The organism is Microcoleus sp. MON1_C5 (assembly GCF_036701875.1).
In the GTDB taxonomy this organism is placed as follows: domain Bacteria; phylum Cyanobacteriota; class Cyanobacteriia; order Cyanobacteriales; family Microcoleaceae; genus Microcoleus.
Genome location: NZ_JAUBRN010000007.1, coordinates 115,344 through 157,484 on the forward strand (window position 1 = coordinate 115,344; position 42,141 = coordinate 157,484).

A 42,141-nucleotide genomic window follows, 5' to 3' on the forward strand; every position below is an offset into this window, starting at 1 on the left:
CAGGTTCGGGATGCTTTAACTTCACGCCGCCAGTTAAGACGCTCGCGCCGCAACCGCAAAACCCGTTATCGCAAGCCTCGTTTCCTCAATCGCACCCGTCCTCAAGGCTGGTTGCCACCATCTTTAAGTAGTCGAGTTGCTAACATCCTAACCTGGGTTAAGCGCCTGTCATCATTGTGTCAAATTACTGCTGTCTCTCAAGAGTTGGTCAGATTTGACACTCAACAGATGCAGGATGCTGAAATTAGCGGAGTTGGTTATCAGCAGGGAACTTTGGCGGGATACGAGATTCGCGAGTTTCTGTTGTTCAAGTGGAATAGAACCTGCGCCTACTGCGGGGCAAAAGACACTCCTCTTGAGATTGAGCATATAAATCCTCGGTCAAAAGGAGGTTCTAATCGAGTCAGCAATCTATGTCTAGCCTGCGTTCCTTGTAATCAGAAGAAAGAAAGTCAGGATATCAAGGATTTCCTGAAAGGTCAGCCTGACTTACTCAAACGCATCTTGTCCCAAGCTAAAAAACCGTTAGCTGATACGGCAGCCGTCAATGCAACTCGATGGAAGTTGTACGAAAGCCTCAAGAAAACAGGTTTACCTGTTGAGGTTGGCACAGGTGGGCTTACCAAATACAACCGAACTGTTCGGGGCTTAGGCAAGACTCACTATTGGGATGCTACTTGCGTTGGAGCATCCACGCCAGAGCAGTTAATCACAGCAGGTGTTAACAAGATGCTTATTGCTGCTAAAGGTCACGGAACCCGTCAGCAATGCCGTACTGACAGATTTGGGTTTCCGATTCGTTATTGCTCTAGAACCAAGTTTCACAAAGGGTTTCAGACAGGGGACATTGTTAAGGCAGTTGTCACCGCAGGGAAGAAAGCAGGGACTTACGTTGGGCGGGTAACAACTCGTGCCACAGGTAGTTTCAATATTTCAACACCTGATGGGCTGGTTCAAGGAATCAGTCATAAGTATTGCAAACATATTCACAAAAAGGACGGTTATTTCTATGCACAGTAACTTGGATATTTTAGGGGGATTGACCTCCATAAAATATCCCCCGTTTCCTCCCACCGCTGACCCTACGGGTACAGCGGGGGTCTCCACGGGGGTAGAAAGATGAAATTTTATCGTTGGTTTTACCTAATCCCTCTCATCGTCATCGGCAACCTGATGACGAGTTGTGGCAATTCAGGAGATAAGGAACAGCAAATCAGTATTGATGGTGGTGCTGTGGGCTTTAGCGTTTCCCTCGCCGTCGCCGAAGAATACCAAAAACTTTATCCCAATGCCCAAGTCAGCGTCGCGGCCAGTGGCACAGGGGGAGGGTTTAGCAAGTTTTGTGCTGGAAACCTTGAGATTGCGGGGGCTTCTCGCACCATCAGAGAGGAAGAAATCAAAAAATGTGCCGACAAAGGAATCGAATTTATTGAACTGCCGATGGCTCTTGATGGTCTTGCGGTAGTGGTTAATAAGGAAAATAACTTTGCCAAATGTCTAACGATTAAAGAATTAGACACAATGTGGAATGCCAAATCTGAAGGCAAGATTACCAGTTGGAAGCAAATCAATCCCGACTTTCCAGACGAAAAACTGTTGCTGTTTGCCCCTCCTTCCGATACAGGAACCTTTGATTATTTCACCCAAGCCGTAACGGGTAAAAGGAAAAATAGTCGTACCGACTTTACCCCCAGTCGCAACCAAAATACCCTCGTTCAAGGGGTGATTGGCAATAAATCGGGAGTGGCCTATCTGGGAATTGCCTTCTTGCTCCAAAACCAAGACAAATTGAACGGGGTGGCGATTGAAAATGCGGATGGAAAATGTGTTAAACCAGTTCCCCTTGATAACGTTCTGAGAAATATCTATAGCCCCCTCTCTCGCCCCCTCTTTATCTACGTCAATAAAAAAGCCCTTGACACCAATCCTTCCCTTGAAAGATTCGTGAAATTCTATTTAGAAAATTCTTGGAAATGGGTAGATGGTGTGGGCTATGTGGCGTTACCCGATGAAGCTTATGTGAAAACTAAGCAAAAATTTGAGCGGCGTGAAACCGGAACGAAATTCAAAAAAGCCAAACCCGGTGAACCCATTACTAACTTTATTTAAGGAGGAAATCTCAAGCCCATGACCCTAACTCCTAGTTCCTTTGATGACTCCCTTTTCGCTGCGGATGACTCCTTGCTTAAGAAGTCTTCGGAAGATGTCCCCGAAAAGATTATTAGTGCGGTTTTATTTGCCTGTGCCTTCGTGTCCGTTGCCACAACCTTTGGTATTGTCTGGATCATTTTCCAAGAGACTTTGGGTTTTTTCCAAGAAGTTTCTTTAGCCCAGTTTTTTCTGGATACCCGATGGACTCCGCTGTTTGCCGATGCCCATTTTGGCATCTGGCCGCTGCTGAACGGAACGTTTTTAACCTCTGCGATCGCTATGGCTGTGGCGGTTCCTTTGGGTTTGTCTTCAGCCATTTACCTGAGTGAATATGCCCAACCGAAAGTGGCAGCCGTGTTGCGCCCTGCTGTGGAGTTATTGGGGGGAATTCCCACAGTAGTTTATGGTTACTTTGCTTTGCTCTTTGTCACTCCGGTTCTGCGGCATCTTTTCCCCTTAGAGATTTTTAATGCCCTCAGCGCTGGGTTAATGATGGGCATTATGATCACCCCCACCGTCGGTTCCATCAGCTTAGATGCTATTCAATCGGTTCCCCGTTCTCTGCGGGAAGGTTCCTATGCCTTGGGCATTACCAAACTAGAAACCATTTTTAATGTGGTTCTTCCGGCAGCCTTGTCTGGGATTATGGCTTCGATTATTTTAGGCGTTTCCCGCGCAGTGGGAGAAACCATGACCGTTCTGATTGCGGCTGGATCGCAGCCTCGCCTCACTTTCAATTTCATGGAATCCGTCGCCACCCTGACCGCTTTTATGGCGGAGATTTCGGGGGGAGATAGTCCCAGGGGTAGCCTCAGTTTTAAGACTTTGTATGCGGTGGGAGCAGTTCTGTTCCTGATTACATTGTCTCTCAATATGGCCAGCTTCTGGATTTCTAGTCGCTTTAAGGAAAAATACGACTGATTGCTATGGTTAAATCAACTTCAACAAACAATTCCGTCAAAACTGCCGAATTTACCGATAACCTAGAACGCCGAGAAGCGATCGGTAAAGTCTTTGAGTATCTATTCTTAATTGGATTACTCATCGGTTTATTTGTCCTCGCCTTACTGGTTCTTAATATCCTTCATGATGGACTTGGCAGATTGCTAACACCGGGGTTTCTCACGGAAACGCCTTCCCGTTTTGCCGAACGCGGAGGTATCCGTCCAGCCATTATTGGGAGTTTCTTTCTGGGACTAATCGTCCTTCTGGTTGCGGTTCCCATTGGGGTAGGGGCTGCTTTGTACCTAGAGGAATATGCCCCTAAAAAATGGTGGACGGCCGTGATTGAGATAAATATCGGGAATTTAGCGGGGATTCCTTCTATTGTCTATGGCTTACTGGGTTTAGGGGTCTTTAACTATTTACTAGGGTTTGGGCCTACCTTGATTTCGGGGGCATTAACCCTTGCCCTATTGTCTTTACCTGTCATTATCGTCACGGCGAGGGAGGCCATCCGCGCCGTTCCCGATTCCCTGAGAAATGCTTCCTATGGACTGGGAACTACCAAATGGCAAACCATCCAACACCATGTCTTACCCTATGCCATTCCGGGAATTCTTACGGGGGTGATTATTTCTGTTTCCCGCGCCATGGGGGATGCTGCTTCTTTGGTGGTCGTGGGTGCTGTCAGTTTCCTCACGTTTAATCCGGGTTTATTCCAACGATTTATGGCGTTACCCATTCAAATTTTCAGCTATATCACTCGTCCTGAACCGGGGTTTGCCAGTGCAGCCGCAGCGACGATTATTGTGCTGATTATCTTGATTTTGGGGCTTAATGGCGTCGCTATCTATCTGCGCCAACGCTATTCCAGCCATTAATTAACTTGAGTTGTCAAGATTAAGGAGACTATTTCAGATGACTGACAGTAATACCAAACTCAAAACGGACGATAGCGTGTTTAATGCAGAAGGCGTAAAGGTTTATTACAATGGCTTTTTAGCCCTTGTCGATGTCTATATCAAAATTCCCCGTCAAAAAATTGTGGCTTTTATCGGTCCTTCAGGCTGTGGCAAAAGTACCTTATTGCGTTGCTTCAATCGCATGAATGATTTAATCCCTGGTGCCAAGGTGGAAGGGAAACTTATTTACCGCAACCGCGATATTTACGATCCGCAAGTGAATTCTGTTAAATTGCGGCGACAGGTGGGAATGGTGTTTCAAAGACCGAATCCTTTTCCCAAGAGCATTTATGAAAATATTGCCTATGCCCCCAGAACCAACGGTTATCAAGGAAATCTGGATGAATTAGTAGAATCTTCCCTCAGACAAGCAGCTATCTGGAATGAGGTCAAGGATAAGCTGAAAGATAAAGGAACAGCATTATCCGGGGGACAACAACAACGGCTTTGTATTGCCCGCGCGATCGCCATGAAACCCGATGTTTTATTGATGGATGAACCTTGCTCTGCTCTCGACCCCATTTCTACGCGACAGGTCGAAGAACTGTGCTTAGAACTGAAGGAACGATACACAATTATTACAGTGACTCACAATATGCAGCAAGCGTCCAGAATCGCGGATGCGACGGCTTTTTTCAATACAGAAACGGACGATCAAGGCAAACGACGCGGCAAATTGGTGGAGTTTGGTCCCACTGAACAAATTTTCCGTTCTCCCCAAACCAAAGAAGCCGAAGAGTACATTAGTGGACGCTTTGGTTAAACGCAAGTGTTAGATTTAGGCGTTACGCATTTTGACATACCCCTGCCTAAAGGCGAGGGGATTCTTGATTCGCAGGGATTCCAATGAATTTACCCTCGGCAAGCATCTTGACCGTATGCCCTACGGCTGCAAGTCCTCTAATTAGAACTACTTGAGCGGCTGCAACATCTCTGTCCGTTGTATAGCCACAGTTCGAGCATGAATGAGTACGTTCATCAAGCTGTTTTTTTCCTGTTTCTGCTAGACAATTGGGGCAAACTTGACTCGTCTTATGAGCGCTTACCTTTTGAAAGTACACGCCATATTTCCAAGAAGTTTGCTCTAGGATGGTGAAGAACTGACCCCAGCTTGCGTCTAAGCAGTGTTTCCCTAGCATCGCCCTAGACAGCCCAATCAAATTCAGATCCTCAACGAAAATCATTCCCACATTTTGGCAGATTTGATGAGATAATTTACGATGCCAATCTTTCCGACTGTTAGCAACGTATTCATGCAGTTTTGCGACTTTCTTTTGAGCTTTACGCCAATTGTTAGAACCTAGTTTTTTCCGACAGACACGTTGTTGCAGCAATTTAAGCTTGCGTTCTGCGTCTTTAAAAAATCTTTGGCGCTTGACTAAAAGACCGTTAGAAGTTGCTAGAAAATTAGTTAGTCCCACATCAATTCCGATACCTTCACCGTGGGGCATTAGATTGGGTACTGAAACGTCCCATTGTAGGGTTAACATCACGTACCAACCGCTAACCCTACGGACTATCCTTGCTTGCTTAATCGTTGCACCATCAGGGATAGTCCGTGATTGATGGAACTTAACCCAACCAATTTTAGGGAGCTTCACCGCTTGATTTTGGACGGGATTAACCCCCAATTGTGGGAACACAAACGATCGCATTGTTCCTGCTTTCTTAAAGCGGGGGAAACCGTGTTTTTGTTCCCACATACTCACAAACGCTTTTTCAAGCCTTTTCAGTGTTTGCTGTAGGACGTGTACGCCGACGGCAGCCAAAGCAGGTATATTTGCTCTAGCTGTAGTTAAGCTTTTGCATTGGCTCGCATAAGTTGGTCGCTTCGTTTCGGCCCCAATGATAAATTCAGACCGGATAGAGCAAGCGTTAATTCGACAACTACGAGACTCAAACCAATGTTTACGCTCTGCCAATGCGTAGTTGTATACGCGACGGCATTGTTCTAGCCAATCTTCAAAGATTGCTATTTGTCCTGCCGTTGGTTTGAGTTTGAATTCGTAGACTAAATGAAACATTTGCTCTATCCTCCTAGCTGATTATACCACAACCATGAGCAAACGTTGAAACGCTTTTTCAAGAAGTCTAATTAAAGCCGTCCTAAAAGGACGGGGCTTGCACCCAAATTTTCGGTCAGCAATGATATTACCTTCTGGGCCAATACTCCGGACAGTTTTGGGAACGATACTACAAGCTTTACTGCTGTAAGTGGAGCCAAGCCTCCGGAGCTGCGTTACCAGGAAGAGCCTGGTAACGAGTATAATTCACCGAGGAATGTGGGCGCGGCGCACCCTAGAAATTAAGCGGTGAAGTATTTGGCCACTGGGTGATAGGTGATAATTGCGGTTGTTGATTGTTCGGGATAAAGTTGTTCGCTTTCATCCATGTAGAGGTTGATGCGATCGCACTTTAACAATTCCAGTTGCTTGTACTGATCCGCCATGTTCGGACAAGCAGGATAGCCGAAACTGTACCGCGAACCGCGATATCTTTGTGCCAGCATATCGCGAATGTTGTCCGGTTCCTCGCTAGCAAAGCCCAATTCCCGGCGAATTCGCGCGTGAGTCCATTCTGCTATTGCTTCCGCTGTCTGCACCGCTAATCCGTGAAAGTAGAGATAGTCGGTATATTGATGGTTAGCAAATAGCTTTTGCGCGTACTCTGTAGCAATTTCTCCCACTGTCGCTACTTGCATCGGAAATACATCGATTTTACCCGATTCTTTGGGCGCGAAAAAGTCGGCAATGCACAGCCGGCGCGCCGATTTTTGGCGGGGAAATGTGAATGTTGCAGCGGGTGTCGATAAATCTTGCCCGCCAGCCATGATTTCTGGATCGTACAAATGCAAAGAATTGCCTTCAGCTTGACAGGGAAAATACCCGTAAATTGCTTGCGGCTGCAGTAAATTTTCGGTGATAATTTTGTGTTTCCATTCCTCCAATTTCGGATAAACTGTCTCAGCTAAGAAAGCGTCGTATTCTTCCCGCGATTGGTCTTTTGGCTTGCGGAACTGCCACTGACCGGCCACTAAAGCTTGCAAATCTAGGTGCCAGAAAATCTCCTCAAAGGGGATGTCTTCTCCCTGCAACAGTTTCGTTCCCCAGAAAGGAGGAGTCGGGCGATCGATATCTGCTGCAACTGCTTCGGATCGCCTGGTATCTATCACCACAGGAGTGTCTGCTTTCTTGGCATCTTCTACAGAAGTTTCTGGCGCCGCTTTAGCTTCTTTAACCGCCTCATTATCATCCTCTGTTTCATCTAAAAATCCTTGCAAGTCTTCCCAATTTCCAGCAGATTTTGCTGGCATGAGTTTGTCCATAAAGTGCAAGTCAGAAAACGCATCTTTGCCGTAAATAACTTTACCTTTGTAAGTATTTTGGCAGTCTTCATGCACAAACTTGGGAGTCAAAGCTGCCCCGCCCAAAATTACCGGGACGGTGATTCCTTTTTGGTTGAACACTTCCAGATTCTCTTTCATGAACGCAGTAGATTTTACCAGCAACCCACTCATGGCAATACAGTCGGCTTTGTGCTTTTCGTAGGCTTCGATGATATTGTCAACCGACTGTTTAATTCCCAAGTTGATCACTCGGTAGCCGTTGTTTGATAAAATAATATCAACTAAGTTTTTGCCGATATCGTGAACGTCGCCTTTGACAGTAGCGATGATGAATGTGCCTTTGGCATTGTCCCCAGATTCGGACTTTTCCATGTGCGGTTCTAAATAGGCAACTGCCGCTTTCATGGTTTCTGCTGACTGCAATACAAATGGCAGTTGCATTTGTCCCGAACCGAACAATTCTCCGACTACTTTCATCCCGTCTAACAGGAAAGTATTGATAATGTGGAGGGGCGGATATGTTTCTAATGCTTTGGCGAGTTGGATGTCGAGCCCAATGCGTTCGCCGTCGATGATGTGCTGCTTCAGGCGTTCTTCTACCGGAAGGCTGGCGTCTTCTGTACGATCGCGCTTTGTGGTTTTGCCCGCAAACACCGTTGTCAGGTCGCCCAAGGGGTCGTAAACGCAAATATCGCCGTCAAACTCCCGTTCGTCGTAAATCAGTTTACGGCAGATTTCTTGGTGTTTGGGGTCGATTTTGGCGAGGGGCAAAATCTTATTGGCGCTGACAATTGCCGAGTCCATCCCGGCTTGCATTGCTTCGTGCAAAAACATCGAATTCAAGACTTGCCGCGCCGCCGGATTCAAGCCGAAGGAAATGTTAGAAACTCCTAAGATTACGTGACAACCGGGCAATTCTTGGCGAATGCGGCGGATCGATTCGATGGTAGCTTTGCCGTTTTTTCTGTCTTCTTCTATCCCGGTCGAAATGGGCAATGCTAGGGTGTCAAAAAAGATTTCTTCGGGGGGAATTCCGTAGGCGACGGCGGCGTTATAGGCGCGCTGGGCGATCGCAAATTTTTGGTCAGCAGTTCTGGCCATCCCGTCTTCGTCAATTGTCCCGATAACTATGCCCGCGCCGTATTTTTTCGCTAACTCCAAAACTTGATAAAAACGCGGTTCTCCGTCTTCATAGTTAGTGGAATTCAGCAAACATTTGCCGCCCGCAACTTTTAAGCCTGCTTCCATCTTTTCCCATTCGGTGGAATCCAGCATTAAAGGGAGAGTGGCATTAGTCACAACGCGGGAAACTAATTCTTTCATGTCTCGCACGCCGTCGCGGCCGACATAATCCACGTTGACATCAAGAATGTGCGCGCCTTCTCGCACTTGTTCCCTGGCCATTGCTACTAAACCGTCCCAGTCTTCGGCGTTTAGCAAATCGCGGCATTTTTTGGAACCGCTGGCGTTGAGTCTTTCGCCGACAATTAAGAAGGAATTCTCTTGTTCGTAGGGTTGGGCGCTATAAATTGAAGCGGCGGATGGTTCCCAAGTAATTTCGCGGATTTTGGGTTTAAGAGTTTTGCCAATTTCTGCTAGTTCGCGGATGTGATCGTAGCGGGTTCCGCAGCAGCCGCCGATGACTTGCACGCCTAAGTCTTCGACAAAGCGCATCAAGGCCATTTTTAATTCTATTGGCGTGAGTTTGTAGTGCGCGTGGCCGCCGATGTTTTCGGGTAAACCGGCGTTGGGAACGCAGGAAACGACGAAGGGCGAGTGTTCGGAAAGGTATTTGACGTGTTCGGCCATGCGATCGGGCCCGGTGGCGCAGTTGAGGCCTAAAATGTCGATCGGGTACGGCTGCAAAATGGCTAGGGCGGCGCTGATGTCGGAACCGACTAACATGGTGCCGGTGGCTTCCATTGTGACTGATACCATTAACGGAATTCGCGCGCCTTTTTTCTTAAATACTTCTTCAATCGCATTTAATGCTGATTTAATTTGCAGCACATCTTGACAAGTTTCGACAATAAATAAGTCAACGCCGCCGTCATAAAGTCCTTCTGCTTGTTCGGCAAAAGCGGCGGTGAGAGTGTCGAAATCGATGTGTCCTAATGTTGGCAATTTGGTGCCTGGCCCGATCGATCCTGCGACAAATCTCGGTTTTTCTGGCGTGGAAAATTCGGCGGCGATACCCTTGGCAAGTTCGGCGGCAGTTTTGTTGAGATAATATGCTTTGTCTGCCAAATCGTACTCGGCGAGAACGATGGAAGCCGCGCCAAAGGTGTCTGTTTCGATGACATCGGCCCCTGCTTCGAGGAATCCCCGGTGCACGTTGGCGACGGCTTCGGGTTTGGTGTGGACGAGATATTCGTTGCAGCCTTCGTATTCTTTGCCGCCAAAGTCTTCTGCGGTGAGGTTTTGGACTTGCAGGTTGGTTCCCATTGCGCCGTCGAAGACGATGACGGGGCGTGAGGGGTGGTGGAGTCGATCGAGGAATCTGCTATTCATAAGCGGTAAAAAAACGCCGGTGCTATATATTTACAATTTTATCTATTGTGCAATATTGTCAACAATTATGTGACTGTTGCCAAACTACTAATTACTCAAGGATTTAATGCTGCTGACAATAGTTCGATCGTACCTGTAATTTTACCGATCGCCCTGGATAATTGTCAAAATTCTGTTGTGGGCGAGGCTGCGGGGGGAAAACAGGCGAGTTGCGAGGGATTTTTTCGCTTAACTGTTGAGGAATTTGGCGAAAATGCGATCGCCACAATTAAACGAGTCATATAGCAATCCTTGCAGGAGTCGTAAATTTTTACCCTACTCCAACCCTCCCCGAACCCGCTCGTTCGCCAGTAAGAAATTCACAAGTGATGCGAGGATTGCTATATAACTAAAGCATTAAGATTTCTTTCTCATGCTTTTGTTGGAAGCTCTTTTAGGCAGCCGCTTAATTTCACTTTCGCCTCCTTGAACTTCTACTTTTTTAAAATTTTCTTCTACTTGTTCTATAATTTCAAAATCAACAATTTCAACATCGCCCCCGCTGATTTCTTCGTCTTCCTCGATCTCCTCCGAATTCTGTTGATTTGCGATTAACTGCCCCGCTAACCCAGAAGCTTGAACAGACAATTCTTCGATTTTTTCATTAATTTCAACTTCTCCACTCCGATGCTCAATTTCCGGGGTTACTATATATTTTTCTTTAGAGTAAAGATGAGCGAGTTCTTGACTAATTTCAGTTTCTCTGATTTCCTTGTCTACTAGCTGCATTGATAACTGCTGCTTTTCCCTTGACAATTCCTCAACCTTAGTCACAAGGATTCTAATCTGTTCGTTGAGAATGCGAATTTCTCGGTTTTGCTGCTGAATCATTTCTTCGGCATCAGCAATAGTTCGATTTCTCTCTAATATCACCTCATTTTTAGTTTCTAATTCCAAAGCGCTCATAGCCGCTTTAATTACATTATAAAAATGCGGCTTAGATACATCAACTTGTTTAGCATTATGGCGGCTTTTCCCCAAAAGTCCAATCTTTTCTCCTTGCTTAACAGCCAAAACAAAACCTTGATGATTTTTTATTTTTAATTCTTTGACAAAATCTACTTGAACTAAACTGCAAATATATTTGTGACAGTCAAAATAAAATTCTGCTTTCATCAAAAAGCACCCCTTTCTGCTACAGTCCCGCAGAATTATAGCATGAACAGAGTTTTTGCGGGAAATAAAAAGAAATAAATAATCGATAGCCCATTTTGGTCAAAACTAAATTTCATCATCAACAACATCTTCCGGCAACTCTACCACACCCGCAATCAACTTCCAACAAGGGTCATCTCCCTTCCAATCATCGGGCCGCCAAGGCATACTCAAACTCACTGTTACCAAACAAGCTTTTTGCGGTCGATACCCCAATTCTAACTTTAGAATAAACACCGGATCGGTAATTGTTGCAGTCAATCTTTGACCATGCTGCGTGACAATAGATCCTTTCCATTTATTACCACCTTGCTTTCTTTTAATTGGCTCGTTTACCGTAAATCTTACTGCTTTGACTAATTGCAAAGTTAGGCGCTCGCACATTGGCAAAGACTGCATATATTCCACCGTAACATATCGCAAATCGTTGTGCAAAATATATTCTTGACTATTGCAATATTTCAGCAAATATGCTGGCGCAACTTTCCCTACTTGCCGCCATTCTCCCGGTAAAACAGAAAGATTTTCACACGCAAAGCCAAAGTCCGGTCCCGTCTTGGCCAGAGGGATTTCTAGAACATCTAACAACGCGGGTCCAAGTCTATTTATCAGGCACATTGCTTTAGGAATTCGACCATCTGGTAAGTCGGAAACAGGACGCACCCACTTACCTTGAAGTTCATTAATTCCGGCGATGCACCTGTCGTGGTTTTTCCAGGAATTAGCGAGACAAATTATTTGAGCCATTCGATTTTAGATTTTAGATTTTAGATTCGTCCCACAATGATATAGTATTTTCAATAAATCAAAGATGATTAATTGTGACATTCTTCCACTTCTCGCTGAGATATTCAGCAACTAAGCGGCGGTGACAATTATGAGGTTTTGGTTCGCTACAAAGCAGACACCCCCAGTCTAAAATATCCGATGAAACCTGGTGTTCAATTTGTCGCTCGCCCATCAACTCCAAAAACTTCTGTTCATAAACATCCCAATCTCCCTTTTTCTTTTTATAATCATCCAAAATATCTGGAGTCGGCGCTAAATCCAGAAGGTGAACGTACTCAATATTGCCAATTGTTCGCAAAAAATACTCTAAATCTTTCCGCTTAGCAAAACCCGCCAACTGCGACACATTATTCAGCCGCGTATCTATCACCCTGCGGACTCCCGCTTTCATCAAAGTATCAAAAAACTGCTCGGCGCTTTTTTGAGTAAAACCAATTGTAAATAAATTAATTGCTTTCTTTTGTGACATAAGCGATTTCCAATCCGTGACGATAATAAGCTGTTTCTAAATCAACTATTTCCTGTTTAAGTTGAGGCTCTACTTCAAACAAGCTTAGCTGAATTGGCTCATTATCTTTTTTGCCTTTGTTAAACTTGCTCAAAAGTCTTTCTTCTAAATGCGGGTGCGATTCTAAATTGCCATCTGACAGAATGTGATTAATTTGTAAATTAAATTTTTTAACTTTGTGGCAGACTAAAATAGTCCGATGACAAGTAATCGGGTCTTTTTCCGCACACATTAAACTGATTTTATAATTGGCTGCGTTTTTGAGCAAGCGCTGAATTCCTTGGGAAAATAGAGGAGTGGCTGCTATGCGATCGTATAAAGCTTTACCGCTAGAATCGTAACAGCTTAAATCTTCGGGTCTCGCGCCCAACTCTTTGCCTAAAAAAACATATTGAATGCCGACACTTGACAGAGAAGCTTTAATTTCGGATTTATTAAAATGAGGTAAATAGCGGCTAAAAGGATGCGATCGCACGTCCGCCACCGCCGTAATTCCGTGTTGTTGCAGCAGCAAAACAAACGCTTCAATACTTAGATTGGAGTGTCCGATCGTAAATAATTCCATTGCTTCGATCTTACTATGCAGTCTTTGCCTTGCAGATGAAAGTTTGTGTCGCCTAGTTCTTGCAATTGGTAGACTTCAAGCTGTAGGTTTCTTTAGCAACTTTTGAATTAAAAGTTGCACAGCCAGCAGCATCAAACCCAAAGATGCAAAAGCAAAAACACCCGCACCCAAAGCCACTATCCCCATGACTAAAGTTCGCACAGCCGCGCCAATATTAATCGCAGTCACATTGTCAGAATGAATGGGCGAATTTGCAAAAGTTTGGACGATCGACAAAGTTAGCGCGTACAATGCCGCCGCAAACCCGCCCGCGATCAGCGAACCCATCACGCACCGCAAAATCGTCGGCGGCGTGGAAGATGCAGAGGTTGCATCTCCAGCCGAACTCAGAGGTTTAGAAGTAGAATTTGGATTAGTTAAATCAGTCATGGCGATTTTAGATTTTAGATTTTAGATTTTAGATTTCTGGTTAATTCACCAAAACTAAAATCGGTCTTGCATGACATATTATCAGTTCTTCGATCTCAATAGACTCTGCGAAAAGTTAGATTCATCTTGACCCTCGCCTGTTAGACAGGTTTAACGGGCGATGGCGATCGCACCCTCTTCGAGTTACACCCTAGAAATCGGCGGTTTCGTCTCGTTTCCCTCCGAAAAAATCTGAATTCCAGTATTGCTAAACTGTGCTACCCAAAAATCCAAATCTGGAGAAGCGATCGCACTTTTAACCCGTTCCATAACTTGCTGAGCCTGCTCTGAAGACTCGGCCAGCGCAAACACCGTCGGCCCGGAACCCGACATCATCGTTCCCAAAGCCCCCGCCGACTCAAAAGCCTGCCGCAACTGCAACACCTGCGGGTACACGGGCAAAGCAACTTTTTCTAAATCGTTGTGCAGCAATTGACCAATTTTCGATCGATCTTTTTGGGCGATCGCCCCCACCATCGGGCCCGAATGCAGCCGTTCCCGGCGGCACCCCAAATCTTCCGCTGCACAATAGGAATTACTGAACTGCTGGCGATAAGTTTGATACGCCCAGGCCGTAGAAATACTGAGATTGCGGTACTTCGCCAGCACCACAGAAAAGCCTGCCAAATCCGGCAAGGGCGACAGTTTATCCCCGCGACCAGTTGCCAAAGCCGTACCTCCTGCAATGCAAAAAGGCACATCCGAACCCAAAGTTCCCCCCAACTCTTGCAACTCCGAGTGAGTAAGTCCCAATTGCCACAGCAAATCCATCCCCACTAAAACCGCCGCCGCATTTGCAGAACCGCCGGCGAGTCCCGCCGCCACGGGAATCTGCTTGTGAATGGCAATCTCGACTCCGCCGTATTTCGCCAAAGCATCGGGGAATTGCTTCGCCAACAAATCCGCCGCCCGGTAGGCCAGGTTATTCTTATCAGGAGGGACTTGCGGGTGATCGCAGCGCACGCGAATCGTGTCCGTACCGATCGCGCGCAAGTCAATTCGATCGGCTAAATCTATGCTTTGAAGTACCATCGCCAGTTCGTGATATCCGTCGGGGCGATCGCCTATGATTTCCAAATACAGATTGATTTTTGCTGAAGCTAACAGAGAATATGAACGCATAGGTGATTAAGCCGCAGGTGAAAGAAACCCCTGGTTGAAATTAATTGACACCAGTCCCCGTCCATTTTCTCACAACTCAAAGGAAAAATTATGCAGGAAATGTGGAAAACTTTTTTTAGTTCCGGGTCATTTATTCCTCACGGTCACTGCTATCTCTGGCATACCCCGTTAGTCTGGCTTCACGTTGCCTCAGATTCTATAATTGCACTGGCGTATTTTTCCATCCCGATTACATTGGTTTATTTTATTTCCAAACGCGAAGATTTGCCCTTTAATTGGATCTTTGCCCTGTTTGGAGCCTTTATCGTCGCCTGTGGGATCACTCACCTATTTGAACTCTGGACGCTTTGGCATCCTACCTATTGGCTTTCAGGAACAATGAAAGCAATTACTGCCCTTTTTTCATTTGCTACAGCCATACTTTTGCTAGACTTAATACCTCAAGCCCTAGCACTTCCCAGTCCCGCACAGTTATAATCCGCCAACCAACTCCTAGAAGCTGAAATTGTCGAGCGCCAATTAGCAGAAGCTGCACTACAAAAAGCTAAAGAAGAATTAGAAATTCGAGTTGAGGAACGCACCGCAGAGTTAAAGTCTCAAACTCAACATTTAGAATTTGCCAACCAACTCCTAGAAGCTGAAATTGTCGAGCGCCAATTAGCAGAAGCTGCCCTAAAACAAGCTAAAGAAGAATTAGAAATTCGAGTTGAAGAACGCACCGCAGAGTTAAAGTCTCAAACTCAACAGCTCGAACAAGCCTTGTCTGACTTGAAGCAGGCTCAATCCCAGCTAATTCAGAGCGAAAAAATGTCGTCTTTGGGGCAATTGGTCGCTGGTGTTGCTCATGAAATCAACAATCCGATTAACTTTATTTACGGCAATGTTACTTACGTTCGCCAGTATACCGATAGTTTGCTAGAACTGGTCTATCTTTATCAAGAGCAGTATCCAAATCCCCTACCCCAAGTTAAAGAAAAACTCAAGTCGGTAGATTTAGATTTTATCATTTCTGACCTGCCAGAAATATTAATTTCTCTGAAAAATGGCGCCGAGCGCATTCTCGGTATTGTCAAGTCGCTGCGAATTTTTGCTCGCCATGACGAAGCAGAAATGAAATTAGCCGACATTCACGAAGGAATTGACAGTACACTGATGATTTTGCAAAGCCGATTGAATGCTCAGCAAGGTTTGTGGAGCATTCAAGTTATCAAAGAATATGGCAATTTACCGAAAATAGAGTGCTATCCCGGACAGCTAAATCAAGTGTTTATGAATATCCTGGCTAATGCTATTGATGCTTTAGAAGAGGACAGCGATAGCGATTCGATTGCAGACAATGAAGCTAATCCCCGCCTCATCAAAATTTCTACCAAACTTTTAGACAGTGAAATGGTAGAAATCAGAATTAGCAACAACGGCCCCGACATAACAGAATCGGTGATAAAGCACTTATTTAATCCCTTTTTTACCACTAAACCAGTAGGGAAAGGCATAGGGTTGGGTTTATCGATCGGCTATCAAATTATCACCGTAAGACATCTAGGCGAATTGCAGTGTATTTCTTCACCGGGGAAAGGTACGGAATTTATTATTAAAATTCCGATTAGCCTGGAATCAACCTTTAAAAATCCACAACAAACCTAAATTCGACTGTTTCTAGTCAGGCCGAAGAGTCCTTCTTCATAAAAAAACAAAATAGCCAGATACCAGACTTCATTAATAATTCGGGTATTTAACAAAATTGTTAACTTCAAACATCGGACATCATATTATTACTCAAATTTACCCATTGCTCCACGCTTAAATCTTCAGCACGAGATTGAGGATTTATCTGTAACTCTTCTAGCAATTGAACGAGTTTATCTAAGTCCACAGCCCCTTTCAAATTATTTCGCAGCATCTTGCGCTTGCTACCAAATCCCAACTTAACTAAATTCTCCAAATAGCGCGGATTAACCGCCGCAGTTTCTATCTGTCTGGGAAGCAGCCGCACCACGGCAGAATCGACTTTGGGCGGCGGAAAAAAATCTTTAGAGGGCACATCGCAAATTAACTCGCATTCTGCTAAATACTGCACCCGCACCGACAAAGCGCCAAAAGCTGTCGAACCCGGTTTAGCGTAAAGCCTTTGGGCCACTTCTTTCTGCACTAACAGCACGATCGAATCGAAGGGTTTAGCAGCAGGAACAGATATGGTTCCCAGCAGTTTTTGCAGAATCGGGCCGGTGATATTATAGGGAATGTTGGCAACAACTTTATTGGGATTTTGGAATTTGGGAAATGCTGTTAGTTCAGCCTCTAAGTCCATTTCCAAGATGTCGCCTTGCAGCAGTAAAAAATTGTCGGTTTTGCCGAGTTGTTTGGCTAGCTTGAGACACAAATCTCGATCGATCTCCACCGCTACAACAGACTCAGCCGCAGGCAGCAAGCGTCGAGTCAAAATCCCCGTACCCGGCCCAATTTCCAGGACGCGATCGCGATCCAAAGAAGCCGCTTTCACAATCTTATCTAAGGCTTTCTCGCTTTTGAGCCAATGTTGAGCAAACTGTTTCCGGGGTCTGGTCGATCGCATTTTTTGAATTTTTGGAGAAATCTTAGCCTGTCATTCTATCACAGCTCAATATCTTTTCCTAACCTACGGTCATGTTGATTTTTGTTAACAGGGGTTGAATTAAGCAAAAAACATGGGCACTATAAAAAGATAAACGATAAAAAATAAATTAATTTGTTCCCAATTACCACTTCCCAAAAAATGCAATTCCAACGAGTATTTGGTACATTACCCCAAACCACAGCCAGCGCGCCCGGAAGAGTAAACCTGCTGGGCGAACACACAGACTACAACGATGGATTTGTACTTCCAACTGCGATTCCCCAGTGCACAACAGTAGAAATCGGCTTCAGCAGCGACGCTATACACCATTTTTTTTCAGCAGAATATGACGAACTCATAAATTATTCAGACGACGATACAATACCGCAAAACTTCGTCAGTTATATCTGTGGCTGCCTCAGACTTTTAGAAAAAGAAGGATACAAAGTACCGCCAATAAATCTCTACATAACCTCCAATGTGCCGATCGGCTCCGGTTTGTCCAGCAGCGCCGCTTTAGAAATAGCAACCCTCAGAGGACTGCGCGCGCTGCTGAATCTCCCCCTAGATGACGTGCGGCTAGCTCAAATCGGACAGCAAGCCGAAATCCAGTATGCCGGCTTGAACTGCGGCATCATGGATCAAATGGCGTCGAGTTTAGCAGACACCAACACCATGCTATTTATCGACACCCGCAGCCTCGAATGCCGCCCGGTACCTTTTCCCGCAGGCACAGAAATTTTAATAATTGACAGCGGCGAAAGCCACAAACTAGCAGCAGGAAGCGGCTACAACGAGCGCCGCGCCGAGTGCGAGGAATCCGCGCGGATATTGGGAGTTAAGGCTCTCAGGGATATCGCCGATCCCCAAGCAGTCGAAGTATTGCCAGAACCCCTCAAAAGGCGATCGCGCCACGTCGTTACCGAAAACAACCGCGTGCTTGAAGCGGTAAAATCTTTGCCGGCAGAGCGTTTTGGTGAGTTAATGAATGCTTCCCACGCCAGCCAGCGCGACGACTACGAAGTTTCGGTGGCGGCAGTAGACGCGCTGGCGGCCATCTTGCAGTCAATCCCCGGAGTCTTCGGCGCAAGGCTGACGGGCGGAGGTTTTGGCGGTGCTTGCGTAGCGCTGGTTGAGAGTGGGAAAGCGGGTGTTATCGCATCAGAGGCGATCGATCGCTACCAGCGCGCGGGTTATAACGGCCGCGTTTTAGTTCCCGATATGAAAGTTAATTCTTAACTCCCGAACTATCTCCCGACAGCGAAGGCCAGCGCACAGTGACGATCACCGAATCCTCCTCGGCAGACCAATAATGAGGCACTCCCGGCAGCCACAGAGCATAATCTCCTTCGCGAGAAAGCAAGATTTCTTGTTCTGGAAATTGCAGGCGAAACCGCCCTTTTACCAGGATAGAAAGCGTCGTGGCTTCCGCATTTACCGCCCACTGAGTCCTGCAATCTCCGGCGGGGTGAGTGCCCCATTTTACCTCTAAAACAGAAGTCGATCGCGGGTCATCTTCAGGCGTCATAAAGTGACCCGCAAACCAACCGCCCCGACTTGCACCTTCAGCGCCCGCATTTCCGAAAACCACTTGAGATGACATCAGCTCATCAGGTAAACAACAAATAGCTTGAGATCACAAACTCTACGTTTTGTACTCAAGGACATCCCGCTCGATCGCTCGTGCCGTAGGGACACTCCAAGAATCCATAGGTGTCAACTTAACGTACAACCGATAGTTCGACAGGGGTTGAAAACCCCTGCCTCAAAGCTAAAGTCGTCTGAAGACGACTAATGAGTTTTTCAGTCCTCTTTGAGAGGACTTTCGCTATGAGACAGGGAATTCATTCCCTGGCGGACTAACGGGTGGGCGGGAGGACTGGTGGACAAAAAGCTTAAGTTGAACACCTATGGGCTTGTCCTAAGTCCCTACACTCGCCGTGTCCCTACAAGGGCTTACCACCAAAAGTGCGATACTTACTTGCGGCCTGAAGGTTGACCTTCCGTAGTCGCTATTTCCCCAGCTTCCATCAACTGCTTAAAGCGGCGCAAATCATTTGCAATTTGCTGTTCGGGAGCTTCGCCAAATAGTTTAGCAGCGCCAGCACCAATTGCACCGCCCGGAGGGTTGTATTCGATGACAACTTTTACCTCTGTACCCCGTCCCGCTGATGCCGGTTGAAAGCGCACAAAACCAGAATTGTCAACATCAGCTCCTTCAACAGACGCCCAAGCAATTAAGCGATTTTCTTCTTCGCCGACAATCTCTGCATCCCATTCCACACTATTGCCCATCGGCGCGCTGGCAATCCAGTGAGAACGTTTTTCATCGATGACCGTAACGTGTTTGAGATGCTTCATAAACCGAGGCAAATTTTCAAAATTGCGCCATAAACGGTACAATTCATCAGCCGGTTTGTCGATCGTCACCGTCTTTTCAACTTTAATGCTTTGATTCGGATCTGCAGCCGACTGCAAACCCTCCACAACCCCCAAACCGCGCGCCGCTAAACCGCCGCCCGCAACCGCCAGCAAAGCACCTCTCAAAGAACGCTGCGATAAACCAAAAAGCACGAGCGCCCCGCCACCAATTAAAGATGCCCAGCGTTCGGTATCGCCGCTGCTACTTTGGTTTTGTTTGTCGGAATTTGTCATTGAAGTAGATTCCATTGGTTTAAACCTGGTAAATTAATAGCGGAAAATAGCAGCTAAAGGTGCCTCGTCCGGCACTTTTTCTGGCGGCACTGCGTAAACAGTTCCGCCGTTGAGGATAGTTTGAATTGCTGCGGCATTCAACAAATCTTCGTCGCCCAATTCTGCCTCGGGGTGGATTTGCACCGAGTTCGTCTCGGGATTAAAACTACCCCACTGCTGAACGCCAAGAGCAACAAACAGTCGATCGACCCGTCCAAAATAAGCAGCCGAAACAGCTTCTTTCAAATCAGCAGAAATTTTATCGCTTCCTGTAAGATCGTGGTATTGTGCGATCGCCTCTGACTGAGCCTGCAAAAACAAAGGTTCCACCAGCGGCAAAGCTTGGGCGCGCAACTCTTCCGGCTTGAGAAGTTTCTGATTGCCTGTAATTCCTTCTTCAACTAAATGCGGGTAGGTATTGGCTTCTCGGTAAAGCGGGAGCAAATACTCAACTCCAGCTAACACTAAAGGAGCTTTTTTATTGTGCAAATATTTGTGAAGCGCCCCATCAATTATGTGGAAATACTGCAAAATTTCCTGCTGGGGCTCATCTCGATCCGGACTTCCTTGACCGTGAAAACTTCCCGGCTGCTGAAAAGAATTATTAGTGCCTCCTTTTGAAGTAGCAATCCGAAACTGACCATCTTTAGCAGTCGGGTCATATTGCAGAGCCTCATCAAGGCTTTTTGGCAAGTTTTCAACTTCAACTTCCCGAGCACTGTAAGCCGTACACTCAATTAGCCTCACTTCCTTCTGACTGAGAGCTAAAACATAAAATAAATTATTTCCTGTCAGCATAGGCATCAGCGGTTTGACGTGAAAATTGTCGCTCACAACCACTAATTCATCAAAATTCACCGGACAGGTATAGTAGCGGAAAAATCCCGAACCGACAAAAATCGCCAGCAGGTTGCTTTGATTTTCCCAAAAGTTTTCCTGGTCAACTTCTGCTCGGACTGGCTCTAGCAATTGGGCAGCTTCTTTTTTGTCAAATCCGTACTCTACAATTTTGTCTTCAGCCTCTCTGATTAAATTTTTGAACCGAATCGGATTTTGTTGAATTTCTGTTCCTTGAGCGACTGGCATATAAATAGAGACGCACAATCCAGGAGATTGTTGTACCAGCGCTTTGAGTTCCTCTACAGATATTAAGTTCACCGCTGAAACTCCTTTTCTAATAAAGGGTGGTGTAATGAAAACAACCGATTTTTTAAAATGTATCTCCCCTGGCGCGGCTCCTGCGTCTGCCTAAAGTAATGATCGCCTGCTGTAGAGCCTTTCATCCCAGAACTAAAACGGGGTTTGCAGCCGCTGTTCCAATCGAACTGCTTATCACCTAAGATAGACGGCGCTAACTCGGCCGCTACTTTACCATAATTTAGTTTAGTCGGGTTCAACTACTCGTTATATCTGATGAAAACAAAAATGTTTCTGGGGTTGCTGTGGGCAACATTTATTGCCTACACCTTGCTGCTAGCTCCTCTCGACCGGCCCGGAACGCTAACAGTTATGGAAAAAATGCTCAAATTGCAGCTAGAAGGAATTAACCCCTACCTTGTAACGATATTCGCTCTCATGGGAGTGTGGCCGATGGTCTACGCTTGCCTCCTATTCATTGATGAGAAAACCCAAAATATATCCGCTTGGCCTGCTTTCATCGCTTCCAACGGCGCCGGCATCATCGGCTTAATTCCCTACTTACTCCTGCGCCAGCCTCAGCCAGAATTTTCCGGCCGCAAAGATATGTCGATCAAAATAGCAGACTCCCGCTGGACAGGGATTGTACTTTTACTAACCACTATCTGGCTGTTAGCTTGGGCTTGGTTAAATGGAGATTGGGGAGATTATGTCAGGCAGTGGCAATCAATTCCTTTTGTGCATTTAATAACTTGGGATTGTTGCTTGATGGCTGTAATATTTCCCTCACTTCTGGGAGACGACATGGCACGCCGCGGACTCTCGGACGATCGCATTTTTTGGGCAGTCTCTCTAGTTCCGCTGTTAGGGCCGCTAGTTTATCTTTGTCTGCGCCCCCCTCTGCCAGAATCTGCAACAGAAATCGCCACTTTCCCACTGACAGCCAGAAATTGAAACATTGAAAAATTTGGTAGTGTTCAAGATGTAATGAATATTCAAGCCGCAACGGGATTAACAAACGCTCAAAAAGCGACAATGAAAGCGTTAGGGGCGATCGCGTAGTCTGGGTGTACCGTGGAGAAAGATTTTAATTGTCCTGAAAATCTCGATCGCCACTTATGAGGTCACTCTATGGAGCCAAATGATACATCGGCCCGCTACGACCGAATTGCCCAATGGTGGCAAACTGAGCATCAAGATTCAACCTACGGGATTGCCCAATTAGAACGGGCGATCAAATTTACTTCTAAGCAGCACGCAGCACTTGATGTCGGGTGTGGAAGTAGCGGACGTTTTATTAACAGTTTATCCAAGCATGGATTTCAGCCTGAAGGACTTGATATTTCTAGCGAAATGATCGATTTAGCCCAGCAGCTACATCCAGAAATCACGTTTTACCGGGAAGACATTTGTGATTGGCTGCCGCCGAAACTTTACAGCCTGATTGCAGCGTGGGATAGCACGTTTCATCTGCCAATCAACAGGCAAGCGCCTGTGATACAAAAGCTATGCGATGCGCTTGAACCCAATGGAGTGATCCTGTTCACTTGTGGCGGCGGACATACCAGCAGCGAGGTTTCGGGAGCATTTCAAGGTCAAGACTTTGATTACAGCACTTTGGGTGTAGATACTTTCCTGCAAATTTTGGTTGAGCATCATTGCACCTGCCGGCATCTCGAATATGACCAGTATCCTGAAAGTCATGTTTATATAATTGCCCAAAAGACCTAATCTATCATTGGCACCATTAAAGTGTGGGATGTCGCAAGTGGTCGCTGTAACCGGACGTTGATGGGCGATCGGCTGTATGAAGGTATGAATATTCAAGGGGCAACGGGATTGAGGAATGCTCAGAAATCGACATTGAAAGCGTTAGGGGCGTTGGTGTAACGTGTGTCGAGATTAGGGCGATCGCGTTAACTCAGCGCTTAACTTGCGGATCTTGAGTGGTGAAATTTGGTAAGATTTTGCAAACTGAGTTCATGCCGCAACAGGTTACGCCATAAGCCATTTAGAGGAAATAGACGTTTCGCTTTTAATAAAAAAGCACATTATTAACACGTAGAGGGTATTTTTAATAGCTATTGTCAATGATTGTAAGTCTTATTTTAGTCATTTCATCTCATGCCAAACCTTTTCGCTCGCATTCGTTAATCTCCCTTCTGTTTCAAGACGTGCTGCCGAAAATTGCCGAGCAATTTGGTGTCTCTAGGGTGGTTGTTCAGAATAAAACTTTTCTGTCAGTTAATTCTCTAAATTATATGTTGGAAGAACCGTTGGCAAGCAATAGCAGTGAAGACAACTCTCTAGTCACCACTGTGATCTCTCATGTAGTGAAACCGGGGCGCGAGGAAGGTTACGAAGCATGGTTTCATGGCATCGCCGCAGATGCACGAAAATTCAAGGGACATCTGGGTGTCAGCACTATTCGACCCCAGCATCACGCCCATCCTGAGTACGTGGTCATTCTCAAGTTCGATTGCTACGACAATCTCAAGGCCTGGCTTGAATCTGATGTTCGGCGAGAGTGGATTGAGCGATTGCAGCCTTTGATTGAAAAGCCAGAAGATATTCAAACCCTCACCGGATTGGAAACCTGGTTTACGCTGCCCAATAAATCGATGAAGGCTCCACCCCCTCGCTACAAAATGGCGTTAGTTACATGGTTGGGAGTCTTTTGTACGATTTCTATTCTCAATCGTTTGCTGGTACCGCTACTATCAGGGCTTCCTGCGTTGCTCACATCTCTGATGATCTCAGGTCTCACTGTTATCCTGCTCACCTATTTGATCATGCCGCGTTTAACACAATTATTTCGCAAATGGTTGTATCCCATTCCCTAACCCTAAAATGATATGAATTTGTGGCGATCGCTAGCAGCGACGGGGACAATCGGTTTGGCTGGATAATTTTGAGCGAAGTTGGATTACCCACAGTAAGTTGCAGCACTACATGGATGACCATAGACTACGATGAAGCAGCAAAGTATTTACTAGATGAGACATGGGCTGGTCAATGGACTCGTAATCTCATGGAACCCCAAAATTTAACGCTCATTGAAATAACGGCTCTTCTTTCACGGATGCTCGATTACCCAATCAACTATGTCCAGATAACGATCGAATCGATACAGAACCAGCTTGCACTAGCGGGAGCGACACCAAATGTACAACAAGAGTTAGGAAAGCTGCTGCGTGCGCTTGCCAACCCTGACGGAATTTATGCCACAGCACGAACCCCTGAGAGCCTCACTCCAACAACATTTGAGCAGTTTGCTGTATACAAACTACTGCCCAAATTGACCTGATGAATAGTTATATATTTTGTGTTGCTTTCAGCATAAGGCATTGCTGGTTTGGTAATCCAGCTATCTCTAAAGCTGATTTCTTTGTAGAAGAATCATCACTCTTGAGCAACAACCTACTTCCAACGTAATTGGCTAGAGTTATTCTATCGTGATTCTCAGAAATTGTTAGGATTATGCCTAGTATTCCGTCAGAGGAATGAGCCGTCTTTATGGGCATTGAATATTAGTATTTTGGGTCTACCGTCTGGTAATTTGGTATCAGTTGAAGGGTGAATTGCGTCCTTGCTAAGGGCATCGCAATTTTTAACTACTTTTACGGAGATATTAAAAGCTTTGACAACAGCTATATCTTATAGATTTGTGGGTGCGCTATAAGCCAACAGTGACCTATTTCCTGTCGAGCAAGCTAGTTTGGGCTTGAAATTTGTTTAAGCCCCGTTAGTTGTAGGTGCATGGTAAAAAAACCGATTTCTGCGTCATTTTATAAAGAAAATTAAAATTAGGGGTGAGTGCTTTTCACTTACCCCTGCCATTTGTTGTCAGCCGCTTAACCAACAAATTGCAGCAAGAAATCGCCCAAACAGCGGCGCAATTGCTACTAGATAGCCTTGTCGATACTCAGCGTCAAAATCGCCAATACTCCCAGCAAATGACCTGCGCTCATGCAAGCCAGAAATGCCGGCACGCTAACATTGTTGAACAAAGACGGGAAGGGCAAAGGCATTTTCGGCCCGACGTGGGGATACCAAATTCGGCGGCTGAGAACTAGCAAGGCTAAGATATTGCAAATAAACATCACCAGAGGCTTTTGCCAATTTCCTGAGGCTGTGTCAGTCACAGTCGATGCTACTACTGCCAGTAAATTTGAGTTAATCATGGTTGATGCTCCTATTTTTCATAAACTATCAGAAATGCTCGATGAGATTTCTTTCCACCAATATAGCAGGAGCGATCGCCTTTACGTAATAAATATCTGTTGCTGTCAATATTCACCGCGCCAGCGACATCGCCCCCACCCGTAATCATCGAATCACAGCAAGAAGTCTCTTAATGCCATTCAAAAGTAACGAAAGATACAAAGGGACAAAACCATACTCGCTGCCATTTGTAACTTTTAGCCTGTCTGGCAGTGGCGGCATTTACTCACGCTGCCAGACAGGACAGACAGCTACTCATTACTGAGCAATGTAGGTAGGCAGAAAGTGAAGGATGTCACGCAGAACGCTATATCCAGCGGCGTCCCACAGCAAATAAGCTAAGAAACCAATCATCGCTAAGCGACCGTTCCAAAGTTCTGCTTGCGGGTTGAAGCCAAACAGAAAGGCATTCCGATCTTTACCGTTGTAAGCATTAGCCGTAGGAGGCACGTTAGTAGGACGAGTTTCCATGTTTTTACATTCCTTAACAATGTTCGCTTCTCATGGTAGCGACCTAATTTCTGCTTTGCTATCTGTCTCTAGGCCCAAGATACACACAAGTCTAAAGGAGGATTTTGAAACAAAAAATAAAGTGTTAAGTTTTGTTGCGCGAAATTTTTCAGCGATCGCCTGTATCTGTAAATACTAAATACAACTGCAAGCTGAGGTGGCCGCTGTGAAAGGCTCGCTCGCAGCCTCGCGACAAACAACGGCGCTGGTGACTCGACAAGACTCAATCCGCGCTCTGCTAGAGGCAAGAAAATTTAGTAAATTTCAACTTAAAACCCGAACACGATCGCCCTTGAGTTTACTAAAATAGGAGATAAACAGATCGATCGGGAGAAACAGTTATCGAAACCATCTACGGCCATCTTCAAGGTTTAAAGTCCAGCCAGCTCAAGCAACTCGAAAAGCTGTACCACCAGCGACTACCGGGCGATCGCATCACCACGGCAGAATTCGCCCAGCGCGTCGCCGCCATCAGCACGGAAATAGACAAACCAATCTGCACCTACATCAACCGCCGCGGACAAGTAATTCGCGTCGGCGTGGGTTCACCCCGCCAAACGCAGATTGCGCCCTTAGAATTACCCCGCTACGGGGGAGGTCGCCTCAGCGGCATTCGCTGCATCGCCACCCACCTGAAGCCAGAAACTCCAAGCGAAGCAGCTCTCACAGCAATGGCAATTCAGCGCCTCGACGCCCTCGTTTGGCTGACACTGAGCGGCGGAGGATTTCAGCGTCGCGGCGGCGGTGCGACTGGTTACATCCAAGAAACTTATCTCGCTCACCTGATACCCCAGGGAGATGGCCCAAATTTTGAGTTCTCTGTTTTGAGCGCTCAGTTAGAACCAGATTCAACTGATGAAATAGAAGAGCCTTCAATTCAAAAGTCACTAATTCAAATTCCACACTTTCCCTGGAAAATATCAGAACCGCTGAATTTGGACGAACTCGCCGACCAAGACTTTCTGGATTTGGTGGAAGGACTCGAAGCAGAGTTTGAAGCAGAGTTTGTCGCTAAGCAGGTCGATGCAGACCAAGATAAAGTGCTGTTGGTAGGTGTAATGACTCAGCACATGACTCAGTTGGAGTTTGAGGACGGGCTCGCAGAAATCACGCGGCTGGTTGAAAGCGCGGGGGGTCAGGTGCTGCAAACAGTGCGCCAAAAACGATCGCGCCCCCATCCGCAGACAGTCGTCGGCGAAGGCAAAGTTCAGGAAATTTCCCTCGCGGCTCAGACGGTTAGCGCTAACCTCGTGGTATTCGATCGCGACCTGGCCCCCGCACAAATACGGAACTTGGAAACTCAGATAGGTATCCGCGTAGTCGATCGCACAGAGGTAATTCTCGACATCTTTGCCCAAAGAGCTCGAACGAGCGAGGGTAAATTACAAGTCGAACTCGCTCAGCTAGAGTACGCCCTGCCCCGGCTCAGAGGTCGCGGTCAGGCAATGTCGAGACAGGGTGGCGGCATCGGTACCAGAGGTCCCGGGGAAACCAAACTAGAAACCGAACGGCGGACGATCGCCAAACGCATTTCTCGATTGCAGCAAGAAGTAAATCAACTCCTGGCGCACCGATTCCGGCTGCGGCAGAACCGCCATCATCACGACGTACCCTCAGTGGCGATCGTCGGCTACACCAACGCCGGTAAATCGACTCTGCTCAACCTGCTCACGAATTCCGAGGTCTATGCCGCCGACCAGTTATTTGCCACCCTCGACCCCACAACTCGACGGTTGACCATTCCCGGCGTCACCGGGGAACCCCTGTCGCTCGTCCTCACAGATACAGTGGGCTTTATTCGCGAACTGCCCCCCGCCTTGATCGACGCTTTCCGGGCTACCCTCGAAGAAGTCACTGACGCCGATGCTTTGCTGCACCTTGTCGATCTCTCCCATCCGGCGTGGCAGAGCCAAATTCGATCCGTCATGAATATTTTGACAGATATGCCCGTCACTCCCGGGCCAGCCCTTGTAGTTTTTAACAAAATAGATGCCGTAGATGGAGATACTCTCGCCCTCGCCCGGGAAGAATTTCCTCAAGCAGTATTTATTTCTGCCGCCAAAGGTTTGGGGATGGAAACTCTCCGCGACAGATTAGCTCAGCTCATTCAATACGCCCTCTACCCTCGGTAAATACTGAAATATTTCTTTTGGGTAGTTGACATGGGGGAAGATACGTACATATACTGAGGACAGATCTAGTCGAACTATGAGATTATAAAAGAGTAGTCAGATTGTGCATTGCAAAGTACAATACAGCATCTCTATTTTGCGATCGGTTAAATAAATAATTTCCGGAGGCCCCGGTCAAGGTAAAAACACTCTTTGTTAATGGCTGTAACGGCTATTGGTTCAGAGGTTGCAAAAAGATGTTGCTTCACTCTGGCCCAACCACGGTACGCGACGTAAAGGTGAAAGAGAATAATATTATTATTAAAGTGTTTGGGCACTCACCTCAAGCGCTATACTATCTTTTACAGACGTCCGCCAGAGAATACATCCATTTATTGTAAGAACTCTAAAATCCTTGCCCGTCGTACAGCGCTAATCTCTAGGACTATTTCTATTTTTCGATTTTACCACTGTTTAACTAAATAGTTATGTGTACGCCACTGGCAAAACTAGCAATTGGACTCTCTGCCACAATGGCAACAGCGTTTTACTATCTAGCTGCCGCCCCTCCGGCTTCAGCACAAGTAGATGTGTGTGGGCCTGGAAATTATTCTAGTGCCTGTACCGCCAGCCAGGACTCAACAGCAACGCAACCCGCTCCGCCATTGGCGACCGAGCCGAGCTTGTCCGAAATATACACAAGCACACCTTCGAGAAACTCAACTTCTATTCCTGAACCGGGTACTGCGATCGCAGTCCTACTGACAGGTGCAGGCATGATCTGTTCGTGCAGAAAGCGAAACAAGCAGGTTGGTCCGCAGCGCTAGGCAGGCTGAGGACCAACCTGTTTGCCTTCCCAATGTCTCCGTTTATTTAAGCATGGGTATTTGTTTACTTAATATATAAAATAATAAAAACTTGTATAGAAAATAACTTCACACCTAGCTTGTGCGCTGCAAATAGAGCCGGATGTTGAAGGAAGAAAGCTATAGCGACTTCAGTCAGGGTAAAAACAAGGAAGAAGGCAAATGCACTTCCCGGCAAGGGTTTCAGCAATGAATAACCTCCGGTGCAACGCCGAGAAGGTTGCTATATGTAATAAAAATTAAAATATAAAAATTAAAATAAGATTGGTTAAGATCAATCCCTCGGACAGTTTTTGAGAGTCAACCGTATAATAAGGGTTTCAAGGCTCCAAGGCAAGTTCGCTACCAACGAAAAATCAAGGGTTTCAGCCTAGGAACTAAAAACAGTCCGCACTAGGGTTAAGATTACAATTAAAAAATATTGTTATTGCTTGAGCGTCCATGACCCCTAAAGTAGAAATTTACACTTGGAGAACCTGCCCGTTTTGCGTTCGTGCCAAAGCACTGCTAAAGCGAAAAGGGATTGATTTTACAGAGTACGCGATCGACGGAGATGAAGCAGCACGGGCTCAAATGAGCGATCGAGCCAACGGAGGCCGTACCCTGCCACAAATATTCATTAACGACCAACACATAGGTGGCTGCGACGACATCCACAAACTTGATGCTCTAGGCCAGCTAGACCCGCTGCTAGCAGCAAAATGAGGCATTCCTTGTCGAATTTTCAGTTAGCCCTAATTTTCCTGCGACCAATTCTTAATTTTAACTGACAATGAAATTTGCATTCATCATCGATCCCCTCGCGCGACTAATTCCAGGACACGATACCAGCGTAGCGCTGATGGAGGCAGCTCAAGAGTTGGGTCACGAAGTGTGGGCGACTCAAGCCAACGAACTAAGCGTCATCGGCGGCAAAACCTGGGCAATGCTGAGTCGGGTAGCCCTCACCCCAGTCAAACTGGTAGATGGACGCTGGGAGGCTGCTGAGGCTTGGTATGAGGTGGAACAGCCTACTTTGCAGCCTCTGGAAGCAATGGACGCCGTATTTATGCGGACAGACCCCCCAGTCAACATTCCTTACCTCTACGCTACTTACCTTTTAGATGGCATCGATCCCACTAAAACTTTGGTAGTTAACAGTCCCAAAGGATTGCGGGCGGCCAATGAAAAGATGTATGCTTTGCAATTTGAGGGAGCGATCCCCGAGACAATAGTTTCTCAAAACAAGCAGGTAATTCGGCAATTTGTTGAGAAAAAAGGAGCAGCAGTTCTTAAACCCTTGGGTGGCAAAGCTGGCGAGGGGATTTTGTTCTTGGAAGCCGACGATCGCAATCTTAACTCCCTGGTCGAAATTAGCACTCAACAAGGGCAAATTCCAGTGATGGTTCAGACTTATCTGCCGGAAGCCAAAGAGGGAGATAAACGGATTATATTGTTGAACGGCAAGCCCATTGGTGCTATCAACCGCATTCCCACCGGCAATGAATTTCGCGGCAACATGGCCGTCGGCGGCCGAGTCGCAAAAACCGAAATTACCGATCGCGAACTGCAAATTTGCGCTCAGTTAGAACCCGTGCTGCAACGGGACGGACTGTACTTTGTCGGCATTGATATCATTGGCGGTTATCTCACAGAAGTTAATGTCACCAGCCCTACAGGGATCAGAGAAATTGACTTGTTTGACGGCGTTAATTTGGGCAAACAAGTAATTGAATGGGTGGAGAAGGAAGAAGGCAGAAGGAAGAAGGAAGAAGGATGAGGGAAGAAGGAAAGCACGACACAGATTAGGACACGGATACACGGATTAATTATCGAGCGTCAGGCAGATGTTGCAGTCGTTAGTTATTTGTTAGTTGCTACCAATTCCCAATTCCCAATTCCCAATTCCCAATTCCCAATTCCCAATTCCCAATTCCCAATTATTAAATTATGTCAAAAATTGGCGTTGCAGTAGTCGGTACAGGTTTCGGTCAAAAAGTACACCTTCCCGGATTCCAGGCCCATCACCGGACAGAGGTTGTGGCTGTTTACCACCGGAATTTAGACAAAGCAAAGGCGATCGCCTCTACCCACAATATCCCCTACGCTTGCGACTCGATCGCCGATATAGTAGCGATCCCAGAAGTAGCGGGCGTCAGCATTTCCACGCCGCCATTTTTGCATTTTGAAATGGCAAAAACCGTCTTGGAAGCAGGCAAGCATTTATTATTAGAAAAGCCCACAGCCCTAACAGCAAATGAAGCCAGGGAACTATACCGATTGGCAAACAACGAATCTCAAACCGATTTTAAAAAGGGTGGTTCGAGAGCAATTGCCACAATGGATTTTGAGTTTCGCTTCATCCCCGCATGGCAAATGCTAGCAGAATTATTGGCAGCAGAATATGTGGGAGAAAAGCGTTTAATTAAGATTGATTGGCTGGTGTCGAGCCGCGCTGATGCGAGTCGCCCCTGGAATTGGTACGCGCAAAAAGAGCGAGGGGGCGGAGTTTTGGGCGCGACAGGTTCTCACGTTTTTGATTATATTAGCTGGCTGTTCGGCCCGCCGCAGAGGCTTTCTGGGCATTTGATTACAGGAATTTCGCGGCGGCCCGATCCGAATGATTGGGGAAATTTAAAATTAGTTGATGCCGATGATTCGTGCACGTTGATGTTGGAATTAGCCGGGGGAACTCCTTGTCAAGTTTGTTTGAGTTCTGTTACTTATCAAGGGCGGGGACACTGGGTGGAAATATACGGGAGTAAGGGTACGTTGGTTTTAGGAAGCGACAACCAGCAAGATTACGTCCACGGATTTCGCTTGTGGGGTTCCCAAGGTGGAGAACCTTTAGCTGAAATCAAAATTCCTCAAAGATTGGAGTTTCCTCAAGTTTATCCAGACGGGAGAATTGCACCGTTTATTCGAGTAGTAGATAGGTGGGTAGAAGCAATAGATGCCGGTAAATCGTTGATACCGTCGCTCAGAGAAGGGGTTTACTCGCAGTTGTTGATGGATTTGACCCAGGAGTCGAATGCTACGGGAACTTGGGTAGATTTACCGAAGATAGATAAATTTTTGGATACTAAGTAAAAGTAAAAACTGCCAAAGCAATCTCACGCACTCGATCGCACCCCAAACCCGATAAACTACAAATAGAGAAACTCAATCCAACCCTATATCCAGAGTCGGTAGTTGTGAATGGCGCGCCCTGAAAGTCCTTGCCTCAGTATAGCGATCGCTCGCCTGAGAACCGCTGGGGCAAACCATTTTGCCACTTGGGTTCTACAAGCTCCCTATCCCAGCGGGTACGTTCACCACGACTGTATGTGGCCCGATACCCTATCCCAATCTTGGAAAGCTTGGCAGGAAATGTTTTCGCCCTCCGGGACAATTCACGAATTGCCCCTAAATCCTGATGGCAGTTTCGTCTCGCCGGAAAACAACCAGAATATACTGACAGAAACTGAACAACGAAGTCCTCAGTCGCTAGACCTCGCTCCAGCCACGCCCTCTGTGCCGCTGCACCTCGGCCAGCGGGGGTGGGGCGACAAAGGGGATCAGCATCCGCCTCGGCCACCGGCAAGCTACAGCAGCCGCCTGATGCAGCATTTGGGGATTAATCTTTGGCAGTGGCTGTTTGAAGGGCCGATTCAGGGTAGTCTCCAGGAAAGTAAAGGTATCGCGATCGGGCAAAATCTACCCCTGCGAGTGCGCGTAGACTTGCGCGAACCGTATTTAATTGCTTTGCCTTGGGAAATTATGCAGCCTCAAGCCGGTCAACCGGCAATTTCTCTGTCGCAGCAACTGCTGTTCAGCCGCACTACCAGCAATGTTGAACCTTTGCCACCCCTGCAGCCTGCGGAGTCGCTCAACATTTTGCTAGTTTTGGGACAAGCAGAACCCGGCCGCGGTGCTAATTCCCAATTTTCCAACAGCAATAACGGTCATTTGCAGTTGGGAGAAGAAGCACTCGCCTTAGCTGGCATTCTGGAAAGTGCTTTTCAAACCGACGACAGCGGCAAATATTTTGACATCAGCGTTCCGACTCGCGTCGATACTCTGATCGAACCTACTCCGGCGGAACTCATTTCTCGGCTGGAAACGCAAGCTTACAACATTCTGTTTTACGCTGGCCACGGGATACCCGGCCCCGACGGCGGTTTGCTGTTTTTGGGGCCGGAAACGGCGATTAATGGCACTGAACTAGCTCAGGTATTAGTTCGGTGCCGCGTTACTCTGGCGGTGTTTAATGCCTGCTGGGGAGCTCAGCCGGCGGTGGAGAGGCTGCACTCAACTAATGGCCAGCAACAGGCGATCGCCCGCAGCAGTTTGGCTGAGGTACTGATCCATCACGGGGTGCCTGCGGTGTTGGGGATGCGGGACTCGATCGCCGATCGTGAGGCCCTGAGTTTTATCCAAACTTTTGCTCAAGCTTTGGCCGGAAGGATGTCGATCGATCGGGCAGTCGCCGTCGCCAGACAGCAGTTACTAACGCTCTACAAGTTCAATCAACCGGCTTGGACGCTGCCTGTGCTGTATATGCACCCTGAGTTTGACGGTCAGCTAACTGAGCCGGTAGATGACCTCAAAACTGAATTGCCTTTAAATTCTTCTACTTGGCTGGGACGCTTGCCGTCTTGTGCTTATTTGCGGGGGCGCGATCGACCAAATGCCAAATCCACCGAATCGACCAATCAGGTTTGGCCGATTCGCGCAGGTATGGTTCGAGTCGGACGCTGGGAAGAAAACGACGTAGTGATTCGAGAACAGTGGGTTTCTCAAAAACACGCCGAGATTTTCTGCCGAAACACTATCGGAGATAGCCGGGGCGAACCTAGCTACTTCCTGCGCGATTTTTCTCGTTATGGGACTCTAGTTTTGGGGCCTGAGGGATGGCAGAGAGTTCACCACCAAGAATTGCTGCTGCGATCGGGCACTCAGCTAAAATTTGGCAGTTCTCAAGGTCAGATTTTTGAGTTCACTATTGAGGTTGCTAAAACTTCGGGCTACAGTGAGACTGATTGCGGAACGAATTAAGGTGCGCGTGTAGCTAATGAAGGCAAGCGGCGAGTGGCACAGCAAAGTTCTGGGCGTTGAGTCTCCAATCTGAATTTAAAAGAGTTACTTACCACTGATAGCTCCCAACTAGCTCTTGGCACAGTCCCCCTTCTATATTTTCCTTTTCCCCCTGAGGTATTACATCATGGCTACCCAATCTCCTGATTCTGAATATTTTCGCGACTCACAAACTCAGGCCCAGATGGAACTTCTCGCCACAATAGTTCAGACTGATGTTGCTTATCCTTGGAATCCTGCACAGCTTGAATCAGAATCTTATTTGGCTGCCCTAGAGCAGGAATTTGCGCTATCTGATTCCTTCAGCGACAGCGATATTGCCCTGAAGTCGCAAGTTTTATTCTCGCAATTAGAACAAGTTTGGCTGACGACTGCTCTGCAAAAGTCTTTGCGCGAAAAATTTGCTCGCGTTCCTCAAGATTTTCTGGCCAGCATCGCTCAAAGCGTGCAAAACGCAACTGTTAAGTATCAATCTTTAGCTGACCAAATGGTAGAGTGTGTCTTAGATATTTTGCCTCAGTGGGCTGAGGAAGATTTGCAGGTGTTGGCACGTCCTTTGGCTTATGCGATGCGAGATGTTGATTCGGAAGGGGGGGAATTAGTCCTGGCTACTAAAAGACCTTGGGCCCAATTGTCGGAAATAGAACAAGCCAGAGTTAGTTTGGCTGTCGCCCGCTATGCAATCTCGCAATTAGAAATTGCTGATTAGTTTTTTGATGGCTGGGTTTTTGGGCTGCGATAGCGGTAATTTTTTTTAAATTAATATAAAATTAATCTACCTTTAGTTAGATGTCAAATTCGTCTAATTGTTAAGTCCTATGGATTGCTATAGTTTGATATAGCAATCCTATTTGATTTGTAGACAAGATAATTTTTTTTGAACTCTAGCAAGCGCGCCCGACGGTTAGGACTCAGATGTGGCAGCATTTTCAATAAGCTTTTTAGGGGTGGCGTCCGAGAAACGGCCCCCAATAAAAATTTTTTATTGTGGAACAGGCCCGAAAGCCTTTTGCAGCAATGTCAGCAAAAGGTAAGTTAGGAGGTTCTTAATTGCTGAAATCCTTGCCGAAGATTGCTTCTGACCGAAAGCATCCAGGATACAAGCCCCCGAATTTATCCGTGGGGTCAATGCTTCAATCTAAAATCTAAAATCTCAAATCTAAAATCGATTGACTTCTCTGGCGACGATAACTAAAGCCTTTTTCCTTCTTCCTTCTTGCTTCTGCTATATTTTGCCAGGTTTGGACTCGCTAAGAAGTTTGGCAACACCAAGCAAGATGAATTATCATACAATGGTCAGAATGTTAAAAAATATAAATATAATAATTGGGGTGTGTCGGAATTTTCAACTGGATTAAAAAGTGGACAGCAGGAAACCGTTACTGTTGTATGCACGATCGGGACTTTAAAATTATTTTATGACAACTTCAAGATTTGATCTTCAAGACTTGAAACGCCGCTTTTGGCGGATTTCGCGGGTGCCGACGGCAACGCTAGTCGTGTTGGGGGCGGTTGCTTTCGCAGGTGCGATCGCCGGAGCCTGGTTTGCCCGTGAAGGTACAGTCAGCGGTATTTTTGCCACAATCAACACTTGGCAGCAAAACCCGCCTGTGTGGCTGCAAGTGCCTGCTACGAGCAAGATGTATTTGTTAGTGCCGACTATCGCGCTTGTCTCCGTTGCTTTAGCTGCAATTAAAATTTCGCCTCAACCGCAGAAATGGTCGCGCGCTGTAGTAGTTGCAATAGTTCTGGCTTTAACCATTCGCTACGTTTTATGGCGATCGCTCGCTACTCTAAATTTAACCGATCCCCTCAACGGTATCTTTAGTTTGGGGCTGTTTTTCCTAGAAATGCTACTGGTTTTCAACACCAGTATTCAACTGTATTTAATGCTGAGAATGAAAGACCGGCGTCGAGAAGCCGATCGCATGGCAGTTGCAGTTGAAGCTGGAAACTTCACCCCGTCCGTAGATATTTTTATCCCAACTTACAACGAACCGGCTTTTATTTTACGGCGCACTGTAATCGGCTGTCAAGCTTTAGATTATGCCAACAAAAAAGTATATTTGCTCGACGATACTAAGCGCCCTGAAATCAAGTTGCTGGCAAAAGAACTGGGATGCGAGTATATAACCAGACCCGATAATATTCACGCCAAAGCTGGAAACATTAACCATGCCACAGGCTTAACTCATGGAGAACTAATTGTAGTTTTCGATGCAGATTTTATTCCCACTAAAAACTTTTTAACTCGAACAGTTGGATTTTTTCAAAATCCCGAAATCGCCCTCGTTCAAACACCGCAAAGCTTTTACAACCACGACCCCATCTCCCGTAATTTAGGTTTAGAAAATGTGATCGCGCCGGAAGAAGAAATCTTTTATCGGCAAATTGAAATCATCAAAGACAGCGCCGACAGCGTGGTTTGTTGCGGTACATCTTTTGTAGTTAGGCGGAGTGCTTTAGAAACAGCGGGAGGCTTGGTCACAGATTCAATCTGCGAAGATTATTTTACCGGAATTCGGCTGTCAGCAACCGGATATCGCTTAGTTTATTTAGATGAAAAATTGAGTGCTGGTTTGGCGGCTGAAAATATAGAGGCTCATCTAAATCAAAGGCTACGCTGGGCGCGAGGCACGCTTCAGGCATTTTTTATTGATTCCAATCCTTTAACAATTCGCGGTCTCACATTCGTACAAAGGCTGTCTCATTTGGAAGGATTGCTGCACTGGTTTACCAGTTTAACCAAGGTTTTATATCTGTTGATACCTTTAGGTTATTCGTTTTTCGACATAATTCCTTTGCGGGCAAGTGCGCGGGAATTGCTGTACTTTTTCCTGCCTTACTATTTGGTGCAACTTACTGTGTTTTCTTGGCTGAACTGCAGATCGGGATCGGCTTTGCTTTCCGATATTTATTCGTTCGTCCAGTGTATTCCTTTAGGGGTGACGGTAGTGAGTTCCATGCTGAATCCCTTTGGGAAAGGGTTTCAGGTGACGCCAAAAGGAATTGCGAGCGATAGCTTTAGTTTTAACTGGAATTTGGGATGGCCTTTGATTGTCTTGTTCGCAGCTACAGCAGTCAGTTTCTGGCACAATTTACACATTAATTTAGTTAGAAATGTTGGCACCGTACAGTCAATATCAGAAAGTGCACATTTGTCAAAAGGAATGAGTTTGGGATGGATTTGGAGCGCTTACAACCTGCTGATGATCGGGATTGCATTACTGATTTTGGTGGATATTCCTAAGCCGGACATTTACGAATGGTTCAATTTACGCAGGGTTGTACAATTGAATATTGGCGGTCAAAGTTTTTGGGGTGTAACCACTGTAATTTCGGAAAGTGGCGCTGAAGTTGCTCTGACGCAGTGGCCAAGTTTTGCGGTGAAAAATAAAGGCAGTAAAGAGAGTTTTACAGCAGCAGAAATTTTGCCAAAATATGCCTTTGAGACAAGTTTATCGCAGGGTAAAATAAAAGCGGTTCCTCGAAGTGCGGCAGTCAAAGCGAGGAACTCGCTAGCGCCGTCTGTTCTTGAGTTGGGTACTAAGGGGAGTTTGGCCAAAAGTTTGATTGATTGCGATTCGGCGACTCTGGAAATTATGGAAGAGAACTGTTTTATTCCTGTGGCTAAGATTGAGTTGGTGAGCGATAAATCTCAGTTGGAGTCTAGTTTTCGGGATGGTGTTGGGTGCAGTGTTGGGGAATTTCCTACTGTGCGAATTGCGTTCGATCGCCTGAACATTAGCCAGCACCGCTGTTTGATCGAAATGCTGTACTGTCGGCCCGGTCAGTGGAAGCGGCAGGAAACTCCCGGAGAATGGCGATCGCTGTGGCTGTTGTTGAGAATCGCTTTGAAACCGAGGGCTGTTTTTGAGAGGAATAGGCCAGTTAGACCGATCGCAGTTTCGCAACTTTAGAGTGAACTTCTCCTAGTTGGGAATTTTTCACCGCTGATATCAGCAGATGAAGACTGATGGATTTTTAGATCACCTTACCTCATCTCTTTTAAGTAATCGTGCAAAAATATTTATACCTTTTCAGTTAGCAAATAGAGAAATTTTTCAAGATTTGGAGAGATTCTTGCGGTGGTTCTGCGCCAATGTCGGTTTGGGTTGGCAACTGGGCCATCAAATAGCAGAATATGGGGAGGATCTATTTGGCAGCCCGGTTAGCTGCAAGATGTACTTCGAGCAGTATTTGCTACTCTCAACAACCAAACCCTTAGTATTAGCTTTAGACGATATCGATCGCTTGTTTGCCTATCCCAATTTGACGATCGACTTTTGCGGACTTTTGCCAACAGGGCACTCCTGAAGCCAAAAATCGGGGAATTGGGCGAAAACTCCGGTTAGTCGTGGTAAACTCCACTAAGCTTTATATCCCGCTGAGTGCGAATAAATCGCCGTTTAATCTGGGCCTAGGGCCCTTTAACAGCGACCAAGTGCAGGATTGGGTGAAACGGCAAGGACTGGATTGGTCAGGGGAAGATGCCCAGCAACTGACGGGTTTTGTAAACAGGAATACCTATTTAGTACGGGTAGGTCTTGATCGTATCGGGCGTGGGGATGTCACTCCAGAGCAAGTATTGCAAAACTCTCCCATCTCTGCCGGAATTTATAGCGATCGCCTAAAACGACAACTGTGGAACTTACAACAGCAGCCAGAGTTGCTGGCAGCCTTCGTGGGAGTTGTCAAAAGCAGCACACCTGTGGAGTTGTATTTAGTGGAGGAATTTAAGTTGGAAAGTATGGGGTTGGTAAACTTACAAGGCAATCTGGCGACGGTAAGTTGCGAGTTGTCTAGGCAGTATTTTGGCGATCGTTTGAAGTAGCAGTCGATCAGATTTTTCAGGAAGACCGAGCAACGCTAAGTTGTCATTTGTATCATGCTACGTTGTTATGCTTGCTTTGCTTTTATCCGAGCTGTAATAACAGCTAAAAGAGCCTAACAACTTACCTCTTAGCAGCTTTAATTATATAACTATTAATTTGCGTTACTACCATAACTGAAACACATTTTGCGATCGCTTGGAGGAAGTTACATTTGAAAACGGGATCTTTAACTGTTGTCGGGACGGGAATTCAATTAGTTGGTCATCTGACCTTAGCAGCGAAGGCGTGGATCGAGCAAGCTGACAAAGTTCTGTTCGCCGTAGCCGATCCTGTTACTGCTAAATGGCTACAGACACTCAATCCCACCGCAGAAGCCTTACCTTACAATACCAACAATCAGCGGCGTAGAGAAACTTATCGAGAAATGGTCGATCGCATTTTGGCTGAAGTTCGTCAGGAGTTGAATGTTTGTGCTGTTTTTTACGGTCATCCCGGTGTCTTTGCTTACCCTACCCATGAAGCAATTAAACAGGCGCGTCACGAAGGCTTTCGGGCGCAAATGTTGCCAGGAATTTCAGCCGAAGATTGCTTGTTTGCAGACCTCGGTATTGACCCAGGACGCAATGGATGTCAAAGTTTTGAAGCGACAGATTTTCTGAGTCGGCGGCGGAAATTTGACCCGACCAGTGCTTTAATTTTGTGGCAGATTGCGACGATCGGCAATCTGGGTTTTTATCAAGAAGAGATTCAATTGCGCGGTCTAAACGTGTTAGCTGAAGTTTTAGAAACATACTATGGTTCTGACCACGAAGTAATTGTTTACGAAGCAGCGGTTTATTACCCGGTTTGCGAGCCAGTTATTCAGCATATTCCTCTGTCTAAATTGGCTGAGATTCGTGTTACTCTAGTTTCGACACTTTATGTTCCGCCTCAAGCGCCTGCACCTGTAGACAGTGAAATGATGGCACGGTTGGGTATGTCTTTTGTTAAGGAAACTTAAGGTATTTTGCAAAGATAATGTAGTAAAAAGTACACTTGTTGTCCAGCAGATAAAAAGTGTATGTGTTAGAGGAGAAAAAATGTGGTAATGTCGCTTTGTATAGAACAAAACCCTGACGATGGGAAGGCTCTGGCTCATCGGGGTGAAACTAATCGGCTGACGGGAAATTTTGAAGCAGCTTTAGACGATTTCAACCGATCGCTCGACTTGGAACCTGACAATGCTTGGGCGATCGCACACCGGGGCGAAACCTATTATTTGATGAAACGCTATCAGGAGGCATTCGCAGATTTCAACCGCGCCATTGAACTGAACCCTGATTATAATTGGGCGATCGCTCACCGAGGCGTAACTTACCGCTTTCTGGGAGAAGCATATTACCCAAAGGCGCTGGCTGACTTGGATCGAGCTATTGAGCGTCAGCCGGATTACGTTTGGGCGATCGCTTATCGCAGTCGCCTCTATGAGTTGATGAAGTGCTACAAGAAAGCCTTGATTGACTTCGATCGAGCGATCGCCCTTGACGAAACCATATTTGCGGGGAAAAATTGCCAAATTGAGAAAGGGTTGATTCTTTGCTATGACGGTCAATATTCTGAGGCGATAGCCTGTTGCGAACAGAGGTTGCAACAAATTGCTGATGACACTACAGCTTTGTACTGTATCGCAGTAGCTAAGGCGCGTTGGCAAGGAGTGGACAAAGCAGCAAGCGAAATCGAGCGATCGCGGACAGCATTACTTGCTCAATGGGAGACAGGCGATCGGGGAGATATTCTGTACCGACTCTGCGGCTTGGCAATTTTGACAGGGAACTGCGAACAAGCATGGCAATATCTGCGAGAAGCTATTCCTATCAATGATGAAGCCATTGAGTTAGTCGGTCACGATCCAGCTTGGTTGGATTGGCGGGATGATCCTAGAACTCAAGCATTACTCGCTAGTTAAGTGTTTGAGAAAACAAATTTCAAGTAATTAAACATCAAGTGTCTTTTCAGGATAATTTTATGCAGATGGATATCAGCGATATGATGATGGCTCAACAAGCAGAAACTCTTCGCTTGTCAGGGGCTTACGAACAGGCGATCGAGATCTTTGAACAACTCCAAATGTATCCTGACAATGCTTGGGTTAATGCTCACTTAGGAGCAACCTATTACCATTTGATGGATTATGGGAAAGCAGAACATTATTTAAAGAAAGCGATCGACAAAAACGATAAGTATTTCTGGGCTCATGCACAGCTAGGTGAAACCTATCGTCTTCGAGCAATTACGGAAAATAACAAAAGACCAGAATATGTTGAATTAGCTATCGAGCATTTCCAAAAAGCGCTTGATAAACCACCAGAAGATAGCAACTATGCGTGGGCATTAGCTCACTTGGGGGCAACCCATCGCCTGTATATAACTAAGGGTATCAGCCAATTCCTGAAGGAGCCGATATCTCAGCAACCTAATCCAGAGAATTATTGCGGAAAAGAAAAGATAAAACAACACGCAGAAGACGCTTTGAAATGCCTTAACAGAGCGATTGAACTCATGCCTACATACGCTTGGGCCTGGGGTATGCGATCGACAGTTTACAGATTGACTCAACACTACGAAAATTCATTCTGGGATTTGGGAGTTGAAGCTGTAATAGCTCCCAGTATGGAGATTCTGCAACAGTCTTCTTCTCCCGTTCCCTTCTTGAAAAGTGGCAGGGTAAATCTTTACGAACACGCTTTCTTGTCTTTTTATTTGACCAAGAAACACTCAGACCCAGAGGATAAAAAAATACACTACATTAGGGCGATCGCTTTTCTCCAACAAGCTTTGATACTTAGTCCAGGGGACTTGATGGCTAAGCTAATTCTCACCATAATTGAGGCTAACCAAAAGAAGGAAGAAAGGGGGTCATTAAAACCCAATGACATTAAAAATATTCAAAGAAAATTAGATCAGTTTTTTGCAGATACAGAAGTGGAGTTTTGCCAAAAAGGTAAAAAGCTATTGCGACATCAAATTAATGTTCCAAAACCGTCAGTTAGTATCGAGCAGTTGAAATGGATAAATAGTCATGCTGAGGAGGGACATAAATTAAAGAAGCTTGTTTTGGAAGAGGTGATCAAGAACCCTACATCAGGTGTTGAAAAAGAGCCTCAATTATGGCTATGGAAAAACTTTGAGGTGACAGAGATGTGGAGTTATATTCTTTTCTTTCTTGGCGAAGTAAGCCATCTTCTGGGAAACAAAAGTAATATTGGTACAGAAACGGCTTATCTAGAGCTTGCATTCCTCATCAATCCTTACTACGTTACAGAAAGGCTTTATCAAACTCCAGTGTTTTCACATGAAGACAGAGCAAAGATATTTAAAAAGTTGCACGATGATGGAATAGTGTTAAAATTTTCTGAACCCAATTAATGAAACCCTTAATTGCCAGAAAATCAACTGAAAAAATTAATGACGATTAGTTTAGTTTTTCACTGTTCGCGACCTTATACCAATTTTACATGAAGTTGCATAGAATAAAGATAATGTTGAGAGGTGATGAGTTATGGCACGTCAACTGATGGT

Annotated in this window: 40 protein-coding genes and 1 pseudogene (1 of these 41 cut by a window edge); 25 read left to right on the forward strand and 16 right to left on the reverse strand. The window is 46.1% G+C overall.

Annotated elements, in window-relative coordinates; genetic code table 11:
- The 5 genes from iscB to pstB all read left to right on the forward strand — a co-directional run.
- Positions 1-1,020 carry the 3' portion of an RNA-guided endonuclease IscB gene (gene iscB, locus QUA71_RS05525; RefSeq protein WP_333283129.1) on the forward strand. Its footprint begins 267 nt before the window's first position, so only the last 1,020 of its 1,287 coding nucleotides appear in the window; the start codon falls outside the window, past its left edge; the stop codon is at positions 1,018-1,020.
- Positions 1,021-1,119: 99 nt separating this feature from the next.
- A complete protein-coding gene (locus QUA71_RS05530) occupies positions 1,120-2,109 on the forward strand; it encodes a PstS family phosphate ABC transporter substrate-binding protein (protein WP_333283132.1) in 990 nt (329 codons plus the stop codon).
- A gap of 18 nt (positions 2,110-2,127) precedes the next feature.
- Positions 2,128-3,072, forward strand: a complete 945-nt coding sequence (pstC, locus tag QUA71_RS05535; RefSeq protein WP_333283135.1) for a phosphate ABC transporter permease subunit PstC — start codon at positions 2,128-2,130, stop codon at positions 3,070-3,072.
- A 5-nt stretch (positions 3,073-3,077) separates the two neighbouring features.
- Positions 3,078-3,974 (forward strand): phosphate ABC transporter permease PstA, encoded by an 897-nt coding sequence (pstA, locus tag QUA71_RS05540; RefSeq protein WP_332955733.1) that lies wholly within the window; start codon positions 3,078-3,080, stop codon positions 3,972-3,974.
- Positions 3,975-4,011: 37 nt separating this feature from the next.
- Positions 4,012-4,818: a phosphate ABC transporter ATP-binding protein PstB gene (pstB, locus tag QUA71_RS05545; RefSeq protein WP_190656854.1), complete on the forward strand. Its 807-nt coding sequence runs from the start codon at positions 4,012-4,014 to the stop codon at positions 4,816-4,818.
- A gap of 46 nt (positions 4,819-4,864) precedes the next feature.
- Here the strand turns inward: pstB and QUA71_RS05550 are convergent, their stop codons facing one another.
- Positions 4,865-6,079, reverse strand: a complete 1,215-nt coding sequence (locus QUA71_RS05550) for a transposase (RefSeq protein ID WP_333283140.1) — start codon at positions 6,077-6,079, stop codon at positions 4,865-4,867.
- Positions 6,080-6,360: 281 nt separating this feature from the next.
- Positions 6,361-9,912, reverse strand: a complete 3,552-nt coding sequence (metH, locus tag QUA71_RS05555) for a methionine synthase (protein WP_333283142.1) — start codon at positions 9,910-9,912, stop codon at positions 6,361-6,363.
- A gap of 69 nt (positions 9,913-9,981) precedes the next feature.
- Here metH and QUA71_RS05560 point away from each other — a divergent pair, with 69 nt between their 5' ends.
- Complete coding sequence (locus tag QUA71_RS05560) at positions 9,982-10,197, forward strand: hypothetical protein (RefSeq protein ID WP_333283145.1); 216 nt, start codon at positions 9,982-9,984, stop codon at positions 10,195-10,197.
- Positions 10,198-10,308: 111 nt separating this feature from the next.
- Here the strand turns inward: QUA71_RS05560 and QUA71_RS05565 are convergent, their stop codons facing one another.
- The 6 genes from QUA71_RS05565 to ispE form a co-directional block, all read right to left on the reverse strand.
- Positions 10,309-11,067 carry a hypothetical protein gene (locus QUA71_RS05565; RefSeq protein WP_333283147.1) on the reverse strand — a complete coding sequence of 253 codons (759 nt, stop codon included), beginning with the start codon at positions 11,065-11,067 and terminating at the stop codon, positions 10,309-10,311.
- Between the two features lie 105 nt (positions 11,068-11,172).
- Positions 11,173-11,853, reverse strand: a complete 681-nt coding sequence (locus QUA71_RS05570; protein WP_333283150.1) for a dual OB domain-containing protein — start codon at positions 11,851-11,853, stop codon at positions 11,173-11,175.
- A 58-nt stretch (positions 11,854-11,911) separates the two neighbouring features.
- The gene (locus tag QUA71_RS05575) at positions 11,912-12,364 is read right to left on the reverse strand and encodes a DUF488 domain-containing protein (RefSeq protein ID WP_333060012.1); all 453 of its coding nucleotides are present in this window, start codon (positions 12,362-12,364) and stop codon (positions 11,912-11,914) included.
- Positions 12,342-12,968 carry a DUF488 domain-containing protein gene (locus tag QUA71_RS05580; protein ID WP_333283153.1) on the reverse strand — a complete coding sequence of 209 codons (627 nt, stop codon included), beginning with the start codon at positions 12,966-12,968 and terminating at the stop codon, positions 12,342-12,344. The genes QUA71_RS05575 and QUA71_RS05580 overlap by 23 nt, the downstream gene beginning before the upstream one ends.
- Before the next feature lie 75 nt (positions 12,969-13,043).
- Positions 13,044-13,397, reverse strand: a complete 354-nt coding sequence (locus QUA71_RS05585; RefSeq protein ID WP_333188503.1) for a DUF3082 domain-containing protein — start codon at positions 13,395-13,397, stop codon at positions 13,044-13,046.
- Positions 13,398-13,580: 183 nt separating this feature from the next.
- Complete coding sequence (ispE, locus tag QUA71_RS05590) at positions 13,581-14,558, reverse strand: 4-(cytidine 5'-diphospho)-2-C-methyl-D-erythritol kinase (protein WP_333283156.1); 978 nt, start codon at positions 14,556-14,558, stop codon at positions 13,581-13,583.
- A gap of 90 nt (positions 14,559-14,648) precedes the next feature.
- Between ispE and QUA71_RS05595 the strand changes: the two genes are divergently transcribed.
- Positions 14,649-15,035, forward strand: a complete 387-nt coding sequence (locus QUA71_RS05595; RefSeq protein ID WP_333283158.1) for a hypothetical protein — start codon at positions 14,649-14,651, stop codon at positions 15,033-15,035.
- A 282-nt stretch (positions 15,036-15,317) separates the two neighbouring features.
- Positions 15,318-16,202, forward strand: a complete 885-nt coding sequence (locus QUA71_RS05600; RefSeq protein ID WP_333283161.1) for an ATP-binding protein — start codon at positions 15,318-15,320, stop codon at positions 16,200-16,202.
- A 106-nt stretch (positions 16,203-16,308) separates the two neighbouring features.
- Here QUA71_RS05600 and rsmA read toward each other — a convergent pair whose 3' ends face one another.
- The gene (rsmA, locus tag QUA71_RS05605) at positions 16,309-17,130 is read right to left on the reverse strand and encodes a 16S rRNA (adenine(1518)-N(6)/adenine(1519)-N(6))-dimethyltransferase RsmA (RefSeq protein WP_333283164.1); all 822 of its coding nucleotides are present in this window, start codon (positions 17,128-17,130) and stop codon (positions 16,309-16,311) included.
- Between the two features lie 180 nt (positions 17,131-17,310).
- Between rsmA and galK the strand changes: the two genes are divergently transcribed.
- Entirely contained in the window at positions 17,311-18,390 is a 1,080-nt protein-coding gene (gene galK, locus QUA71_RS05610; RefSeq protein WP_333283167.1) for a galactokinase, read from the forward strand.
- Here the strand turns inward: galK and QUA71_RS05615 are convergent.
- From QUA71_RS05615 to QUA71_RS05625, 3 genes are all read right to left on the reverse strand, one after another.
- Positions 18,380-18,754, reverse strand: coding sequence for a signal peptidase I (locus QUA71_RS05615; protein ID WP_333283170.1), 375 nt, complete (start codon positions 18,752-18,754; stop codon positions 18,380-18,382). The two genes, galK and QUA71_RS05615, sit on opposite strands and share 11 nt — an antisense overlap.
- 374 nt (positions 18,755-19,128) lie before the next feature.
- Entirely contained in the window at positions 19,129-19,821 is a 693-nt protein-coding gene (locus QUA71_RS05620) for an SRPBCC family protein (RefSeq protein ID WP_333283172.1), read from the reverse strand.
- Positions 19,822-19,839: 18 nt separating this feature from the next.
- A complete protein-coding gene (locus QUA71_RS05625) occupies positions 19,840-21,003 on the reverse strand; it encodes a baeRF3 domain-containing protein (RefSeq protein ID WP_333283175.1) in 1,164 nt (387 codons plus the stop codon).
- 255 nt (positions 21,004-21,258) lie between these two features.
- On the opposite strand from QUA71_RS05625, the gene QUA71_RS05630 reads away from it, so the two are divergent.
- The 4 genes from QUA71_RS05630 (at position 21,259) to QUA71_RS05645 (ending at position 24,289) form a co-directional block, all read left to right on the forward strand.
- Positions 21,259-21,936, forward strand: coding sequence for a DUF2834 domain-containing protein (locus QUA71_RS05630; RefSeq protein ID WP_333283177.1), 678 nt, complete (start codon positions 21,259-21,261; stop codon positions 21,934-21,936).
- A gap of 177 nt (positions 21,937-22,113) precedes the next feature.
- On the forward strand, positions 22,114-22,713 hold the full coding sequence (locus QUA71_RS05635; RefSeq protein WP_333283179.1) for a class I SAM-dependent methyltransferase: 600 nt from the start codon (positions 22,114-22,116) through the stop codon (positions 22,711-22,713).
- A gap of 359 nt (positions 22,714-23,072) precedes the next feature.
- Positions 23,073-23,825: an antibiotic biosynthesis monooxygenase gene (locus tag QUA71_RS05640; RefSeq protein ID WP_333283181.1), complete on the forward strand. Its 753-nt coding sequence runs from the start codon at positions 23,073-23,075 to the stop codon at positions 23,823-23,825.
- A gap of 113 nt (positions 23,826-23,938) precedes the next feature.
- On the forward strand, positions 23,939-24,289 hold the full coding sequence (locus QUA71_RS05645; protein WP_333283183.1) for a hypothetical protein: 351 nt from the start codon (positions 23,939-23,941) through the stop codon (positions 24,287-24,289).
- Between the two features lie 598 nt (positions 24,290-24,887).
- Here QUA71_RS05645 and QUA71_RS05650 read toward each other — a convergent pair.
- The 3 genes from QUA71_RS05650 to QUA71_RS05660 all read right to left on the reverse strand — a co-directional run bounded on the left by QUA71_RS05650 (position 24,888) and on the right by QUA71_RS05660 (position 26,206).
- Entirely contained in the window at positions 24,888-25,166 is a 279-nt protein-coding gene (locus tag QUA71_RS05650; RefSeq protein ID WP_333216098.1) for a Photosystem I reaction center subunit PsaK, read from the reverse strand.
- 298 nt (positions 25,167-25,464) lie between these two features.
- Positions 25,465-25,677: a chlorophyll a/b-binding protein gene (locus QUA71_RS05655; protein ID WP_190656884.1), complete on the reverse strand. Its 213-nt coding sequence runs from the start codon at positions 25,675-25,677 to the stop codon at positions 25,465-25,467.
- Positions 25,678-26,080: 403 nt separating this feature from the next.
- Positions 26,081-26,206, reverse strand: a complete 126-nt coding sequence (locus QUA71_RS05660) for a hypothetical protein (RefSeq protein ID WP_263053573.1) — start codon at positions 26,204-26,206, stop codon at positions 26,081-26,083.
- Between the two features lie 49 nt (positions 26,207-26,255).
- On the opposite strand from QUA71_RS05660, the gene hflX reads away from it, so the two are divergent.
- Complete coding sequence (gene hflX / locus QUA71_RS05665; protein WP_333283185.1) at positions 26,256-27,848, forward strand: GTPase HflX; 1,593 nt, start codon at positions 26,256-26,258, stop codon at positions 27,846-27,848.
- A 586-nt stretch (positions 27,849-28,434) separates the two neighbouring features.
- Here the strand turns inward: hflX and QUA71_RS05670 are convergent.
- Positions 28,435-28,605 carry a hypothetical protein gene (locus QUA71_RS05670; protein ID WP_333283187.1) on the reverse strand — a complete coding sequence of 57 codons (171 nt, stop codon included), beginning with the start codon at positions 28,603-28,605 and terminating at the stop codon, positions 28,435-28,437.
- Positions 28,606-29,134: 529 nt separating this feature from the next.
- On the opposite strand from QUA71_RS05670, the gene grxC reads away from it, so the two are divergent.
- From grxC to QUA71_RS05725, 11 genes and pseudogenes are all read left to right on the forward strand, one after another.
- Positions 29,135-29,398 carry a glutaredoxin 3 gene (gene grxC / locus QUA71_RS05675; RefSeq protein WP_190656887.1) on the forward strand — a complete coding sequence of 88 codons (264 nt, stop codon included), beginning with the start codon at positions 29,135-29,137 and terminating at the stop codon, positions 29,396-29,398.
- A 67-nt stretch (positions 29,399-29,465) separates the two neighbouring features.
- On the forward strand, positions 29,466-30,452 hold the full coding sequence (gshB, locus tag QUA71_RS05680) for a glutathione synthase (RefSeq protein WP_333283189.1): 987 nt from the start codon (positions 29,466-29,468) through the stop codon (positions 30,450-30,452).
- A 170-nt stretch (positions 30,453-30,622) separates the two neighbouring features.
- Positions 30,623-31,762 (forward strand): Gfo/Idh/MocA family oxidoreductase, encoded by a 1,140-nt coding sequence (locus QUA71_RS05685; RefSeq protein ID WP_333283191.1) that lies wholly within the window; start codon positions 30,623-30,625, stop codon positions 31,760-31,762.
- A gap of 108 nt (positions 31,763-31,870) precedes the next feature.
- Positions 31,871-33,709 (forward strand): CHAT domain-containing protein, encoded by a 1,839-nt coding sequence (locus QUA71_RS05690; RefSeq protein WP_333283193.1) that lies wholly within the window; start codon positions 31,871-31,873, stop codon positions 33,707-33,709.
- A gap of 166 nt (positions 33,710-33,875) precedes the next feature.
- A complete protein-coding gene (locus QUA71_RS05695; RefSeq protein WP_333283195.1) occupies positions 33,876-34,457 on the forward strand; it encodes a hypothetical protein in 582 nt (193 codons plus the stop codon).
- A gap of 709 nt (positions 34,458-35,166) precedes the next feature.
- Positions 35,167-37,668 (forward strand): glycosyltransferase family 2 protein, encoded by a 2,502-nt coding sequence (locus QUA71_RS05700; RefSeq protein WP_333283197.1) that lies wholly within the window; start codon positions 35,167-35,169, stop codon positions 37,666-37,668.
- 46 nt (positions 37,669-37,714) lie between these two features.
- Positions 37,715-38,065 carry an AAA-like domain-containing protein gene (locus QUA71_RS05705; protein ID WP_333283198.1) on the forward strand — a complete coding sequence of 117 codons (351 nt, stop codon included), beginning with the start codon at positions 37,715-37,717 and terminating at the stop codon, positions 38,063-38,065.
- A gap of 10 nt (positions 38,066-38,075) precedes the next feature.
- A pseudogene (locus QUA71_RS05710) lies at positions 38,076-38,582 on the forward strand (AAA-like domain-containing protein); the annotation flags it as partial.
- A 212-nt stretch (positions 38,583-38,794) separates the two neighbouring features.
- Positions 38,795-39,583 (forward strand): SAM-dependent methyltransferase, encoded by a 789-nt coding sequence (locus QUA71_RS05715; RefSeq protein ID WP_333283200.1) that lies wholly within the window; start codon positions 38,795-38,797, stop codon positions 39,581-39,583.
- An 87-nt stretch (positions 39,584-39,670) separates the two neighbouring features.
- On the forward strand, positions 39,671-40,528 hold the full coding sequence (locus QUA71_RS05720; RefSeq protein ID WP_333283202.1) for a tetratricopeptide repeat protein: 858 nt from the start codon (positions 39,671-39,673) through the stop codon (positions 40,526-40,528).
- Positions 40,529-40,587: 59 nt separating this feature from the next.
- Complete coding sequence (locus QUA71_RS05725; RefSeq protein ID WP_333283204.1) at positions 40,588-41,988, forward strand: tetratricopeptide repeat protein; 1,401 nt, start codon at positions 40,588-40,590, stop codon at positions 41,986-41,988.
- The last annotated feature ends 153 nt before the right edge of the window (positions 41,989-42,141 follow it).

Bases quoted from the DNA above. Each gene is read 5' to 3' on its own strand.
- pstA (WP_332955733.1), top strand. From the start codon at position 3,078: ATGGTTAAATCAACTTCAACAAACAATTCCGTCAAAACTGCCGAATTT.
- QUA71_RS05585 (WP_333188503.1), bottom strand. From the start codon at position 13,397: ATGACTGATTTAACTAATCCAAATTCTACTTCTAAACCTCTGAGTTCG.
- QUA71_RS05670 (WP_333283187.1), bottom strand. From the start codon at position 28,605: ATGCCTGCACCTGTCAGTAGGACTGCGATCGCAGTACCCGGTTCAGGA.
- QUA71_RS05570 (WP_333283150.1), bottom strand. From the start codon at position 11,853: ATGGCTCAAATAATTTGTCTCGCTAATTCCTGGAAAAACCACGACAGG.
- QUA71_RS05655 (WP_190656884.1), bottom strand. From the start codon at position 25,677: ATGGAAACTCGTCCTACTAACGTGCCTCCTACGGCTAATGCTTACAAC.
- QUA71_RS05695 (WP_333283195.1), top strand. From the start codon at position 33,876: ATGGCTACCCAATCTCCTGATTCTGAATATTTTCGCGACTCACAAACT.
- QUA71_RS05550 (WP_333283140.1), bottom strand. From the start codon at position 6,079: ATGTTTCATTTAGTCTACGAATTCAAACTCAAACCAACGGCAGGACAA.
- QUA71_RS05575 (WP_333060012.1), bottom strand. From the start codon at position 12,364: ATGTCACAAAAGAAAGCAATTAATTTATTTACAATTGGTTTTACTCAA.
- rsmA (WP_333283164.1), bottom strand. From the start codon at position 17,130: ATGCGATCGACCAGACCCCGGAAACAGTTTGCTCAACATTGGCTCAAA.
- QUA71_RS05580 (WP_333283153.1), bottom strand. From the start codon at position 12,968: ATGGAATTATTTACGATCGGACACTCCAATCTAAGTATTGAAGCGTTT.
- QUA71_RS05635 (WP_333283179.1), top strand. From the start codon at position 22,114: ATGGAGCCAAATGATACATCGGCCCGCTACGACCGAATTGCCCAATGG.
- pstB (WP_190656854.1), top strand. From the start codon at position 4,012: ATGACTGACAGTAATACCAAACTCAAAACGGACGATAGCGTGTTTAAT.
- QUA71_RS05640 (WP_333283181.1), top strand. From the start codon at position 23,073: ATGATTGTAAGTCTTATTTTAGTCATTTCATCTCATGCCAAACCTTTT.
- pstC (WP_333283135.1), top strand. From the start codon at position 2,128: ATGACCCTAACTCCTAGTTCCTTTGATGACTCCCTTTTCGCTGCGGAT.
- QUA71_RS05725 (WP_333283204.1), top strand. From the start codon at position 40,588: ATGCAGATGGATATCAGCGATATGATGATGGCTCAACAAGCAGAAACT.
- grxC (WP_190656887.1), top strand. From the start codon at position 29,135: ATGACCCCTAAAGTAGAAATTTACACTTGGAGAACCTGCCCGTTTTGC.
- QUA71_RS05630 (WP_333283177.1), top strand. From the start codon at position 21,259: ATGAAAACAAAAATGTTTCTGGGGTTGCTGTGGGCAACATTTATTGCC.
- QUA71_RS05620 (WP_333283172.1), bottom strand. From the start codon at position 19,821: ATGGAATCTACTTCAATGACAAATTCCGACAAACAAAACCAAAGTAGC.
- QUA71_RS05650 (WP_333216098.1), bottom strand. From the start codon at position 25,166: ATGATTAACTCAAATTTACTGGCAGTAGTAGCATCGACTGTGACTGAC.
- QUA71_RS05700 (WP_333283197.1), top strand. From the start codon at position 35,167: ATGACAACTTCAAGATTTGATCTTCAAGACTTGAAACGCCGCTTTTGG.
- QUA71_RS05690 (WP_333283193.1), top strand. From the start codon at position 31,871: ATGGCGCGCCCTGAAAGTCCTTGCCTCAGTATAGCGATCGCTCGCCTG.
- galK (WP_333283167.1), top strand. From the start codon at position 17,311: ATGCAATTCCAACGAGTATTTGGTACATTACCCCAAACCACAGCCAGC.
- metH (WP_333283142.1), bottom strand. From the start codon at position 9,912: ATGAATAGCAGATTCCTCGATCGACTCCACCACCCCTCACGCCCCGTC.
- QUA71_RS05720 (WP_333283202.1), top strand. From the start codon at position 39,671: ATGTCGCTTTGTATAGAACAAAACCCTGACGATGGGAAGGCTCTGGCT.
- QUA71_RS05615 (WP_333283170.1), bottom strand. From the start codon at position 18,754: ATGTCATCTCAAGTGGTTTTCGGAAATGCGGGCGCTGAAGGTGCAAGT.
- QUA71_RS05595 (WP_333283158.1), top strand. From the start codon at position 14,649: ATGCAGGAAATGTGGAAAACTTTTTTTAGTTCCGGGTCATTTATTCCT.
- QUA71_RS05685 (WP_333283191.1), top strand. From the start codon at position 30,623: ATGTCAAAAATTGGCGTTGCAGTAGTCGGTACAGGTTTCGGTCAAAAA.
- QUA71_RS05565 (WP_333283147.1), bottom strand. From the start codon at position 11,067: ATGAAAGCAGAATTTTATTTTGACTGTCACAAATATATTTGCAGTTTA.
- QUA71_RS05530 (WP_333283132.1), top strand. From the start codon at position 1,120: ATGAAATTTTATCGTTGGTTTTACCTAATCCCTCTCATCGTCATCGGC.
- QUA71_RS05705 (WP_333283198.1), top strand. From the start codon at position 37,715: ATGAAGACTGATGGATTTTTAGATCACCTTACCTCATCTCTTTTAAGT.
- gshB (WP_333283189.1), top strand. From the start codon at position 29,466: ATGAAATTTGCATTCATCATCGATCCCCTCGCGCGACTAATTCCAGGA.
- ispE (WP_333283156.1), bottom strand. From the start codon at position 14,558: ATGCGTTCATATTCTCTGTTAGCTTCAGCAAAAATCAATCTGTATTTG.
- QUA71_RS05645 (WP_333283183.1), top strand. From the start codon at position 23,939: ATGACCATAGACTACGATGAAGCAGCAAAGTATTTACTAGATGAGACA.